This window comes from Pedobacter heparinus (genome assembly GCF_032678725.1).
Taxonomy (GTDB): Bacteria; Bacteroidota; Bacteroidia; order Sphingobacteriales; family Sphingobacteriaceae; genus Pedobacter; species Pedobacter heparinus_A.
On record NZ_JAVTSC010000019.1, the window covers coordinates 1 to 57,671 of the forward strand.

The window sequence follows — 57,671 nt, forward strand, 5'->3', positions numbered from 1 at the left end:
TGTGGGAAGGATGGTAAATCCAGCTGTAGCCAATGCACTACTTCTAATAAATTCTCTACGTTTCATTTGGTATTTTTCACTTTTTAATATAAATTAATATTTAGGCGGTTCAATCTCCAGTTCATTCTTATTTCCTTTCTCATCAACTTTCCACCATCTTTCGTTTTCAAACAAAGCTGCCTGGTGGTCATTTCGGTGCTGATTAACATCTAAGCCCAGCACCTTTCCGCCATAGTAAAAGCCAACGTTTCCAGGAACAATCGTATGTCCAACAACAATCCGCTTTACCTCATACAACTTCAACGTTTCATTAACCTCCAACTCAGTCGCCTTTGGCTCTTTAAAATAACCCCGATACCAAAACAATGAGGTTGCCCCTTTAAAAAAAACAGGAATAGTAGTATCACCAACACCCTTCAAAACTTTTGCTTTATCATAATATGGTCTGCACTTCTTATTGATCTCAGAGAGTGACATTTTAAGCTGATTAATCTGCGGTGCAATACCTGCATGGGCACATAAATTATCTCCGATCCTTTCAATCGTATTCTTTGTCCTCAGCCATTTGCCCAGTTCCGTATCCTGATCATATAAACTCATATAATCTACGCCCATCACTTTCGCACTTTCTATATATTTATGCTGTACATATCTCAAATCACCTGAAAGGTTCATAATATCATGATTCCCTAAGATCACATGCACATAACCGCCAGCCTTTTTTGCCAATGTTTCCAATTTATACAGCAGCCATAAACATTCCGGCACTTGAGAACCCCGATCAAACAAATCTCCACAGAGCACTAAATGACCTTTCCCAAAAGTCCAGTTGTACTTTTCATCAATTACCTTATTGGCCAAAAGCAAGGCCCGGAATCCTTCGAACTCACCCTCCACATCCGACACGAAGAATAACTTGTCCGGCTGTTTAAATTCCGAAGGCTCATTCTTTAAATAAACACTTAAATTCAGCCTAAAATCCCAATTTTTATGACCAGGGAATTTCACCGATATTTCAACACCTTTCTTGTCCTTTAGATTAAATGCCTCTTCAGTAGCTGCTCCCTGCTCCACTGATTTTACCAGGATCTGGTTTTCCCTATATAGTACATAAGGCCCGTCATGAAGCTGTCGGGCAGAAAGTTTCACAGCTAATAGGCAAAACAAATAAAAGAGTGCTATTTTCATCATATCAGGGGCTGAACCAATGATAATTTAAACTTCATTAATTGTAACTATGATTTACCATTATTTAACCAACCTATTTTATAAATTCTGGTTCAAATTCTTTAATAAACGGTTTGCCACTAATATCATAATCAGGCAAAACTTTTACATTTAGCCAATACATCATCAATGCACCGATATCAGCGCTGCTCGGCTGAAAAGAATATGCGCCTGTTGATGGGTTGACCGTCGATTGTGAAGGTGAGTTGGTACCTAGTGAGCTCCAAGCATAAGGGCCACCTATAACCATATCATAGCCGGTTGGAGCTGTATTTTGAAATACACCCTCTGCACCTTCATCCATTTTCCAAAATCCAATTAACGAACTAAAATTAGGATGTTGAGTGATATTCTTTAGATTTAAATTGTTTTGGATAACAGTTGGATCTAAAGCGGTTTGGAAATAAGCCAAATTTGCCATATAGAACTCCAATGCCGTACCAGATGAGCCAGGCCTAAAACCTATTCTTAATGGCTCGGCTGTCGTTAAATTAGTAGTACCCCAATTAATCGGCGAAGCAGAAGGAACACCATCAAAATAGTTCTGAGCTGTTCTCGTAGTTGCATTTACCCGTTTTACAGTTGTAGTTAGTGTATGCCAGGTTCCATCAGAAATATTTCCCTGGTCTGTAGCATTAAATCCAGCAGTATGATACATACGCCATTGATTAAGCCAAGTACCCCATGCCCAACCAGTTCTAACAGTTGGAGAATTGGGATAGCCATTACCTTTTGAAAAAAAGGTGACATAGCCTGTTGAAGGTTTAGCTACTCTTATTTGGGCCTGTACCGTAAAGTCTTTATCGTTAGAAGCGCTGTATAGTCCATTATCATTTGGCACCGAAGCAATGATGTTGTTACCGGCAAACAAAACCGTATTAAAACCCTCTTTCTTCATCTCAAGCGATTTAAACAGCGGATGACATGCAAATAAGAAACCTGGTGATGGATTAGTGCCACTACCACCATGATTCGTAGTTATAACTATCAACCAGTCTTCTTTATCATAAGTTTTTCTGGCTTTTACCGCATTTATGATCTCTTTCACATAGCCATCAGCTTTTAAAATTGCATCCTTATATACTGTATTGGTTGCCACATAACCACCATTAGCACCCGCTGCTTCTACTTCTCTAAAATTAACTACAACCGTGCTTAACTGCGAATATTTGCCAAGCAAATTAACTGTTGAATCTTTTACGGCTACATCTGTACTAACAATAGGTGTATAATTTGCTATTCGAACATAATTGCGCAGACTATCCCAAGGGGTGATAAAAGCAGTTTTTGTATCTTTTACACTCATGATCAAGTCGAGCACATTTCTACGAATGGGAACACCATCATGCTCTCCGGCGCCTTCTGCAGGTGTAGGTTGAAAATTTCCTTGAGACACCAGATGCTTATTATAAGTTGCACCTGTAACCATACTTACCCAACTAGCTGCATCGGTAGATACTGCCGATTTAAATGTTGCAAAGCTGTATTTAGCATTTGGAACAAGCTCCATAATATTAGGTGGGGCTATAGTTTTCAACTCTGAACCTGTTGTACCATCTATACTAATCACCAATATTTTTCTGGCTTCTGGATTTTTTACAATCAGATCTTCGAAAACTGGTGGTGGGTTATCGAATTTTTTGCACGAAGGCAATACAGCAATCGCACCCAACAAAGCAAGTACGCCACCTAAAATATTTCTATTAAATATCATTTTCATCTATTAATAATTATTGAATAGTTGCTAAGTCTGCAAGTGTAGCTACCTGCGTGTTTGCCCAGTTGTTGTTTAATACAATCCTAAAATACCTGGCATTAACCGGCACATTAAAATTGGCATTAAAAATTGTAGTGTTATTAGGAATTTGAAAGGTACCAACACTAGTAAAAGTGGTGTTGTTAGTACTTGAAAGTATTTCAATATCCTTTACTCGTGATGTAGTAACAGTTGATTGTACAAACGATAAACCTTTTACAGGTCTTATAAATTGAGCATCGAGTGTTAAAGTAAAAGGAAATTGGTTGCTTGATGACGTTTGCCAATAAGTAGCATTGTCGTTATCTGTTAAAGCTGGCGTTTGTAACGTTGCTGTGCTAGATTGACTTGATGCTCCGGCAGCTCTATAACTGGTGAAGTTGATATTAACTGTACCGCCAGCTTTGGTCATAATATCATATGTCCAAAGATTTTTCGTTAGTATAGGATATTTATTAGCTATTTTTAGTTGCGATACCGCACTAACAGAAATACCCCATTGATAAAAGAATGGCATTAGGTTAATTCCAGTATAATCACAAGACCATTCGTAAAAATTATCTTTTTTATCCTGATCATTATTGGCTAAACGTGGTGCATGTCTGGCAGCTTTATAAATATAAGTTATCAAACCATAGTCATCGGTGTCATCTGTTCTTTTCCTATTATATAACTCCATTAATTGTACAAATGGAACTGTTCTTGCAAAAGAACCATTTTCTCTGCCACTATTTAAATTTACATCGAAATTCTTACCTGCTGCTGGAGTTGGTGTTACTGTTGTTACTGGTATGGTTAATAGTGTACTAGCCGCATGAGTTAAACCCTCTGTATTCCATTCGTTAGGCGGGTGCAATATTTTAAAATCTTGCCCATACGCCTTTGCAACTTTGTAAGAAAATAAATTATTGGTACTTTCACCAAGTGCCGACCAGTTCCAGGTTGTATTTTGCTGAAGGTTATGGCCAAATTCGTGATAGGTACCCCAATTTGGTTTTGGCTGATTAGTTCGCAATTGATTTAAACTCACCCAAGTTTGAAACCACTCGCTGCCATTATAATTCATCAAACCCATAAAAGGAAAACCAGAGTGGCCTGCTGCAGTTGGGTATCCGCTAATTTGTATATCAACCGTTCCCCTCCACGGCCCCTGTGGGCTTCTGTCTTTAATATCAGGTGCATTATCAGATAAGCCCATCCAACCATTAAAATGATCTTCAAAAATTTTGTTCCATTCTGTCATCAACTCGGTTGGCTTGTTTAATGGATCTGAAACAGAAGTAAATTTGGCTACCAGCAAATCTCTTGGCACCAAATAAATTACCCGCTTACTTCTTAGCTCCAACCAAGGCACTTGCGAGGCTCTTACCTGTGCCATCCATTGTGCATCGTTTGATTTACCTAACTCAAAATCGGGTGCCAAACAGGCACCGCTAATGATAAATTCAACCGGGTTAGCAATAGCAAAATCGGCAATAATGTAGATATAACCACCATATAAATTCCTAATAAAGTTTGCACCCGGATAAAGCTGTTTTTTATTTACCATAATAGGATCGCGTAACAATACGGGTAAACCAGTTAAATTATCTGTATGCCCACCAACCTGTATGGTTAAACCATTTACCCCAGCCGGCACCACCAGTTTTACCAATTCGCCGGGTGCAGCATAATATCCGGTACCAAACCAAGGCTGTGGTGCTACCGAAATACGAAGATTTTCTGCAGTTTGATTCGTAAAGTTCATATCCAACGTAAATTTGGCATTTGCCACCCTTGGTTCGGTTTCGCTAACCAAACCGGGGAATACCCGGGCCTTAGTATACGCAGAACGATCAACAACAAGCATACTGGTATCAACAGTTATATTCTTCTCATTGCCCGATGCGTTTTCAACGCCATCTTCGAATTCATATCCATACTTTTTACAACCGGCAAAAACCAATAATGTAATAAGTAGAGAATTACCTAATATGTGGTTAATTTTCATCTGTCTATATTTTTTTTTCATTGTGATGAAACTATCTTTAATTTGTACCCAAAGCTAAATAAGTAGGCGACCATGTGCGACCGGTTAAACCCCAACTGGCTGCCGGGATAACACCTAGCCAATTGTAAATTTGGAAAGGCAAATCAACATTATTTGGAACAGTACGGTAAGCAACACCATCTATCTCAGGATTTATATTCGGTGTTAAATCCGAAAAATTAGACCATGTAGTATTGCTCATAATAAAATTATTACCCTTTCCAGATTTATCAAACAAAACATTCTCCTTTCCTTCTTTCATTGGCCACCAACCCAACAAATTATTAAAATACTGGCTCTGAGGATTTACTTCCCGCTTCATATAGCCAATCATGTCAGCGTCTGATATAGCCACATTATATATAGCAAGGTCTCTCAAAATAAAGTTAGTGACATTTGAAGTGGTAGTTGCTTTACTAACACCAATATGCATGGCTGCTCCATTTGTATTTGTTAAATTTCTACCATCTATATTTGCTGTATTTCCCTTTACTCCATCCTGAAAAAGTGTAACGTATCTTATTCCTCCATCTGTATATATTTTAAATGCCAGCGTATGCCATAATCCGTCTCTTAGTAATGGCCCTGTAGTTGTAAATGCATTACCCATACATACATAATAATAATTCCCCCAAAACATATATGTCCAACCTGTTGAAGTAAGGGTAGATGTTCTTGGAGACAAATAAGTTGATTCTGGCATCTTACCTAAAAAGTAAGAATAGTCAGCATTATTAACCGCATCGTTACGTATCTTAAATATTACGGTATAATTACCTGAAGTACCAAAATCTCCGACGGTGGTGTTGTTAAGAACAGCAAGGCTGGTATTAGCGGTAGTAGACGTAAATCTCGCAGCAGATCCCGCATAAGGAATTTCGGTTGTATTAGGCTTATTATAAATTCTACTATCAAAATTTGGATTATAAAAAGCTACATAAGTATTTTTAGCTGCCTCTCCAAATAATGAGATGTCTGTAGTTGGAACTGAATTATCCACACCACCCTTATTAGATGCGATTACAACTAACCAATTTTCGTTATTAAACTGGCTGCGAGAACGCAATGAGGTTAAAATTTCGCCAAGATAGCTATCCAATATTCGTATTGCAGATACATAACCTGCATTACCGGTGTTGTAACCTGAGCTGGCGCCTGCTACCTCTGCACTGTGAAATTGCGCAACAACCAAACTGGCATCGGTTGTTTTTAACTTATCAACCACCGCATTTTTAGTTTCCTGATCAGCGTTGTAAACCGTATGTTCGGTAGCGTCAGTAGCCAAATTTGCATCAAAAGAGACACTGCTTGCAAAAGAAGCTGTTTTAAGATTTGGATTAGTTTGTTTTAAGCGCGTAAACAACGAAGGATAAATGGCCAATGCATTACCTGCAAAACTATCAGAAATAACTTTGTGGAAATTTACATTTACACCAGTCATTAAATCAGCCCAACTGCCAGCATTGGTTGGTGCTATTCTTGTACTATCATTTAACCCAACATAACTATAGGTGGCATTTTTATTGATTTGGACAATATTTGTCGGTCTGATTGAAGCCACTATCGAGCCGCGAACACCGTCCAAGACTACATACAATACTTTCTTGGTACCCGCGTTTATGGCCGAGGTATCATTTTGAGGGTTCTGGGACAGAATCTGATTAAAATCTTTGTTACATGAGCTGATAACAGCAACCAATACCCAGCAAGAAAGCATAACCAAAAATCCTCTGGCCATTTTAATACGATTAATTTTTTTCATATTTTTAATATTAATATTCCCTTAATTTTGGATTTCTACCTTTACTATGTTATGCACAATATTGTTGTTAAAACGTGAGATATTGCCTACCAAAAACACAGCAGGATAGCCATTAGGTGATACTACTTCGAGCATATCATAAACCGTTCCTGCAAAAATACCTGTATTATTATACCCGCTAGCCAATGTGCCATTGTTTTCTAGCACCATAAAACCTTGTCGTAATATGTTTCTGTAGTGGTCAAAACTTCCCGAAACAATTATTTTACCATTGTTTAACTGGGCAGCAAAGGTAACTACGCCTCCACTAATGCTTGGAAAAGTAAAACCTGAACTAATCGTTCCATCAGTATTTAATAATGCTACACCCATCAATGGTTGACCGTTAAATGAAGTGAAATTGCCCGCAACAACAATTTTATTGGTAATTGCATTATAAGTAATTGAACTTATAGGACCATTTGCGCCAGTGCCTGTAGCAAATGTTTCATCTACCGTGCCCTCCGCTTTTAGCTTAACAATTCTATTTTTGTTTGTGTTATCGAAACTGGTAAAATCACCTACCAATACCAAACTGCCATCAGCCAGCTGTAAAGCATCAACAATTGATCCGTTACTGGAAGGAAGCGCAACTTTTGAAGACTTATCATAACGATAAGTAGAATCCATACTGCCATCCATTTCCATGCGTACAACTTGGCTTATACTGGTATAATCATAAACTTTAGTATCGTAGGTTGATCGTTCGTAAAACGTTTTGGCATATCGGTTAAAATTTCCTACGGCATACACCCGGTTGTTGAAATTGAAAAGTCGTCTAACTAAAGGACCTCTTGTGTTACCTGTCGTATTTACGCCACCATTAAAAGCCGGAATAGTATCACGATTTTTGGTAGGGTCATTTGGAGTTAGGTTTACCACATCTGTAAAGGTGGTATCAAGTGTACCATCAACATTTAAACGGGTAATGCTATTGATGTTAATACGGTTACTTCGCCTGGAATTAAAGCTACTAAAGGCTCCTCCAATTAATATTTTACCGTTTTGATCACCAGAAGTAATGCGGTTAATAGAATAGATTACGCCATTTGCGCCTAAGCCAAATTTAAGTGAATTATCTAAAACTCCAAGTGCATTAACCAGTACTATCCTATTAATTAATGAACTTTCTGTCTTGGTTTTTTCGTAATCTAAAAAAGCTCCTCCTAACAAAAAGCTTCCGGAAGGCACTCTAAAAATATCATTAATGGGATAATCAGAGCCATTTACCACTGCAAAACTAGGCTCTATACTAACCTTACCTGCAATTTGCAATGCAGGGCCAAAGTAAGTTTGATTATCTAAATTGGCAGTGCCATTGCTTAAAGTAACCCAAACACCACCTGTACTGGCATCTTGTGGTACTTTAAAGCGGATCAAATCGGTAGTCAATTCAACTATTTCGGCTTCAAGTTCGTTTACATAAAGCTTAAATTTACCCTCATATTTTTTCAGCCCTTTTACATTAATCTCTACAGTCTCTCCCGCACTAGCTACGGCCGGATAAGGTGCTTTGGTAGAAAATTCGATCCCTAAACTGGCTTTACCACCAGCATAAGGATCTTGGAGCTTTACCTCATTTTTTTGGCAGGCAACAAACATGGCTGTCACAATTAATGCGCAACAAGTAAGAGTGCACCATCTATTTGATTTTGAATGAAATATCATCTTATAAATTCATTAAAATTTAAAAATAAAACTATGGTGCCGGATTAATTCCGGCCGCCAGGGCTTCGTTTGCGAACAATATGCTCGAAAACCCAAAATTATGCTTGTTGACGACTCCAACGACATTGTTATTAACATCAAATAGCGCTGCCGCCTGGCGCAACACATGTATCACACCATTGGTAGGCTGGATATCTGAAGTAGCTACCGGCACATTAATTAAACTCTGCGTGGGCTTTGTTCTATCTTGTATATAAGACAGATACAATTGGCGATACCCTGAGTATTTAACGCCACCGGCATCATTAAAAATAACGCCAACGTTCATAATCTCGCCATCATATGAACCATAGGCTTGCCCTGGATATGCGGTAAAGGCCAATGTATCTAACTGTGGGTAATCTTTTAGCTTATTTGTACCCTTAAAAATATATTGTGCTAATACTTTTCTCCAAACTGAAGGTTTAATTTGGGTATATTGTTTAACAGTATCCTGACCATTTAAAAACAATACCTGATTTAAGTACCTAACTGATTTTACAATTGATGAACTGGTTGGGGCAAAAAAAGTAACGTTTTCTTTATCCAAAACTTCTTCCATGCCAGCTAGTTTAATTACTTGTAGTGTGGTATCAAACATTACTTTGTTTGTTTTTAGGTATTCTAAAATAGTACCGTTAAAAGTCGGGTTGTGTACCCCACTATCGGTATAATAATCTTTTTTACAAGACGAAATGCAGATGGCAGTGGCAATGACCACTAAAATCGCAAAAGCTATTTTTTGCATGGTATTTATATTTAAATTATCTCCAGTAATTGTTTAGTGTCATGTATGGGTTGTTATCCAATGCAGCTGCATCTATAGACCAGGTCCATGCGCCATTGTTAAAATCGGCAGGCGATATCGTGGTGCTAGGCTTAATTTCACTCAATGATCCACCAGGAAAAATACGCCTGGTTCTAACCAGGTCATAATAATATTGGCCTTCTAAAAACAGCTCCCTGGTACGTTCCAAATAAATATCATAGGCTAAAGTTGTACCTGTAGAATTCAATGGCGTTTTGCCTGCACGATCGCGAACAATATTTGCAAAGTTAACGGCAGTTGCATCATCACTAAGGTTGTTTGCTGCTTCTGCTGCCAGGAGCAACATATCGGGTAAGCGAAAAATTACCATATTGTCATCATTTTCAATACTGAAATCTGTACCCGTAACAAATGTATTGCTGTATTTTTTTAATTGGAAGGCGGTTGTTCCTAAATCATAAGTCTCCAGCCATACATCCCTTCTCAAATCAGGCTCTCCCTGTGGAAAAAGTTTTTGCATATAGGCGGCCTGAAAAAAACCATTACTTGAAGTTCTTGAAATATTCCCTTTAAATGGATAATGTGAAAACATACCTGAAGAATAGGCCCTATAAGGTATTCCTTCTCCATAGTTAGTATTCGAAATTATTTCGAACAGCACTTCTGACGTACCACCTTTAAATAGTTTTTTGTTATTCTCAATAGTAAATGGTTTAATTAAGCTATACTCGGTATAGGTTGCCAGTTCATTTGCTAAAGCAATAGTAGTTTCGTAATATGGTTTTTTGTCATCTTTAGCAAAAGATGAAGCCCACATATTCATGTGCATTAACAAGCCTATAGCGCCACCCCTCATTGCACGATTACCATTTTTGCTTTGGTCTTCATAACGTACCGGCAAGTCGTTTTTAACGGCCATTAAATCAGCAATGGCATTTTTCATCACTTGTACCTGATCTAACCTTGGCAGTGGCTTTTCGTTATAAGCATTGGTATAATAAGGTATATCGCCATAAAGCCTAACCATATAGAAGTAGCAAAGGTTACGTAAAAAAACAGCTTCTGCTACGTATGTTTTCTTTTTTGTTTCACTAATCAAACCGGCATCCATATTACCCACCTCTTGCACCATAATGTTCGAATTTTGGATAATGTCGTACCAATCTTTCCAATTATTAATACGGCGAAAGTATGTTGAAGCTACAGAGTTACTTGTAGTATTAGCTAGATTTGCAACCCTTATATCATTAGCAATAAAAGCATTCATATTAGGAATATTACCAACGGTAGCGTTAGAACATCTTAAATCTGCTGCGTTATTCAAATAATTACCTTCTGAAGTTAACTTAAGCCTCAACTTAGCATACAATGCATTGGTAAAAGCTTCCACATCATTTTCAGATTTCCAAAAGTTATTTCCAGATAAGTTATCAATTGGTGTAACATTTAAGAACTTTTTACAACTTGACAATCCAATAAACACAATGCCTGTTAAAAGGATATATATAATTTTTTTCATATCTATATTTATTTCAAAAATTAAAATTCAACATTTAATCCTAACGCATATTGCTTGCTGATTGGGTATCCACCCGAGCTGTCTCTCCCTAATGCGGTAACCGCCTCAGGATTAGGCCCTGAGTAATTAGTAAGGAATCCTAAGTTTAGTGCCGATAAGTATACACTAACCCTGTTCATTCCAAATTTTTTAGAAAAGGATTGATTTAGATTGTAATATAGTTTTACAGAATTAAGTTTAAAGTAGGTTCCATCTTCTTGAAAAAGCGTTTGTGCATACCGGTAGGGATCTATAATTGATGAGCGGGTATAATCAAACGGGTTGGCATAAACAGCTCCTGCTGAGCCTACACCTTGCCAGTAATTGTACTGCGAAAGCGGTACCATATTACTTAATGCATAAGGATTATTAAAGTTCCTGAACTGGGCGGCCAATGCATTATTTAAAATATCCCTGATTAAGGTAAATGAAGTATTTACCTCGAAACTCCAATTTTTATATTGAAGCAAAGCGCCCAAGCCACCTGTTATTTGCGGTTGCGAGTTACCCGCTACCACCCTATCGTTAGCATCTAATACATAATCGCCATTTAAATCAGTATAAATAGGGTCTCCTGCTCTAAAATAATTAACCACACTATTACCGCCGGTCCGGTAGCGCAAACCTGTTGCAGGATCAACAGGTACATCTCCATTCGTGGCGTATACCCCTTTATTATGGTATAAATAATTAGAAAGCGAGTTAATACCTAGCCGGCGATAGATATCTTGTCCGGTCTCACTATCCGCATCAATTAACAATCTAACCCCATCAGGCAAAGCGGCTAAAACCTCTTTATTAATGGCTATCGAACCAAATATATTTAACTTGAACGGACTTCTTGGATTTAAAGGGCGAGAAGTCATTTGAACTTCCCATCCGTAGTTAACGTTTGCCGTTTCTATCGAAGTAACACTACCAAAAGAGTTGATGTTGGCAATGTTCTTTTCGCGAAAAATTTGAGTAACCTGTTTGTAATAGCTATCAAAACTTACTGTAAATTTACCTTTAAACAAGCCTAAATCAATACCCCCGTTCAAAGTGGTGTTTTTAGTAGGCTCTAAGCTCAAATTTGGTAACCTATCATTAACCAATACTACACCAGGCTTATTGTTATATTGGTAGGCTTTGCCACCGGTATATTTACCATAAACATCGTATATATTTCCATTAGGTGCAATATTGCTACCATAACTGGCTCTAATGCTGGCGTAATCTAACCAGTTATCTTTTGCCTTAATGGCAAAATTTTCACGATCTATATTCCATTTTACAGCCACTGAAGGATTTTTTCTATACCCTGCTAATGGACCATTTACCGAACTCCCATCAACACGGTAATTAAAATCTACCACGTAACGTGTTTTGTAGTTATAGGATAACTGACCCGCAAACGCTACTGACCGAAAATCTGTAAAGTTATCTAAAGTACCCCCTAAACTTTGGTTATATTCTGGTACGGCAGTATATGGGCCCAATATGTTATCGTTACTTACCCGGGGGTTATCAATTACATCAGCCTTAAAATTAGAGCTGTTTATTTCGGCAAAAACAAATGCATTGAGGTTGTGCGCATCTTCGCCTTGTTTATCCTTAATAGAATAAACATAGTTTAAACTGGTACGGTTATATAATTTGGTAGAGCGATCGTTGTAGGCATAATAATTACCAAATCCATTTGACTTTACGGTTGGCGTAGCGCTAGATTCTCCGTTAATAGCCGCAGGGATAAAAGTATCTTTAGTACCAGTGACGTTGGTATAATTTAAAGTTGTACTTGCTTTTAGGTTATTTATAATTTCATAATCCAACTGTAAAGTTGCAAAAGTATTTAAAGTTTTGTTACTGTTTTTGGTTTCTAATGTACCTAACACCTCATTCACAGCCGAATATAATGATGGAGAAGGCAATAATGAGGATGCGGAGCCGCCACTAGCAACTCCTGTATTAATTAAACCACTACCACTACCTAAACGCTGCTGTTGTATAGAGTTATTCAGCTGACCCATCATTTTAAACTTCCTGCTCGGGTTATAAGTCATATTGGTATTAATGTTATATCTGGAAAAGCCTGTGTTTTGCTGTACACCCTTCTCATCGTACAGACCTAAAGCCACCTTATAGTTAAAAGCCACATCACCACCAGAAATACTTAAATTATGGTTCTGGTTGTAGGTGGGTTTGTAGAAATACGATTGCCAGTTTGTAGAGTTGTTATAATAAGCATTTAAACTATCGGATAGGAAATCGATACCATTAACCATATTTATGGCATGTAAATAAGAGGTATCGTTTTGCAAAATTTGGCTGATACGGATCATACGCTCATCTTTACCTCCAATTACGCTACGCAATTGAGGTACTGTACTTAAAAATGTTGAACCATTATAGCGGACTACCGGAACTTTAGAGTTACCTCTTTTTGTGGTAATTAAAATAACACCGTATGCACCGCGGGATCCATATAGTGCTGTAGCGGCCGCATCCTTCAGTACCTCTATATCCTCTATATCTTCGGCGGGGATTTGAGACGCCGGAGATACGCCCGGGCCTGCCTGTTGGAAACCATAAGAAAAAGTTGCATTATCATCAACCGGTACACCATCTATTACATATAATGGAGAAGTAGGTGTCAAGAAAGCACTATTACCCGATCCGCTGGTATTAATATTGGATAAGCCCCTTACTGATACGTTGCCCCTAAAACCGGGCGCACCAGTATTGTTCTGTATATTTAAACCCGCAACTTTACCTTGTAATAACGAAATTACATCGCCAGTTGGCGCACCTTGAATTTCCTTCGCCGATATTTTTACTGATGAACCAGTAGTAAGTGCTTTGGTTTTAGTGATGTAACCAGCCGAAGATTTAACCTCAACAGTTCTTAATTCATTAGGAGAGGGTTCTAAGGTAACATTGATTGTACGCCTGTTATTTACACTAACAGTAGTATGTTTAAAACCAATGTACCGAAATTCTAATTGAGCATTTGGTGCTACGGTAACCCTATAATTACCATCAATATCTGTTTGTCCAATTACCAACTTGGAACTCACCAATAGGATACTTACTGCAGGTAAGGTTTCTTTTGTACCCGAACCACCATCAATTACCTTACCGGTAACGGCTATATTTTGTGCATAAGTAGTTTCAACGCTACTAATCAGCCACACAAATACGATTGCGTAAAAATATTTCATCATCAATATATTATGTTTAGTAATTCGTCTTGCTTTCATCAATCATTTTCAAATTTAGGTTGCTCGGTAGTAAACCAAAAGATGATTTCCCAATCTCCTTCCTGATAAATATTAAAAGGTATAGATACTAGTGCTTGTTCTAAACTGTTTCCCGCTCCCAATCTGTTAAATCTAAATATAGGGGTAGCCTTTGTTCCAGCTAAATTGGTGTATTTTGTAGGATAAGCACTTAAAGGGATAGGATAGGCTACTTGATAGGTTACCTGTTCATTGGTTTTAACCATATCGAAACCATGTACCACATTTTCCCACTGTGTGTTAGCAAATTTTGCAGGGTCAATAGTATTAAACAAAGTATCAACAAATTTAAAGCTAAGGCTATGCCCCGTGTTGCCTGCCGCTCCAGCAGGCTTTTTATTAAACAAAACCCTTACGTCGTTACTATTTAATAGCCTACTGGTGCGCTTGCCACGAATATTGGATACACTTGCCCCAACCGTAGTGCTTAGTGTTTGACCACTTACAATATCTGTACTGTATGGTTCTACTGGAATTTCGCGATAGGGCATTAACTTAAAATCTTGGAAATAACGTCTGCCACCAGAGTTAGATACCTCTACATCGAAAACATAGCCCGAATCTGGTTGTACCTTCACAAAATCGCTTTTTGCGGGATGCCACATTACAAATTGGCCAGAATGTGGGCGAATTTCGAATAATTGATGGTTTTCGATTGTGCGTTTAGCTTCAATAGCCGACAAAGATGTTTCGGTTCCATCATAAGCGGTTTTCCAAACTTTTACAGGGAAAAAATCACGTAGCTCTGGTGCATCCTCACCATTAAAACGGCGCATGTTTACCAGCTTAAAATCTAAAGGTACCGAAGAACTTGCAATATTAAAGTTTCCACTAAAAACAGTTGTTCTACCTAAAATAGGCTGGTAAATAGTTTGCGTAAATCGCGAATCTGAGCCTAAAGACAACCTATCATCGGGTAGATTCTTTTTACAGGCAAATAATGCAATGGCCATTAATGGCAATAGAAGTAATTTTTTCACGCTATTTGTATCAAATCTGTACATATTTTACTTGTTTAATCGCGAGGTAAACTCATTAAATCCAAACACATGCAATGGGTTAAGTACATATATTATCGCATTACTTGTTTTAATATTTACTACCGATATTTGTGCACGTTCCCAATAAGCTCTCACAAAACCATTTTTGGTATCAGAAAAAGTTACGCTTTGCGGCCCGCCGGCAACGTAGCCAGAAGCATCTAACTTATTATACTGGATGTGCATTTGCTCGCCAATTTTTATGCTGGGTACATAAATGCCATCCAAAAATGCTTTAAAAGCATCGGTGGTACGTTTCTCGGCAATAATGTATTTGCACATCATAATGTTCAGTTCTTCAATCGTAGCAGTATTTAAGTTAATCAAGGTTCTGCCTTCGCTTTTACGCACAAAATTTAAATCGCTAAGGGCTGCTATAAAATTTTGATTGGTTGGTGCAAACAAGGTTACCTGCTCATTAGTTAAAACATTTTTCAATTCCGGCAAGCGTTCTAATACCTTCAGCAACGAATCATAAGTATTAGGTTGTGCCTGTAGGTAGGCAATTGCATTTCCATCAAATTCCTGCAGTTTGTTTTCTACATCATAATAAGGAGAATCGTCTTTACAAGATGAGATAGACACCGATGTAATTAGTAAAAACAGTAAAGCTTTAGTATAATTTTTCATTCTATTTTTCATTTTCCTTAAAATTATGCTTATTGCCAAAAGGCATTTTGTGTTATAGCAGGGTTGTTATTAATTACCTCTTGCGAAACCGGCCAATAAATCCCTCCTTGTGCTTGTGCCTGGGCAAAGGTTAACGGCACACCATTTTTGTATATAAATGGCCCTGATAGATTTTTTAGCCGATTGTATCGAATAAGATCGTACCATCTCCAGCCTTCGCCCATTAGCTCACGTCTACGTTCTGCAAAAATCTCCGTAATCAAATCTTTAGTAGAATTTTCGGCATAAGGTGTTGTATTTCTTAGTTGTGCCGCACGGTTTAAAGCTCTAATTGCCTCTAAGCGCTGACCCAATACGGCCAAGGCCTCGGCTCTTAACAAGGTAATTTCTTCTAAGCGCGTAAACAATATGGCTGATGAGTACATTAAAAATTTGCCCGATGGCTGATCGGCATTTCCAATAGCTCTTATTTTACTGAAAATAGGTCTTTGCGATGTATAATTGGTAAAATAATAAGGCTGATAAACAATGGCAAATGGATCATTTCTCTTCGCATCGGCAGTAGCAACCGAATCAACACTGAAACGAAAATCTCTACGATCGGTAAATATTGCCCTGATGCTATCTTTAGGCACAAAAATTTCTGGTTGTGTTTTAGGAATAATCGGCTCGGCCAAAGTTAGTTCTTCTATATGGCCGGTAGTGGTAGCGCCAGAAAAACCATACTCAAAAGAAAAAGCGATCAATTGTGTGGCACGCTTGTAAAAAAATGGGTTTACTGCATTTGAACCTGAAAAAGTTCCGGTTAATTCATTAATAGTAAGGTAGCGAATATTACTAGCTGTTTCTACCAACTTTGGATAATTGTCAATCACAAATTTGGTATAAACTTCGCAGTCTATATAATCTTGTTGCCAAGCAGCAATATGTGCCAATATACAATAAGCAGATATCTTTGTAAAGGTAACACCATTCCATTGGCCTATGGCATCGCTAAAATATAAGCCTGGCAAAATTGGGTCGTTACTACCATACCTAAAGGGTAGCACTTGAGCCGATGCCATTAAATCATCTTTGCAGTAAGATAATACCCTTTCTTTAGATGTACGGGGCAATTGGGTAAAATTACCATCGCTGGAAGAAAGAATCAATGGCACATCGCCCCAAATGCGTACCATATAAAAGTAGGCAAATGCACGCAATGCTTTAGCTTGGGCAACATCCACCTGATTGTTTAACTTGGTATAGCGGGCATCATTTTGTATAATTTGGGCAGATTGCTCAATAAAAACGTTGCAAGCATTGATTACCGCATAAAATCTTCTCCAGTTTGTAAGGTTGTTGATAACCGGGAACGAGGCGTTTAAACGGCCTCCTATAATTGCTTTTAAATCTTCCCTACTCGTTGATACAAAATCTCCATTTCTCAAATCACCCATTAACCATTGCGTATTATCACTAGCCAATGCTGAACGCATTAATGCATAAGCACCTATTAAGTTGGTCCGTGCATCCGAAATCGTCTTCCAAGCCTGTTCCTCGGTTTGTAAGTGGTTTGATTCTACATTTTCGATTTTTTTGCATGAAAAATTTAAAACCGCAGCAAGGATAATTGTAATAGCTAAGCACATGTTTACCAAGCGATTGCTGTATATATTTTTATAAATCATAATCATTCCCGTAATTATAAATCCAATTTAAAGCCAAGTACAAATGTTCTTGGGATAGTGATGTTAGCTCCATCGTATAAACCTGTGTAGTTTACCAATTCGGGATCTAATCCTGTAAATTTTGTTAAGGTAAACAGATTCATTCCGGTAGCATATAGATAAGCTTTTTTGATACCTGACTTACTTAACATTGAAGTAAAGTTATAACCCAAGGTTGCAGAGCGCAATTTTAGGTAAGAGGCATTCTCTAAAAACAAATCTTGATCTTGTCTATATGGAACCGCAGCACTCCAAGGGTTGTAGATTGGATAGGTTTTAACTCCATCAATGGCTTGCCACGAATAAATTTCTCTTACTGCGGTAATATTATTTGCCGATTCGCGGTTTACAAAGTCGTATCGGCCAGCATCGAAGCTATTAATTGCTTTCTGCCCAACTGCAAAGAAAATGTTTAAATTTAGATCGAAGTTTTTATAGCTTAAAGTATTGTTCCAACCACCTGTTAACTTAGGCAAACGATCACCTGTTAATACTTTATCTTTATCGTCAATACGATAATCGTTATTATAGTCTATCCATTTTGGATCGCCTGCTTTCAATGGTATACCACCAAAATTTATTTTTTGGTTATTTGATGGATTAGTAGGTACTTCGGCATCGGTATTATAAATACCTACATTTGTGTATAACCAATAGCTACCAACTGATTTACCAACTTCTAACTTATTGTTTTGGTATACCAACTCTTTCATCCCACCGGGAAGTGCAGCTACCTTATTTTTGTTATAACTGGCGTTTAAACCGGTTGCCCAGCTAAAACCATTTTTGGTTTTAACCACATCTGCATTTACCAATAACTCTAACCCTTTGTTATTGATTTCGAGGCCTGACTTATATTCGCTGGTATAGCCTAATTCCTGCGGAACTGGTGTATTAATTACCTGACGTTTATCATCACGATTGTATGCAGTTAAAGCCAAACTTAAACGGTTATTAAACATAGTTGATGATAATGTAACATTGGTACGATCGGCATAAGGCAATGGTATACCATAACCTACATAACCACTGGTATATGGCCTGCTTGCTGTAATAATGCCCACGTATCCAGGTATAGTTGGCTCTGATGGAAACCCTGCCTCGCTACGGTATTGTGGGCCTGCGGCAAACCGGTCATCTGAAAATAGGCGAACAATACGTCCCCAACCGGCGTTTAAATCTAAACTATTAATAGTTTTATGATTGTTTAACAATGACTTGCCTATATGCCATGTACCACTAAATGAAGGTGAAGTTACCCACCGGCTATCGGGTTGGCCGTTAGAGGCACCATCTCTGCGCACAATAGCATTAAAATCAAACAGATCTTTATACTTGTAATTTGCATTGGCATATAAAGAAAACAGATTGCTCTTAGTTTGATCTAAAAACCTGAACACATAAAAATCCGGATATGCATTTAGATAGTCATCTTCACGTATGTTACCCAAAACTTGGATAATCTTAATAAAATCATTAGGCCCGTTGTAACCTTTTGTGTAGTTATATTTGTAGGTATCGCTCTGAAATTGTTGACCAATTTGCGCTGTTAACTGATGGTCTTTGTTATTCAGGTCAAAATCATAGCTGGCTGCATTGTTAACTATCAATCGCTGGTTATAACCAAAGTAGGTAGATACAAAACTAGCACCCGACATTAATGTAGATGGAACAAAATAATCACGTATACCTTCATTATAATCGAAAAGCAATGAACTGCTTAATTTTAAACGTTTAAGATTAGCTGACAGGGTTAGATTACCGTTTAATAATGTAGATCTGTTTAAATCTGTACCATTAGCTGATTCACTTAAAAACGCGGAATAATTTGTGCTGTTTGGTGATATAGGTATCCGCAAATCGGGTATGTAGCGTGCTTCTGCAAAACGATCTCTTAAACTGGTATTCCTGTTTCTATCTAATCGAGTTGCATTAATAATGGTTGATACGGTTAACCATTTAAATGGCGCCATATTTACAGCAACAGAAAGATTGTATTTATTTAATGCAGTGTGGTCAGCATTACCAGCTTCCTTTGTTCCGGCACCAAAAAAACGGAAGTTGGCACGCTCGGTACCTCCAGAAATACCTAAATTAGCATTATATGATGCTGCTGTATTATAATATAAATCGTTCCAATTTGAAGGTCCAAAATAATCAGAATTCGTTTCGTCTCTTAAAAAAGCAGGATAGCTGTCATAATTTTCTGCCGTGGCGTACTTTTGATAAAAAGGTGCCCTAAACTGGTTTTCGTAAGTACCGTTGGTAGTATATACTTTAGGCGAGGTAGCAATACCAAAATACGAATTTACGCTGATGCTTCTTAAACCGCTTTTTGCTTTCCTGGTATTAATATATATTGCACCGTTTACAGCATTGGGCCCAAGTTTAGCTAATTCAACAGGATCTTTTATAATCGCAATCGATTCAATATCATCAATATTAACCTGAGAAAGCAAATTATTGGCCGGCCCTATACGTGAATAATCGTACTGTTGTATATCATAAGTAAAATTATTATCTAATGCCAACGGAACGCCGTTAAGGTAAACCGTAGGTTGCAAAGCAGCAAAATCTTTTTTATTGAATACTAAGCCAGAAGGGCCTCTTACAAGTATACACTGTTCAGTACCAGGTTCTCCGCTTGTTTCTTGTACATATACACCAGCCAGATTTCCCTTAATCATTTGCTGCAGAGACAGGTTAGGAATATTTTTAGTCCTATTAATATCAATTGTATCCCTTAACTGACTGTATTTTGTTAGGGACTTCAACATGTTCCCTATGGTATCTACCTGTAAATTCTTTTTCGTGGTATCCTGCTGTTGCATAGCAAAAGACAGGCTTGCACCAGAAATTCCAAAAACAGATAAAAGCAAGACAATAATAATGCTTGTAGAAATTTTAACCATTTTATGAGTTTAATTAAGTTTTAAGTGTTTTTTAAGTATCCTTTCGCAAAGGGCCTTACCATCCGGAAAGACTTTTGGTTTTAAATATTATTGAATTGATAAGTGTGGTTTCTAATGGTTGATTGGTTCGGTCAAATTATTATTAAGGTTATCCTTAGCTGAACAATTTTAAGGATAATAAGAAGCAATAAATACTCATATTTTGCGTTTAATTACCCGTATTTTGATTAGTTCGTTTTCAATTCTGTTATAATAGCCTGTCTTGCTTGCTGTTGATTAATTGTTTAAATTATTGATAGGATAAAGTTATACGCAAAGCAAACTAATAATCATATATATCCAGTACAAAGCCTTCACCAAAATAATGTACGATTACAGCGCTATAAATCAATGTCTTACATAAAATAAAAAAGTGATCTGGATGGCAGATTATAGGGTGTAGTTAAACACAAAGCATTTTAAAAGTAGACATGATAAGTTTGCCCAGCCATTGTGCTCAATTTCTTTATCTTAGCCCCATATTTAACTTCACAGTTCCCACCATTTCTGGAAAATATTTTTGCATAATTTAATTGCCCATCTTTCCAGCCCATGTCCATTACATAACCACCTCTGGCAACCAATCCTTTTACTTCTCCCTTTGGCCATTCCGCAGGCAAGGCAGGCAGCAGTTCTATATACCCCTGGTGACTTTGCAACAGCATTTCAGCGATACCTGCACCGCCACCAAAATTGGCATCAATCTGAAAGGGGGGGCAAGTACTTAATAGGTTTTCGTAGAGCCCGCCTTCCCCACTTTTTTTAACCTCTGGATCATTTGCATTCCGAAATAGTTTGGTGATCGCATTATATGCCATTGCACCGTTTTGCAACCTTGCCCATAGATTGATGCGCCAGGTAATTGCCCAGCCTGTACTTTCATTGGTTTTTATTTCCAGTGTTTTTTGTACAGCCTTGCTCAGCGCTGGCGAACCATATGTTGTAATTGTTTGGCCTGGATACAGACTAAAAAGATGCGACACATGCCTGTGCTTTGGTTCTGCGTCATCCCAATCGTAGTACCATTCCTGCAAATTTCCTTTTTTGCCAATTCTATAAGGCGGAAGTTTTGCCAGCGCTGCCTTTACTTTCAGCTGAGTTGCGGCATCCAGCTGTAAAATTTCCGAGGCTTTTAAATAATCCACAAAGAGTTCACGGATCATTGCCATATCTGCAGTGCTACCGTACAATGTTGCTCCTTTGTAACCAGTTAGACTTATGTATATATTTTCCGGAGAAGTAGAGGGGGCAGTCACAAGGTAGCCCTGTTTATCAGCAACCAAAAAGCTAAGGCAAAAATCTACCGCACCTTTCATCAAAGCGTAAGCCTGATTTTTTAAAAATGCCTTATCATTGGTAAATGCAAAATGCTCCCATAAATGGGTGCTTAACCATACACCACTCATTTGCCAGTTGGCCCAACATGGATGGCCTTGTCCATAGTCGCCTACCGGATTACTTATGGCCCAGAGATCAGAATTGTGATGACTTACCCATCCTTCAGCCTGGTAGTAGTTCTTAGCTGTAATTGCTCCTGTTTTTGCAATACGGCCAATAAAATCCATCAATGGCTGATGCATCTCTGTCAGATTTCCAGTTTCTGCCCCCCAATAATTCATTTGTGTGTTGATATTTAACGTATAATTGCTGCTCCACGGCGGTCTTACCATTTCATTCCATAATGCCTGAAGGTTAGTAGCCTGACCACCCGGCCTTGATGAACTAATCAGCAGGTAACGGCTGTATTGATAGAACAACGCAATCAGACTATTATCCGTTTTACCTGTTGCAAAGCGATTCAGCCTTTCAGTCGTCGACAGCTTTTCAAACTCCGTATCTCCCAATTGTATGGAAACCCGGTCAAAATATTTCCTGAAATCCTTTGTATGCCTTGTTTTAAGTATTTGATAATCTTTGCCAAATGCCCTATTGAGGTAAGCGGTTGCCAGTGCTACTTCATCCTTACCCTGCAAACCTGGGGCCTTATCAAAGCCATTAAAGCTTGTGGCCATTGAAAGTACCAACACTACTTCAGTGGCATTATTAATGTATAGGGAAGTATCACTTAAACGCTGTTTGCCATCCGTTTTAAGCACCTTTAAAATCGATACAAAACGCATTGCCTTTGAAGTATCGTTTACAATGGCATTGCGTATATTTCCTCTGTAATTGGGTTCTGTATGTACCGGCGCCCAGCCCTTCATCATCAAAGCATTGGCTTTAACCTGCCCCCTGGATAGCAATTTGCTATTAAAATTACAGGAAAAATTTAGTTTATCTTTACCCTTCGCCGTTAATTTAAATAGGATTACCTGATCAGGATGGGAAATAAAGGTCTCACGCGTATAGCTCGTGCCATTCACCTCATAACTTACTTTTGCTATGGCATTCTGTATATCAAGTTCCCGGCTAAAATTCTTAGGTGTTCCGGTAAAGTTAAAATCGAAATTAAGGTTACCCAGGGGCATGTATGCTTCCGAATACGGCCCTTGCATAAAGCGCATTAGTGAATCTGCCTTTTTATAATTCTCGTTAAAAAGCGCTGCTCTTACAGGTTTAAGATAGGTATGTGCAGTCGGGTTTACTTTAGTAGCATCAACCGGGCCTCCTGACCACAATGTACCCTCGTTTAGAGAAATTCTCTCGGTTTTTACACCACCGTAGATCATTGCAGCCAAACGGCCATTGCCAACAGGCAATGCTTCCTCAAATTGAGATGCAGGTTTGGCGTACCTAAGCTTTAAGGCATTATTTTCCTGCCCAAAGCATATGGCTTTAAATGCGCAGAGTAAGGTTAAGAGAAACACGAACTTCATTTTGTCAAAGGATTAAAATATAACGTTACAGAATGATCATCATTTAAATATTCCTTTTGGCAAGGTACCTGTCCAGGAATCCGGTAGCTTACTGATCCCAAAAATCCTGGCCAGTACCAAAGCTGTATTCTTATTGCTATTGAATTCCGTGATCAGTCCAGCTTTTTTAATCTGTGGTCCGGTAATGGCCCAGGGCACTTGCATCTCATTCATAGATACACCGCCATGCCCTTTATTGATACCACCATGATCGGTAATGAGCATAAAATGTGTATCATCGTAAATTTTTGCCGTCTTTAACTTGTCAAGCAATACGCCTATCTCCACATCCACATCTTCAATCGCCTTGATATATTCCGGCGACATCCAGCCAAAGCCGTGACCTGCATGATCGGTATGCACACTATACAAAAATACCAGCGCAGGACTTTTCTTATGCTGCAGCAAAAAATTGTAAGCTTTAAGATAATTCTCTTTATATTGATCCTTCTCTTCAAAAGAAACCTCATCAAGATAGGTTTTGTTAATGGGATTAATGAGCTCTTTCCAATTATAGTAATAAGCAATTTTGGTTGACTGTTTCTCCTCTTTCAAAACTTTAAAGATCGAAAGATAATAGCCATCTTTATCCGTTAACAAAGGAGTTAGTGAATGTTTCTGTAACGTCCACTCATTACTGGTAACACCGTGTTCTTCAGGCCCTGATCCGGTCATGTGGCTGGTCCAGTTGGGCAAGGTAATGGATGGCATTACCGGTCTTGTGGTTAAAGACAATACGCCGTCGGCTATCATCTTATCCAGATTAGGGTGTTTTGCTGTCTTGAACCCTTCAGTACTAAAACCATCCAACCCAATAATCAATACCCGGGCTGGTTTTTTCTGAGCAGTTGCAGAAAATGAAACCAGTACTAAAATCAGGATGTTAAAAAAATTTGTTCTCATGTTTAAAAGTTAAATTTAAAAAAAAATACGATTATAATCCTGATTTGGCCAGGGCAGCACTCCGGATCTTTAGAGGCTGTTCCAGTCTATGGAAGGTACGTTCAATAAATTCTGGATAAAGAAGTCTCTCTTTCTGCGTCGCCCGTAGGGCCCTCCATCCGTGTGCCCTGCACCGGGAATGGTCAGCAGTTCAAAATCCTTTTTTGCTTTTATCAGGGCATCCGCAACCCTATAGGTAGATTCCGGTGGAACGTTTGCATCATTCTCTCCCAGAATTAACATCAGCTTGCCTTTAAGATTAGCTGCATGGGTTACATTGGATTGTTCTTCATAATGTTTAGCTACCGGGTAGCCCATCCACTGCTCATTCCAAGGTTGTTTATCTACCCTGTTGTCATGGCACCCACATGAGGATACCGCGGCCTTATAAAAATCCGGATGAAACAAGAGCGCCCCAAGAGAATTTTGGCCACCTGCAGATGTGCCATAAATGCCGACCCTGCTGGTGTCTGCAAAGGGATATTTCTTTGCCATCGCTTTAATCCACAACATCCTATCTGGAAACCCTGCATCCACCAGATTTTTCCAGCAAACATCATGGAAAGCTTTGGAGCGGTTTGCAGTCCCCATTCCATCAATCTGTACAACGATAAAGCCGAGATCGGCCATACTCTGCATTTCGCCGTAGGCAACAAAGTTTTTGGGAACAAAGGAATCGTGTGGTCCTGCATAAATGTTTTCAACTACAGGATAGCTTTTACCTTTATCGAGGTTAAAAGGGAAGCAGACCACACCATAAATATCAGTAACGCCATCCCGGCCTTTGGCGGTAAAGGGCATCATTGTTTTAATTTTGTTTTTTTCCAGGTAAGACACATCTGACCGCTCAAGATCAGTCAATTTTTTACCATCAGAAGAGCGACGTAATTCATGCACCGGAGGCAAGTTTACCTGAGAATAGCTATCAACAAAGTAACGCATGTCCGGAGCATACTTAACTTTGTGGTTACCAACTTCCGGCGTAAGTGCAACCAGGTTATTTCCTGAAAAATTAATCTTATAAAAATGAACATTATAAGGATCCTCCCCCCTTACCATCCCGGAAGCCTGAAACCATATTTCCCTTTTTTCAACATCTACACTATCAATTCCCCGAACCACCCAGTTTCCCGAGGTAATGGGTTTAATGTTTTTTGATCTTACATCAACAAGATAAAGGTGACGATATCCGTCTTTTTCTGAGGACCAGATAATCTCATGGCTTTTGGGCAAAAATTTGGTATAAACCCGCCATAAGTAGATAAAAGTATTGGCCTGCTCATCTACAATGTTTTTTGTCATGCCTTCAGCAGCATTCACCTCAATAATGCGAAACCGCAGGTTTCCCCTGTCGGGCCTGTTGAACAAAAACTTTCTGGAATCAAAACTGAAATGAATTTCAGGAGGTCCGTTAAAATCTATCTTCGACATATCAACTTTTATTTGTTGTTTTTTGAGCTCCGCATTAAAAACATACATTTCAAAGCTGCTGTTTTCATCTCCAGGCTGAAAATACGGTGTACTGACCAGCTCCCCCCTTGTAGTATTTGGCACAGATGAACGCACTGTATAGACATTCTTCGCTTCAACTTTTCTAATTTTGTAGGCTAAGAAATACTTACTATCCGGAGACCAGACAATTTCTCCATAACCGAGTTCCGGCGTGCCGTCTATGGTTAACTGGACGGTGTCTTTAGTTTTTACTTTCCTTAAAAATATATTGTGCTGCATTACAAATACCGTCCATTCATTATTGGGAGAATTTTTAGTTGTTGCACCGCTCTTATTCCATTTTTTAAAAAGTATATTGTGCTTTATTTTTCCAGCGTTCCCAGCACCATTAAGCCGATTCAGTATATTCGTTTTCAGATTCAAGGTATACCATTGCTGTTTAACCATAAATCTTGCAATGTTAAGTCCCTCAGAAAACAAGGAGTCAGAAAATTTCACATCTGAAAGATTGAACCTTTCTCCGGTAAAATCGTTAACAGCTTTCAGCAGATACTGATCATCAAGGATCTTTTTTTTCTTTGTACTCAACGCATTAACCTCGTATACCGATCTCATCCCTGCTGAAAAACTAGTGTACCAAAACCCACTGTTATCTGCATGCCAGTTCGGTTTCAGGTCCAGATTATAAATATTTTTACCCACTGTTGAATCCAATAGCGCTATCCGCCGGTAAGCTTCAAGCAGCTCCCCTTTATTCGGTTTATAGGGATTGTTACTAACCTGTGCATGGAGTATCAGAAAAGGAAATAATGTAAAAGCAATAACGCAAAAAATAAATTTCATCTAAGCTTATTTTAATGGTAATCACGGAGGGCACTATCCCTTATGGATCATAAAAACCGAGTCAAAACTAGTTGATCTCAAAGGATATTGATTTGCACCGATTCACAATTACTCACCGGATATTAACCTATTCAGCTAAATCAGCCTGGTTATCCAAGCATAATTTTTTTATAATATTTATGTCAATAATCTCATTTTAAGCAGCAAAAAATTAGGTTTTAAAAATCACTACAGTGTGGCGGAACGCGAAAGCGCTAAAAGACTTATCCCGCCAGCTTGGCATAAGAGTCAATATAATCTCTGGGTGATTGGCCTATAATACTTTTGAATACCCTGTTGAAATTGGTAATGCTATTAAAACCAGCCTTATAGGCCACCAGCGAAATGCAATCAGCCCTTTCTCCGGAGATGAGGCTTTTGCAGGCATCGTTTATTCTTACCTCATTAAGGAACGATATGAAGGTATGCCTGGTATGTTTCTTAAAATACCTGCAGAATGCCTGAGGTGTCATGAAAGCAGCATTTGCCACATCTTCCAAAGAGATCTGGTTATTGTAATTTTCAGTAATAAAATTGATGATCTTGCTCAATCTGGCCCCTTCATTTTCTGTCACATCTGAAGAATACATATCTGAACATAATGGCTCTATATACTCGTTTAAGCCATGAATACCATTAATAAGCTTTAAAAAATTGAACAGCACATCCATACTCGATGAATGGTGTAAATTCATTATCTTTTCTGCGATAGCTTTCGCATAACGTTCAGGGATTTTAAAACCATGCTTATTTTTCATCAGAAAGGAGCTTACCGTCTTCATTTCGGGAAGGTTGAACAATGCCCCCAAAATTCCATTCGAATTGAAATAAACGGAGGTGGCCTTAATCGTTTTACTCTTGTCATCTGTGAAATACTCCGGATTGCTCTTAAAGAGATGGGGTAACTTCGCTCCAATAACAAAAATATCACCTGAACTAAAAGCATGCATTTCATTACCGGCAATGAGTGTCCCTTCTCCTTTTTTTATAATTGTGATCTGCCACTCATCATGCCTATGCAAGTACGGGTAAAAATGCGGTTGTTCAATCTGTTCCGATATCACACTCTTATCATCGGGTACAAAAATAGTAAATGGTAATACTTTCATTGGATGGTTAGTTTTAAGTCTGGTAATTACAGAACCAATGTATAGATTTTAACTCTAAAAACCCAAAAAAACCTAAACAAGGTTAAAATACTGCTACTATTTGCTAATATACAACAGAACTCATTTAAATACCTGTATGCCAAAGCTTAAGCCAACACAAAGAACTAAATCCATCACTACGCCCTTATTACCGAGAAAGGATCTAATTTTAAATCAGTAGATCCGCCTGAAATGATCTGGCTAACCAGCAAACCTGTTGCCGGGCCTAAACTAAGTCCCATCATACCATGCCCGGTGGCAATAATCAAATTTTGTCTGTTTAAGCTCCTTCCGATGTAAGGTAATCCGTCGGGCGATGAGGGCCTGAAACCATACCATATATCCTTTTTTGCCGGACTAGATGGTTTCAGATCCGGAAAATATGCGGGTACAGATTCCACGATCCCTTTAACCCTTCGCATATTTATCCTGGTATTGATCTTGTCCAACTCCATCGTCCCTCCATATCTGATGCTTCCATTCATGGGTGTGATGGCCACTCTGGCCTCACAAAGCAATGCGGGAATGGTTAGCCTGTTGCGGGGTTCCGGCTCCATAAAAGAGTAACCTTTGCCTGGCATCAGTGCAATCTTCGTATCAGCCAGCTTGGCCACCGCCGGCGACCAGGCTCCGGTAGCAATTACATATTGATCTGCTTCCCAGGCAGTAGCCCCCGTAAAAACCCTTACAATTTTATCCGCTGCAGTTTCAATCTTATCGACTTCCTTGCCCCGAATGATTTTAACACCATTATGCGTTAAATACTGAAGCAGGGAGTTCATTAGTTTGCCGGGGTAAAGATGCGCATCACAACGGTAGTGTACGGCCCCCAAAACATCAAGATTTAGAGCGGGCTGTAACGCCCTGCAGGCATCTGCATTTAAAACCGCCATATCCAATCCCAGTTCTGTCGCCCTTTGGGCCAGCTGCACTTCTTCCTCTCTTGCCTTTTCTGTTTTATAAAAAGCCAGAATGCCATTATTTGTGAATTCGAAATCAAAACCTGGTTCTTTCGCCAGATCCTCATACAGTTTTTTACTGAGCAAAGATAAATCTCTCAAAGGCCCGGCAGATTCGCTGACATGTTTTTCGTTGGCATGTTTCATAAACTGTATACCCCAGTTGATAAGATTACCGTTTAAAGAAGGGCGTACATAAAAAGGACTTTTACTATTGAACATCCAGCGAATGCCCTGTTTAATCATCCCCGGGGCTGCTAAAGGCACAAAATGACTCGGCACAATCATACCCGCGTTACCAAAAGAGCAATTATCACTAATATCCCCTTTATCCAGAACTGTGACCTGGTAACCCTTCTTCTGCAGGTAATAAGCGGAACTTAAGCCCACAATTCCAGCTCCTATTATTAAGATCTTTGTCATTCTTTATCTTTATTTGGTTTATTAGATTACCTGAAACCCGTGTGCATAAGGATCATCCCCAGAATCGATGTTGATGGTATTGTAACCGAACACTTTTGCCCAGCCTTCTACACTTGGTATAATGGCCCTTATTCCATTAAGCTCTACTTCTTCTTCTACCCTCCCGGTGAACTTACTGCCAATAAAACTTTCGTGGATAAAATCTTCACCCTGCTTTAACTTTCCCTTGGCGTACCATTGTGCCATACGGGCGGAAGTGCCTGTACCGCATGGTGAGCGGTCTATCGCTTTATCGCCATAAAAAACTGCATTCCTGGCTGTAGAAGCTGGGTCTATGGTTTTGCCTGTCCATAGCACATGGCTACATCCATTAATGGTGGCATCAAGCGGATGAACGAAAGTGTATTGTTCATTGATCCGCTTCCTGATCGTCTGGCTCCAGGTAACCAACTGTGAGGCGGTGTAGTTTTCCAGACCCCGAAAATTATCCTGAGGATCAATAATGGCGTAGAAATTTCCACCATAAGACACATCAAAAGTAAGTAAGCCCAATTCCGGGCATTCAACCGTTAGCTGCTCTGCAGCCAGGTAAGAGGCTACATTTTTTAACTTCACTGATTTAACCTTTTTGCCCTCCAGCTTATATTCGATCAGGACCAGGCCGGCAGGGGCTTCCATACGGATTATACCTGGTATTTTAGGTTGAATCAAGCCTTCTTCTATAGCAATCGTAATGGTGCCAATGGTACCGTGGCCGCACATAGGCAGGCAGCCACTGGTTTCGATAAACAAAACAGCTACATCATTGGCCGGATCATGAGGCGGATAAAGAATACTGCCCGACATCATATCATGGCCACGTGGTTCAAACATCAGTCCTGTTCTGATCCAATCAAACTCCCTCAAAAAATGTTGCCGCTTTTCGCTCATATTTAAGCCATTAAGCTGTGGGCCACCACCCGCAACCAACCTTACCGGATTTCCGCAGGTATGTGCGTCTACGCAAAAGAAAGTTTTACTCATGTTCATTTGTTAATTTTTGATTAACCGTTCTAAAAATACCCAATGGGTTTCCGTCCTTTAGCTCATCAGGCAATAACTCCCGGTCCCAATCCTGATAAGCCAATGGCCTTACAAACCGATAAATGGCTGCTGAGCCCACAGAAGTAAAACGGCTATCATTTGTTGCCGGGAACGGACCGCCATGCTGCATTGCTGCACAGACCTCTACCCCCGTTGGCACACCATTCAAAATGAGCCTTCCCGTTTTATCCATCAGCTTATTCAGCAAAGATTGATAATCTTTAAGTTCATCCTTTTCGGCCATCAGCGTTATGGTCAGTTGTCCCTCCAACGCGGTAGTGGCTGCTTCCAATTCTGACATGTTTTTAGCCACTACCAGGAGGGAATATGGTCCAAATATTTCTTCACTAAGCTTTGGATTATTTATAAAATCATTTGCGCTAACCTGTGCAACCATTGCCTGCGATTGATTCAGGAGTTCATAATTTTTAACTGATGAGGCAGATAAAAGCGCTATACCATATTTATGAATAACTTCGGTAGAAAGCTTGCTGTAATTATTGGCTATTCCTTCAGTAAGCATCGTAGCAGATGGAAAAGTAAAAATCACTTCCTTTAAAACAGATTTAAATTTTTCGAGTGCCGGCGACTGAACAGCGAGCATTAAACCAGGATTGGTGCAAAACTGCCCTGCACCTAAAGTAATAGATGCCGCATATTTTTTAGCCAGTTCTTCTGCCTGGTTCTCCATTGCCTGCGGAAGAAAAACGACTGGATTGATGCTGCCCATTTCCGCAAAAACGGGAATAGGCTGCTCCCTTTGCTGCGCAAGGTTAATCAGGGCCATGCCACCTCTAAATGAGCCTGTAAACGTCACTGCCTTTGTTAGCGGATGCTGTACCAAGCATGTGCCTATACTATAACCATCATCATATAAAAGCGAGAACACACCTTTTGGCATTCCGGTTTTTTCCACTGCTTTTATGATAGCCCCGCCAACCAGTGCGCTCGTGCCGTAATGTGCAGGATGTGCCTTTACCACCACGGGGCAGCCGGATGCCAGTGCCGATGCGGTATCACCACCCGCTACAGAAAAGGCAAGCGGAAAATTGCTCGCCCCAAAAACAACCACCGGGCCAATCGGGATCAGCATTCGCCTGATATCCGGCTTTGGTAAAGGTTGCCTTTCAGGCAATGCCATATCAATAGTTGCACCAACCCAGGAACCTTCAGCAACCAGATTGGCAAACAACCTCAATTGTCCCGTAGTTCTGCCCAATTCACCCTGTAAACGGCCCAAAGGCAAACCACTTTCTGCAGATGCCCTGTTAACCAACTCCTCACCGATATTGGCAATCTCATCTGCAATGGCATTTAAAAAAGCAGCTTTCAGCGCTTTATTCAGGCCTTTATAGTTCTGAAAAGCTATAGTCGCCGATGTCAAAGCATCGTGAACCGTGCTTTTACTGGCTTTGAAAAAATCTCCGTCCAACTGCAATCCCGTTGCCGGGTTCACAGCTTTCAGTTTTTTTTCATTGGCAGCTGTGTATGCGCTGGCTACAATATTTTTACCGTTCATATTAGATTCTAGCTTATTTTCCCCAGCTACCAGCAGGCAATTCCGGACGAACAGCCAATGCATCATTAATAATTTTCCATACTTTTTCCCTTTCTGCACCTTCAATAGCCAGGCGGGGTGCGCGCACGTTTTCGGTTCCCAGCCCTGTAGCAACTTCGGCCATCTTAATGTATTGCACCAACTTTGGATGAACATCAAGTTCAAGAACAGGTAAAAACCAGCGGTAAATCGTTAAGGCTTCGGCAATACGGTTTTGTTTGATCAACCTGAAAATCGCAACTGTTTCCCTTGGAAAAGCATCAACCAAACCTGCTACCCATCCATCAGCCCCCATAACGATACTTTCCATAGCTAAAGGATCTACACCTGTCAGAATTTTGAAGCGGTCACCGAAACGATTGATCAGCCTTGTTACATTTGAAACGTCTCGTGTGGACTCCTTTATTGCCTGAATATTATCATATTTAGACAAAGCTTCAAACATATCCAGGGTTACTTCAATCTTGTAATCTACTGGATTGTTATAGATCATGATCGGTAAACGGGTGTTTTCAGCAACTGCCGAAAAAAAAGCAACCGTTTCATCCTGTGAGGCATAATAACGCATTGGGGGTAAAAGCATCAAACCATCGGCGCCAATTTTTTCTGCTTTTACAGCTACTTCAATTGCTTTTTTTGTTGTAGCCTCAGAAATGTTCAATACAACGGGCACCCTTCCGTTTACAAAACTCAGCGTATGTGACAATAGCGCAAATTTCTCCTCATCACTAAGCACACTGGCTTCGCCAAGTGATCCGCCCAGGACAATACCATTTACTCCTGCCTCCAGTTGCGCCTCGATATTTATATCGAAAGCTTTAAAATCCAATTCATCGTTTGCTGTAAATTTGGTAGTTACAGCAGGGAAAACCCCAGTCCAATTTATACTCATATCAGGTCTGTTATAATTTAAATATTTTAGGTAAACAAAATCCGTTCATCATCCGTCCGTACGACAATCGAATACAAAGGTAGGTTAAGGCTTGCGACAGCTATCGTTGGATTTTAACCGATATTAGCTAAAAATAGGCCGATTACATTAGGAGATCAATTATCACTTTAAAAATCTTTTCTTCTTTTCAATTCTCTGCTAATCAATAATAACTCCCGGCTGGTTTGCCCCGCCACCGACGTGTTTTCCTGCGCACGCCTCATCAGATAAGGAACAACCTCAGAAATAGGCCCATAAGGTAAATATTTACTTACAGAATACCCAGATTTGGCAAGGTTAAACGTAATGTTATCACTCATACCGTATAATTGTGAAAAGTGAATATGGGGATGGCCTCTTTCCAGTCCAAATTCCTCGAGCAGCTGTAATGCCTGTAAGTTGCTTTGCTCATTGTGTGAAGCTATGATCAGAGCAACTGTGGATATATTTTCAAAGCAATACCTTAATCCCCTGTTAAAGTCTGTATCTGTTGCATTTTTATTTAACTGGATCGGGCAGGGATAATTTAACCGGGCAGCTCTTTCTCGTTCTTTTTCCATATATGCACCTCTTACAATCTTTACTCCCAATACATATCCAGCTTTATGTGCATCATTTATACTATCCACTAAAAATGGATAACCATACTTGGTATAAAACTGTATGGTATTATAAACAATTGCTTTATCAGTATTGTATTTACGCATCATTTTTTCTGTGAGGCCGTTGATCGTATTCTGTATCCATGATTCTTCGGCATCTATTAGAATTCCAATATGATGACTTGCAGCTGACCGGCAAATGAGTTCAATCCTTTTGACAAGTTCATGCCACTCTTGCCTTTCGGCAGTTGTGAGCGTTCCAAGGTTCATTTGTATCCCAGATTCAGTTCTATATACTTTACTATTTATTTTTTCAAGTAGCTCAAAGCGACCTAGTCCGGTAACTTTAATGCTGATGAACGGAATATTTTGTTTTGTTGCAGCATGAGAGATAAGATTCAAGAACTCTTTACAGGCCATTCTAAAACTATCTTCATGATCTTTTCCTTCGGCACCATAGTCCAGGATTGCATTCACTTTATGCAGCAGTAGCAATTGTAAAGTTCCGTCAGTAGCTGGCAAATTTTCTCCACCAACAAATTGTTTAAACAAAGTATTCCTGATCAGATTTTTCACCGGCAATTTCCACTTTAATGCGAATAATGTCAGGCTTATTCCAGGCTTTACTAACCAGCTAAATCTCATTATCGAAAACAATTGCCCGGCCTTTTTCAATTCTTTATCAGTTTTATAACCAAATCCTATTGCTGTATTTTCAAAATCCATAAGTGTGATTTTTGAGTTGTTGATGTAATTTTATACATCAAATGTATACAGCTTTCATATGTATTTTAACATCGGGTTAATATTTGATAATAGATGGATAAAATCCTACCAAACAGTCAGTTGTTGAAATTCCACATCGACAATTTATGGTTATATATGGTTAATTTCTGCACTGTCAATTTTGATCAAATAGGCGTTCTTTGACCAAAAATTAAGTAAGACAATGACAAAAGGCTTTTTTAATGTTCCCGTTCCCGTGAACGAAACAGTGTTACAATATGGGTTAAGCAGTCCTGAAAGAAAATTATTAAAGGTTGCAATTGAAAAGGCATACAGCCAACAATTGGATATACCAATGTACATCGGCGACAAGGAAATCAGGACCAATAAAAAAATTGCCATTCATCCGCCACATAGGCATAGTCATGTATTGGGATATTATCATGAAGGTACAGCGACGGAAGTAAATGCAGCAATTGATGCAGCACTTCAGGCTAAATTATCCTGGGAGTTAATGCCCTGGGAACACCGTGCCGCAATCTTTCTGAAAGCCGCAGATTTGATCGCAGGACCATATCGTTACGAAATTAATGCAGCTACAATGCTGGGCCAGTCTAAAAATGCCTACCAGGCAGAAATTGATGCAGCTTGTGAGATGATAGACTTTTTAAGGTTTAATGTAAAATATATGAGCGATATTTATGCTCAGCAGCCGCCAGTTTCACCATCGGGTTCATGGAACAGAATAGAACAAAGGCCTCTTGAAGGATTTGTTTTTGCGCTTACTCCTTTTAATTTTACAGCAATTGCCGGAAATTTGCCAACTTCTGTTGCAATGATGGGTAATGTTGTAGTATGGAAACCTTCGAATACCCAGATCTATTCTGCCCAGGTGTTAATGAGCGTTTTTAAAGAAGCTGGTTTACCAGCTGGGGTAATCAATTTAATTTATGTTTCAGGACCTGTAGCTGGCGAAGTTATATTTAACCATGCCGACTTTGCAGGCATTCATTTTACAGGATCAACAAAAGTGTTCCATGATATATGGAAAACAATCGGGACAAATATCCACCGTTATAAAAGTTATCCCAGGATAGTAGGTGAAACAGGCGGTAAAGATTTTATTGTTATCCACCCTTCGGCAAATGTTGCCACAAGTGCTACCGCCGTACTGCGCGGAGCATTTGAATATCAGGGACAGAAATGTTCTGCCGCTTCGAGATTATATGTAGCTGCTTCTATATGGCCCGCAGTAAAACAAAAATTATTGGCAGACCTGACTACTGTCAAAACCGGACCCGTAGAAGATTTTGGTAATTTTATCAATGCAGTAATAGATGAAGCTTCATTTGATAAACTTACAACAGTAATTAAAAATGCTAAAACTCATAAAGAAGTAGAGATCATTGCAGGTGGCAAATTTGATAAATCAGTTGGGTATTATATTGAACCTACAATTATTGAAAGCAAAGATCCGCTGTACGTGACTATGCAGGAGGAACTGTTTGGCCCGATACTTACGGTATTTGTATATGAAGATGATCAGTTTGAGGCAACCTTAAACCTCATTGATACTACTTCGGGTTATGCATTAACAGGTGCTATTATAGCAAGGGATAGAGAAATAATAGCAAAGGCCTCGCATATTTTGAGAAATTCTGCTGGTAATTTTTATATCAACGACAAGTGTACCGGTGCAGTAGTTGGACAGCAGCCATTTGGAGGTTCACGAGGTTCAGGAACAAATGACAAAGCAGGATCTCTGATTAATTTGTTAAGGTGGGTATCACCACGTGCAATTAAGGAAACATTTAATCCGCCTGTGGATTATTTCTATCCTGCTTTCGAAATAGAAAAGGCTTCCAATGCATTTTAAGAACTTTTGTTTAAGCTCGTTCCTGATAATTTAATTTGGTAAGGATATTTAGGAATATTTTCAGCTTTTCTGTCTAAAGTAACATGTGAAGGTGGTGCAGCAGTAACTATTAGCCAAAGATATTTGGTGTTTTGCGGCACTTTAAATGTCGCCATATCATTAATTCCGGAATGTATCTTACTATATACCCTACTACCATTAGCTATGTAGGCAGCAAAACCAAATCTCCATCCGGCATCTGGTTCTTTAGAACCTTTGTTACCATTTGACACGAGACCTTGAAATTTAACAGCAACATTGGTACGAACCGCCGGTACATTTAGCTTTATAGCATTGTAGCCATAGCTTTCCGGACAATTTTCAGGAGCAATTCTGAGCCATCCGCTGTCAGCTTCAATTAATTTACTGTAATGCTGATTAGCATATTTTTTCGCCACATCATTAACCCTCTTTATATCCCAGGTAACAAATCGCCTTGAGGCATCAAACATCTCATCATTAAACTTAGCCTGGTCTATTCTATTAATGCGTTTGTAAGTTTGTACCGGATCTTCACCCTTTTTTACCGCCCTAAGCAGTTTACCATAGAATTTTTCCCCATGTATAGCTGCCCAATATTCGATTACAAATGGTGAATGATATGCATTAACTGGATGAAGAAAGGCATGATGCGTATTTGCCAGAAAACCTTTCAGGTGGTAATTTTCGAATGTAAGCCAATCTGGATACACTTGCCACAACATATATTGGGCACCCATTTCATTTATAGCACCTTTGAAACTTGTTTCACTATTATCGCATTCTGCCAGGAATTGGAATACATGCCCCAGCTCATGAGCAAGAACACCATAAGGTTCTTTGTTGATGCGCACGGCCGGTGACCATAAAATTCCAACCTTATTTTCTACACCCCACCCATAAGCAGTGCTGTTTTTACCACCAGTAATAAAAAACAAAATTTTATATTTATCACTTACAGAACTACCTTTTTTAATAATCTTCAGTTCTTCAACATAATATTTATAAAACCGCTCTAGTTCAATAAGTTCTCTTCTAATGTCAAATCTATGGGTCAAGTCATTATTTGCCAAAGGATCATTGCCGTATTCCTTGGCCCAATAAACCATAAAGTTTTCAGTTTGTGCACTTCTTTTATTACTGTACTCGCTCTCATTGTTATTAAAGTCGTTATTGTCCGGTACTGTAGAGATTTTTTTGGGGAGATAAACTTCTTTGCCACCATTAAAATTAGCCATTGTTTTAAGGCTTATGCACAATAGGATTAGCGTTAATAGTTTTATGGAAAATCGGTTCATGAAAGTAGATCTTAAATTTATCAAATTTAACCGCGAAAGAAAGCTATAATGAACCTTAACCTATACAAATACCCATCAAAAAAATGGATGAATAACTATTTAAAAAACAACAGGTTAGATTGTTACCCCATTAAAAAATGGAGCAAGAAAATATCAACATTTCTCACCTAAAGCAGAAATTTAAGTATAAATTAATAAAAAGAGGAGTATTAAGATTAGAAAACTTCTTTAGTCTTAAGGTCTTGAATTTCAGGGGAGATAGCTTTACCAATCCCGCTAAACAAAATTTTCACGCCCATAACATTGCCAATTGAGCGAGTATATTTAGTGGAAAATACTTTTTTACCATTCAGGATAAGAGAAACAACTTTGTTTTCAACTTTTAAGTTAATATCACCACCAAATTCTGGGTTAAAGGCTAATTTTCCTAAAAACTGATCCGACCCTGTTACTTTCACTTCAGAAAAAGTATACCTTGAAAGGGCCACACAACTTTCTCTGAATAAGGTGATCAAATGTCGATCTTTCTCCCCTAATATAATAATAGTAGTTTCTATACACTGCGTACCTGGCCTGGTTTGTTCGGCAAAAACCTTGGTATAGAAAGAAAAGTTATCTCCGCTAATAGTTGATGGGTGAATATTACTAAAGCCAATCAAGAAAGGTTTCTTTGTATCAAGCCCTGCTGAATCTAACTGCGCAGCAGAAACCGATATATTTTTCGGATCAAGTGCCTTTAAACGAGCAATAGGATATGCTCTTGATGTATCGTTACCAGAATTAGCCACCCAACCTTTGGTTTGCAAACAAACAGATACAGTATCTATGGGTTTATTATGATGTAGTAGCGTTACATAAACTACACCTGGATTTTTAAAAAACCGGGTTATCTTTTTGTTCCCTGTAATTGTAGCTGGAAGTGCTTCTTCCATACAATCAAGTTGAAACGCTTCATTCTTGTCAAAAAACTTGTTAGACGTCAGCTGGAAAACTGCCGTATGGGGAACTTCGCCAAAGGGATTTTCACAAACCAGTTGTACCCCATCTGGATTTTGGTTTCTATTCCAAAATAAAATAAAGGCTACAAAACTAAGTAGAACTAAAGTACCCAAGCTTACAATTAAGCGATATAATTTCTTAGACTTACGCTCATTAATCTTGGTTGATGATGCTTGATTATTATACTCAGTACTAATGGCTTTTTTATTTTCAGCCTTTGCCGATGAGTAAACAAGTTCAAACTCCTGCCAATCTCTATAACCTATAAATTGTGCTAAGGCATCTCGTGTTGCCTTCTGCGGAAAATAGCGCTTGGGTGTTTTTAATCTGCCAAATATTCTCTTTAGTGTATTTTCACTTAAATAAACTTTGGTTTGCTTACCTAACTGACTGCTTAAGCTATTATAATCCGATGCCCGCCATTCGTTAATAGGCTTATCTCCCATTTTTTCAATAATCTTTTGACAGCACCTATCAAGTGTGTCAAACAAAACAGGATCATCAGACTGTACAGAACTTGAGCTCATAACTTAATATCTATCTAATAATTAATTACTTATAGCTACAAAATATTGTTAGCTATTTGTATGTGCAATTATAATTTTTACCGGGTATTTAGAAATAAATTTACAACAAATGCCTAAATATGATCAAAAAAAAAATATTATTAGTTTATCTTATCATGTCATTCGGACTAACAAATTTCGCTCAACAAGCTATTTCAATTGCTACAAAAAGCAATGTACTCATTTTAGAAACAGATAAAGATAATTCATTGTTATCATCGTATTTTGGCAAAAAATTAAATAATGAGCATGAATATCCCACTATTCAAAGCCTCGATAAATATAAACCGGGTTCTGATGACCTTTTTAACAAAAGAGAGGCCTATATCGCTTCAGGATCACTCAACTTATTAGAGCCAGCTTTAACTGTAACACATAGCGATGGTAACAAATCGACTGTACTTACATTTTCTAACGTCGAGACGGAACAGATCGATCAAAACAGAAAACTAACGAGCATTGTACTCAAAGATGCCAAATACCAATTTCAGGTTGTTTTAAAATATCTGGCCTATTACAATGAAGATGTGATTGAACAATGGGTAGAAATCAAACATCAGGAAAAAGGAATTGTTGTACTCAATAAATATGCTTCAGCTAACCTAACCTTAAGCGGTAAAAAATTCTTCTTGAAAAACCATTATAGTGGTGCTACACGAGAAATGCGTTCGGAAGAACAGCAATTGCTGCACGGCATTAAAACCATTGATTCTAAACTGGGAACCAGAACAAACCTGTTACATTCCTCGTCATTTATGATATCAATAGACCAGCTTGCTACTGAAGATGCTGGAGAGGTCATTGCAGGTTCATTGGCTTGGTCTGGAAATTTCAAACTCGATTTTGAAACCTTTGACGAATATTATTTAAGAATCACAGCTGGAATCAACAATTTTTCCTCTAATTATACTTTAAAAGCAGGAGAAAACTTTATTACCCCACGTTTTGTATACACTTATTCAACATCTGGAAAAGGTTTAGCTAGCAGAAACTTACAAAGTTGGGTCAAAAATTATCAGTTATTGGATGGAAAAGGAGAAAGATTAACGATTTTAAATAATTGGGAAACCACCTATTTCGATTTCAATGACGAAAAGCTAAATGAATTAACTAAAGACACTAAAAAATTAGGCGTTGATGTTTTCTTATTGGATGATGGTTGGTTTGGGAACAAATACCCACGTAATGGTTCTACTTCTGGCTTAGGCGATTGGCAATATAACAAGCAAAAGCTAAAGAATGGAATTAGTGCCCTAGGTAAAGAAGCTACTGCAAATGGTGTGAAATTCGGCATCTGGTTAGAGCCAGAAATGGTCAATCCAAAAAGTGAACTTTATGAAAATCATCCTGATTGGATTATTAAACAGCCCGAAAGAAAAGAATATTACATGCGCAATCAGTTAGTTTTAGATTTAACCAACTCAAAGGTTCAAGATTTTTTGTTCAAAACCGTTGATGATATTTTTAAAGAAGTGCCAGAGCTAGCTTTTATCAAATGGGATTGCAATTCATTAATATATAATGCTAATTCTACTACTTTAAAAAATCAGGATCATTTTTATTTAGAATACGTGATAGGATTAAATAACGTGTTAGAGAGAATTAGAGCAAAATACCCTAAAGTACCAATGATGCTTTGTGCAGGCGGAGGCTCAAGAGTTGATTATGCAGCATTGAAATACTTTACTGAATTTTGGCCAAGCGACAATACCAATCCATATGACAGGATTTTTATCCAGTGGGAATATTCTTATTATTTCCCTTCTATTGCTATTGATAATCACATCACCGATATGGGCAATCAGCCTATCAAATTTAAAACGGATGTAGCCATGATGGGCAAATTGGGATACGATGTCCGCGTAAATGAATTGAGCAAAAATGATTTACTTTTTAGCCAAAATGCAGTTCAAACTTATACTAGTTTTAAAAATATTGTTTGGCATGGACAACAATACCGTTTGCAAGATCCTTACGAAAACAAAGTAGCTTCAATTTCTTATGTAAATGATGCAAGAGATGAAGCTATCGTTTTCAATTATTACGTTGCAACGCTTTTCACTAATGGTGTTTCACTGCCAATTAAACTAAAAGGATTAGATCCTGCAAAAAAATATAAAATAGAAGAAATCAATCTTTATCCAGGAACAAAATCTCCAATTGATAAAGAGAAAACATATTCAGGAGATTTCTTAATGAAGGTTGGTTTTAATCCACAGGTAAATGCGAATAGAACCAGTGTAATTTTGAGAATAAAGTAAACTTATGAATCTTAAGCGGGTTGAAATAATTACCGGCAGAAAACTAATTCTGCCGGCATACTTCTAGCTAAGCCAGGAGTATAGTTTTCTATAAACGAGATATAATCCAAAAACAGCAACGGCTACTCCAAAATAAATCCACAATTTAACCTGCTCAGTTTGCTTAGTAGCAATTTTAGTTTCTTCATTCGCTTTCGCAAGCGATTTCAACTGTCCGGTTTTATTCAGAGCTACCTGTTCTTTGATGTACTTAAACTGATAAAATCCGCTGTCTGTCCAATAAGTGTATATTTGGGTTTCTTTATTGGTGTTTTTCAAGATCAGCATATTAGCTTCCGTTTGTTTTGATGAGGATTGGCTTTCTTTATGAGTGGTTCGGGTTGTTTTTTTAAACATACTGCAGCCTGCAAAAAGGATTGCAAAGTAAAACAACAATAAGACAAATAATACATATAACGGTTTCATTGTGTACCTCCTTTCCTGGTCCAGTCTGCATAACACCGGATGGTTCTAAAATGCCTTGTCCTGGCGTAAACCCCATCCCCTTCCCTGCTTCCCGGTAAACTGGTATTGGCTTCGATGGTGCCTATCCAGTCGCCTTTTACCTGCAAAACGAAACCACAATGCGCTATTCTTTTTAAGGCCGGGAAGTAGATGCCGAAAATATTCCCTGGAGCGGCTGCTTTTACCAGAAACTTTGTTGGAAATAATGCCGGGGACCAAGCCGTTCTGGGTTGATCGTATCCGGCCTTTTTGAAAGCCCAGGAAATAAATGCAGCGCAATAAGGATGGCCTTTGGGTAAACCAACTGTTGCCAGATATTGTTCAACGCGCTTCCCATCGTTACGGCCCGTAGTTTCCCTAACACCTACCTCCGCGCGTGCTATACTAAGCGCTAACATATCGCGCTCAGGCATCCGATCGCTGTTAACAACAGTAAACCAAATGATGCAAAGTAAAATCCTAGCTGTTTCCATGATTCCATTTTTTTAAACTGTACAACCATATTCCCCAACGCGGGCAAACCTAAACTCATCCAAAACCGCTGTAAAAGCCACCAGCATAAACCGGTCACGATCAGAAAGCAGATTAGGCTCAACAGGATCAGCAGCCAGATATTAGGATCTATATATCCAACTGTTGGATCAGAACGCATCATCCAATGCTGCAACAAAGGCCATAACAACAATAGTAGCCCAATTAACAAGTACCCAGCATAATTTTCCGAAATACCATCTCTTACTATTTTCAAAGTATTCATAACATTCATTTTAATGATTAATAAATAAGAAGGCTGCTGAGGCTGCGTTTGCCTTTACACGTCATCTGCAATGTCCATCCAGGTCAAACCCAACAACCTAAACAGCCTTCCATCAATTCAGCTTACAACACGATGAACTCGCCCACGTAATACGTATCAGATACCAGTTTCCTTTTGATGGTAGAACTGAAGCTGATGTACGCATGGACTTCATCGCCGCTGTAGTCGCCAGGCAAGAGCAAGTTGTAACCCAAAGCTGTCCGGGCAGCTGCAGCTGGCAAAGTAACAAATGAGTCCTTTACCGGATTGTATACCAGCACATTGGCCATATCTGTAGCATCTTTGTACTTTCCATCTGGTACCGTGTTCAACCAAATGAAATCAACACGTGCGGCTATGGTAACAGCAACTTCAATGGCATTGGCCAGCAACAGCTTTCCACGGTTCATTTTCAATTTGGTGTAATCGATGGTAAAATTGGGTGCAACCCCAGTAATGGCTTCACGCAGGTGATAAGACACCGCCTCATTCATCGCACTTGTTGAACCATTGCCTGAGCCAAAACCCAGATCGATGATATTCCCGATCCTGGCCAGAAAGCCCGTGACCAATCCAAATTTAAACCGCTGATTGAGCTGTGCCTGGGTTGCTGCCTTGTTGCTTACCCGGGGTAAGCCCCTGATCACATCCAGGTTGCGCCAATAAGCTCCCACAACCGAACCTGTTTTGTTCCGGAATCCGCCGAGGACCCCCTGTCTGATAATACCCATAATTTTAAGGATTAAAAGGTGAATAAAATTTGTTAATTCGGCATTCGTACCTCAAAACCCTGCAGTGTTCGTCAGCTTAATGCCGGAACAAAGAGAAATAAAATGGAAAAGCTATGGCAGTCCCCCGGGTATGGGTACCCCCCTATCCCAAAGGGCAAAAAATCAGGTAGCAAACTGTAAACGCAATAAAATTTTAACTTAAAACCCCAAACTCCTCATCCAGCACCTTTAACATCCGTACCAATAATACCCGTACCGTCTTCGCCGTATTCTGGACAACCTGTTTGTACTTGGTTTCAAAACTCCCAGGCGAAATGCCATTCAAACCCGTTCCCGGCGTTTGAAAGATCCCGGCAATAAAAGCAAACAGCTCTGTTTTTACCCCAGGCTCAATTACTTTAGCAACAATTAGCAACTTGAGCAGGTAAGCCAAAGCATCTACACTTAAAGGGGTACGGATCTTGTACCCTGGCATAAACGCAGTACCTTCCTTCATTTTTGCATCCCCAACGTTTGCCTCTGTCCTTGCTTTAACCGCCTGCGAGGCCCTAAATGCTTCCAGTTCTGCCCTTCTGCGCTGCTCTGCTTCCCGTTGCCGCATGTCTAATTCCGATAGTACAAAAGCATGCAGCACATCTTTCGCCCGGCTACGTTTATGATCGTAACAGAAAACTGATTTGCGGTAAGGGCGGATGTTCAGGTCACGCTCCAGTGCCTCCAGGTATTTCAGCTGTTCAGGCTCGTCTACAAGCTCCGTCAGCTCATCTGCAAATGCCTTTTTGTAATAGCCAATAAAAGCCTCGGTATTGTAGTTCCGTTCTACTAAAAAGCGTAGCAGATCGGCATGGATACAGGACTTATGCGAATGCCTGCAAAGCTCCAGCAAACCTTCCTGCAAAGCCTGCACATAAACCATGCGTTCGTAAAAGCAGCGGGTGCCTTTCCCTACATCGTTCATGCAGGCAAGGATTACCTGCTGTAACTTTTGCGGTACGCCAAGTGCATCAAATACCACCTGGAGTGCTTTCATCCCCGATGTTACCTTCAGCTGTCCGCTGCGCAGGTGCCGAACTGGCATCAGGATATCAAACTCCAGATATTTCGTATAATCATCCAGTAGCTTTTCTACGATCTGGTCCAGGCATTTGATCACCGCTAACCGAAGCTGTTCCATCTCTGTGGCCAAAGCACCCACTTTCTCAATTTTGTCCAGCAGGTAAATGCATTCCTTATGGATCTGCCTTAATTGCCGGCAAATCATAGCCTTATTAAACAGATGACAAGTAAAAAAATGCAAGGTCTCAAACATTTCCTTCGTAATCTCTGGGATGGTTTGCAGCCATACCCCGATCTCATGTTGGCTCATCTGGTATTTTTCCGGATCCATATCGGTCAATACCAGTTCGCGCAAAGTCTTGGTAGTATGTGTTCTCATGGCACAATCCTCCCTAGATATAAACTATCTGCTATTTTTTTTCGGTTTAATGACGTTACACCAAGATAAACTTCTAACGTTTTACCGGAAAGTTCTGGTAAAAATTTATAGCTAAAATGTTCAGCTATGCGCTTAACCCCACCAACAAACCCATCTGCCAGATGCAGTTCAGGGCAATACAACACCAGCATAAGCTGATCATCAAAAGAAGCCCTTGGATCTGTGTTGTGCTGCCAGTTGAGCTGAATGGTATCAGCTGCAGTCAAAAACATTACGGGCTGGTTTAAACCAGGCAGATCTCCGGCACTGATCACCATTTTTGAATAATCGACACTTAAATTGGGATAAGTACCAAAAACGGCCTGATGGAAATTACGGGAATAAGCAGCATTTAAAGCCGTTTTGGCAATGGCATGATTGGCAAAGCCAACATTAACGTATGGATGAAAAGGTATCAAAAGCTGGTTTACAAATTTCATCTTTTCTTCGTTTGCCAGCTGAGCGGCAGAGCGCGGGGCAGGATTGGGATTTTCTTTGGGTGCCTTGCGCAGGTATGGGATACCCATCCATGTTGCGCCTACTATTCCTCCTAGTTTTCCGGATAAAGGGCCGAAAATCCCTCTCTTTAATTTTGCCATGATTTTGTTGTTTAAGGTTTATGATAATTTATATTTTGTTTTTACCTGTCTATCCGCCTGCGGTTTGCTGCTGCTAACAATAGGGTCAGAGCAGGATCAAGATCGCTTTTCAAAGGCCTGGGCTGTCCTAAACAAGGCCTTTGAAACTCCTTTGATACCCAAGTAAGAATCCTTTCAGTTATACAGCACATCCGAACCTTCTTGTTCCATATCCGAATGTATGGCAGCCAAAAATGGAGCATGTCGTAATGTGTCGCTTTATGTCGTAAAGCGTCGTAAAATGTCGTTCTTGTCGTTTTATTATAGGATGTTGTCTTAAACTGGAATAGCTTGCTATTGATCTTGAAATTTATCAATAAACTAAAAACCCCTTTAATTTTAAAATTAAAGGGGTTCCTGATGCTTTTAACGATAACTATTGCAACCTGATACTTAATCCTTTTATGGTTTGCCAGCCTTCTTTGTCCGTAAGTCTGATCATAAAATGATAGTCACCAGGATCGACATCTGCAGGTACCTGTATCTCTGCACTTGCCTGGTAGGATTTCTGCCCGACGGGAATAATGATATTCTTAATCAGTAAAAATGGTTTTACCGGTTGTTTAACAGGAGCCAAATTACAATCTTCCAGCTCGGTACTATGCGTATGATGATCAAAATTATGATGGATATCCAGGTTCAATGATCCCAATTGTACATTATCGCTGAGCAATGCCCTGAACACAAATTTTTCTCCACGTTTAACTACACTGCATTGTTTTGGAAATGCATCATCTCCATCAGTATGAATCTCGGGATAAATCGTATCAATGGGTTCAGTATTGTCTTTACTGCAATTGCTCAGCACCAGCATTAACACCAGGCATAAGCTAAATAAATTTAGTCTTCTCATTTATAGTCAATTGTGATGGGGATTACCTTATAGGAACTGATGTTATGTGTGGTGTTTTTATAAAGGATCACCCAATTGTATTTACCTGATTCCCATGTCTTCTCTCCGTTAATCGGGTTGGCCGTTGGTTCATTGCTGTCTTTTTCGGCCCCGATCACAATTGATTCTCCACCATACACCCCATTGATCTGTTTTAGCGTACTAACTTTCGAGGCAGCCCCAAGTCCTTTGTGTTCCACTTTGGTAACTACGATTACTTTATTGAAATCCAGGTTAGCAATGCTTTCAGGGAAATAATTAGCATTTTTCTTGATAAGTACCGAGTACAATATGCCATCGCCTTTAATGCCGCTCACTTGTGCATGGAGCGTCAATTCATCACCCTTTTTTACAATCAGCTCTGGTTCCACAAAGGTATCCGTATAATAGATCATGGTGCCGTTACGTGAGATGATGTCACGCCCTACTTTAGGGTCAACAGGAACATTTGCAGGATCAATAATGTTCAGGTCTTCCTTAATTTCAAGCTTCGTCCCGTTTTCATCCAGCACTATAAAATAGAAATCATACTTGCCTTCGGGTGCCTCTGACGGAATGGTAAAGTGCTTGTGTACATTGGTGTTTTTTGCACCGTTGTATTCTGCCCAGGTAAGTTCAAATTTCCAGGTAGCAGTATAGTTTTCGCCGCTTTTCTGCAATATCTTTACCTGTACATCCTTTATCTTGCTGGCAGCAACCACATCCGCATTAAAATGGAAATCCCTTCCCCTTAACGCCTGCTTGTTTCCCGAGCCAATTTCTACATTCGTTGCAGTGGGGACGTCCTTTTCAGGTTCAACTTCCTTATCTTTTTTACAGGCCTGGAAAACGGTACCAAAAAGTAGTAAAGCCACTATAATCTTCTTTGTGTTTGTGGTTAATAGTGTGTCTGTTTTTGAAATTTTAATTGTGTTCATATAATTATTGATTTTTAGTTTTTTGTTTATCTAAAGGAATGTTAAAAGGAACTTTTAGCGACAGAATTATATTCCTTCCAGCTTCAGGAAGTTCAATAAGCCGGTAAAAGCTGTTATGGTTCAGATAGCGGCTGTTCAGTAGGTTTTGGACCTGTAAACTGAACATCAGCTGTTGTTTGCGCAGGTTGAATTTTGTGCCCGCCTGAAGATTAATAAGCTCATAGCCCGGCGTTTTCTTTTCTGGTGGCACAATGTTATTTTGCTTTGTGGTGAGCCGGTAGTCTATAGAAAAATAGGAATCCTTAAAAAGAGACTCCGGTTCGGTTGACCAGGTTAGGTTAAACAGGACTGAAACCGGTGGAGAGAAAGGGAGTGTATACCCTTTCTTGTCTCCTGATATTTGCTTTGCAAACAAGTATTCGCCCAACAACTCTGTACTCAGGCTTTTCAATATTTTATATTTCAGCTGGAATTCGCCTCCATATCTAAGTACTTTGCTTTGGGCATACTGGAAAATCTGATTGCCCGCACCATAGTAAAAATCATGGTTTGCTGTGGGGTTCAGATAGATGTAATTGGGGAAATAATTGTAGAAAGGACTAATCAGTACAGACCATCTATCTTCGTTCCATCCTAAACTGAGGTCCAGCTGATAAGACTGCTCGGGCGAAAGTGCTGCATCTCCCTTTTCATAACTGAAATAATGGTAATTGACCCCATTGGCACCCAGTTCTTTCGCTATCGGCATCCTGAAGCTTTTGCCGATGTTGGCCTTCAATAGAAATTTCTGATGCTTATAATTAATGCCGGCTGACCAGACCATACTGTTAAAACTTCGGTTTAAGTCATTAGCCCTGATGAGCCTTTCCGATATTGTTGTGCCGCCTGTTGTAAACTCGGAATCAAACCAATCTGTATATTTAAACATCCTGATCTGTCCGTAATCGTAGCGCAATGCAGCATGTAATATAACCTGCTCATTTATTTTATACTTGTCGTACACAAATAGTCCTGCCGTAGCCTGTTTAAAGGAAGGGACTAAAAATGTCCAGCCGTTAATGCTATTGTCCTGGTATTCGGCATTGATGCCTGTAGTAAGATGATGCTTTCCAATAGCAAGCATATCTCTCAGGTTTATGCTGTAAACATGCTTATCAAATTCCCTTTCCAGCTCTGGAGAAACAGACAGATAGTCTGGATATACAGGCGGCATATAACCATGATTTACATATGGACTGAATTCCTGCCGGAAATTTTGCTGGTATCCTAGTTCGATCTCCAGTTTGTGTCCTCTTATCTGGTAATTACTGCGGTTGATGAGTTTAAAATGGTTTACCTGCTGACTGGGCAGCCGGATATCCCTTTCAGATGCATCGTGCATGTCTGTATCTACCCTACGCGGCTCCAGGCCATGTGCATTGGCAAAAAATCCGCTTTTGCTATAAATATTGCTTAGATAAATCACAGATCTGAAACCTTCCTTTACATAGCCGGTAGTCAGGTGAAATGCTGTTTCCCGGCCAGCAGTATTGCGCAAACCGCGGTTGTGTAACCTAACCGCATAGTCATACACAAATACCGTATCTGTGGGTACACTGTAGTCTCCGTAATTCTGATAGGTAATTCGGGAATCAAAAAACCAGAGTTCCTTTCGGCCGAAGAAATTAACAGAGCTTCCATAAAGGTTGTTGTTACTTTTGCCAACCAGATCAATCGAACCACCCAGTGTGTTTTTTGGTGGTGCATTGGCCGGTTTTACCTCAATCGCTCCGCCTATAGCGTCCGAGCCGTATATAAAGGAAGCAGCGCCTTTTACCAATTCCACCTCAGCGGCGGCAAACTGGTCAATCTCCAGGCCATGATCGGCTCCCCATTGCTGTCCTTCATGTTTTATTCCTTTATCAACAACAACTACCCGGTTAAAACCAAGTCCGCGGATTAAGGGCTTTGACTGTCCTGATCCAATGCCAATGGTTTTGATACCTGGCAAACGCTCCAGCGTTTTCATTAAACTTCCCCCGAGGTTACGTTGTATAAAATCGCTGCCAATTGTGACTACATTTAGCGATTCCTCCTCCTGACGCAGTTGTAAACGCTTGTCTTTAACCACCACTTCTTTCAGCTGATAAGAGGGTTTGATCTTTAATGTAGTATCGGCCAAAGGAAGTATGGTTTGCCCGGAAGCCAGCTGTGCAGCAGCAAAAAGGCAAAAAAATAAAATATAGGTCTTCATTAAAATGCAGGGTACAACAGGATACGCCGAGATGGCCACTAAATGGACAAGTCGCAACAGTATACCATGCTGATTAAAAAATAAGATGTATTTGATTTACGCCAGGTGGGCGCTACAGTTTACTCATACTGCATCCGGCGGGCCTTTGTTGGTATAACCCTGAAGTTCGAACTTGTAGTTACCGGTAAATACAAGAGTATTAATGGTAATTACCTTAGGATGTGCTGATAAGAGAATCGGGGGATAGTGTGAAAATATTTGTTTTCCCTGGGTATGGTGATAATAATCGCAAACCGAACACTTATCTATAAGCTGCAGTTGTTCCCGATCGCCATAAGGTTTATCATGATAGTTTTCACTATCCAGGTGTGTATGCAACACCTGTGCAGCAGAAATGAATAAGAATAACAAGATCAGGAAAAAGGAACCTGTTCGCTGTAATTTTATACTTAAAGATCTACTGTCTTTTATCACAATGCATCAAAGTTGCATTTAATTTATGAAATAACAAAATCCGCTGAAATATCTTTTACCTGCCCGGCTATTTTTGGAGGTAATTCTATTAGCAAATAATAATTATCTTAGTATCAATTAACCAAATATCAACCAACTGCCAGTTGGGTTCCGTAAGGGTTAGGAGACCACTACGCTACGCGCCACTTTTTCTGTTGCGGTTTTAATTAACCAAAACATGGGACGATTATGCATTTATCCCCAGGAAGCAGCACGCCTGTTGCACGTTACGGAACGGCAGGCCCAGCGGATCTTTAAGGCGATCCGTAAAGAATTAAACAAGAAAAAGCATCAAGCTATTACATTAAAAGAATTTTGTGAATACAAGGGATTTGAGGAAACAGAAGTCGATAATCAACTAAACTCCTTTACCAGAACGCATTAACGGAAAGTTTCGTTACTCATTAAATTAATTTTATTACATTTAACATTAAATTAACTAAACCTCTCAACCATGAATGATATAGAGCAGCTTTTACAAAAGCTCAACAAAATGGTTCCCCTTTCTAAAGAATATGAAAAGAAATTATGCCCATTAATTAAAAAAGTAAAGAAGAAAAGTGGGTTTAAATTTATAAAAACAGGGCAGGTAGTTAAGAAATCATGGCAGGTACTGAGCGGTTATGTAATTGCATTCACAAAGGGTACAAGTGGCGAACAATTGGCCATGAACATTTATACCCAGGGACAATTCTTCACAGAAATGCCCAGCCTGCTCAATCAAAGTCCGGCACGCTATGATTTTGTTGCCATCGGTGAAGTAGAGGCTTTTGAACTAACTAAGGCCAAACTATCTAAATTGAGAAAATATCCGGAAGGAGATAAGCTTTTGCTAGCAACCAGCGTAGACGATTATGAAAGAGAAACTTTAAAAGACAAGATGCTTTTGTTACCAGAAACAGAGCGGATCATTAGTTTTTTTGAAAATTACAACATATCAGACTTACCTGATAAATATGCTGCTTCTTTTTTAAGGATGACACTTGAGGATTACCTGGAACTGAAAGTAATGTTATTGGCCTCCAGGCAAATTAAACCAGCTATGCCAAATCCGGAATTAGGGATTCAAACCTTCAGCAGACAAACAGTATATGAAGTAAAGCAATATCTGCAAAGCAATTTTACCAGGCAAGACATTGGCAACACCATAAAAATTGCATCTCTATTTAACACCACCAAGAAAACTTTAACCAGGATGTTCAACCAGGTATTGGGTACCACAGTTCATAAAATGATCTTAAAGCTGCGAATGGAAAAGGCACTTTCTCTTTTAGCAGAAAATACCAGTTCTATAAAAGAGGTTTCTGAAGCTGTAGGCTACAAGGACTTATACTATTTTAACAAAGAATTCAAAAAATATCATGGATTTGCTTCAAAAGAAGCACCGTTGAGAGGCCTTTAACATTATTTTCAGGCTGTTTTAGTAAAAACGTAACTATCTCTATTATTAATGTGCCCAAAAATGTCCCATTTATACATTTTTTGATATTGATATTTCAGGAACTTTGATATAACCAAAATATATTAAGTTCTCTATGCAATCTCCTATCGCTCTTCATCTGGATTCCGCAATTGTTGAAACTTTATCGTTTAACAGCCTTCCAAAATTTTGTTCCTGGCCCGTTCCCTATGCCCGGGCAGATTTGATGACTTTTCCTGAAGGTCAGATTTTAAGGCAGTCTTTTAGCAGCTACCTGGCCCATATTGATTTTTATGAATATGCTTTAAACAAAGACATTACCATTAACTTTTATCGCGATAAGCCTTCAATTTTTATGTTGCTGATGTTTAAAGGCTGTGCCAGCTTGCATAAATCAGCTCAGCATTTCCTGTATGAAAGCCCGAAAGGGGGTTTACATATGGGATATATCAACGAGGGAGATTTTACAGGGAAAGTGAAAGCAGGAATGAATCAATTGCTGTTGCTAACCCTTAGGAATGACTGGGTAGTGAACAAGGCAGAAAGGTTAACGCAGCTGAAGCCTATTGTAACTGAATTTCAGAATGCCAAGCAGTCAAATTTTTATCTGCCAGATTGCCCCATAAACTGGAATGTACTCAAAGAAGTTCAAAAAACACTTTATCAAGACGGTTCAAAACAGCAACACCTTGATATAGTTATAGACCAGACATTAACCCAGCTAACGGTACTATACGACGGAATGCTGGCCGGGGGCAAATACACTACCCAGGTAATCAACAAAATGAAAGCCAGGGAAATCGAAGCTTTTATCCATAGTCATTATGCCGAGAAGATAGAAGACAACGTTACGCTTGCCCAAAGATTCAATGTTTCCGAGCGCCAGTTTTTACGGCTGGTAAAAATTGCCTTTGATATGCCATTGCATGATTATTTAATTAAGCTGAGGATGAATAAGGCCATCGTAATGCTAATCAGTTCTAACAAACCAATTCATGAAATAGCTGCAGCCGTGGGATATACAGATGCTCACTATTTCAGCACGGCATTCAAAAAATTTCACAACATAAAGCCAAGTGAGGTACACGGTCTGTGCTTATAAACAGGGAATTACAGGTTTGAAATCCCGCCAGAATTTCTTCAGATCTTAACTGATTTTGGCAGGACGCTCTATTTACCCCTTTAAAAATAGTGTTGAGCTTTGGTTAATCAATATTTTATTTATGGCACATAACCAATATCTAAACATTAACCTCTTCTGGACGGCGCTAGCCGGAACAGGCTTTGGCACTTTAATGATTGCAGAAAGGAGGATGGCAGTATAGCCAAATTATGAAACCAACCCATATCGAATGTTTGTCGCGTCGCGAAGCGCGAATAGAATAACAATTAACCAAATATTTAACCTTTAATCCTCTAAAAAATGAAGAGATTTTTGAAAGCAGGGTTTGTAGCCCTGGCCGTAGTTGGAGCAGTAACTACAGCATTTACTACAGAAATGGAAAATGCACCTAAAGCAAACGAAGAAACGTATACCTGGAACAGAACAGGTGGCGAGACCCCTCCAGAAGAGCAGAATCCTTTTGTGGGCACGAAGACTCAAGCGCAGAATTACTTTGGCTGCAGTGGTACGGTGGATGAATGCGCAGTGGGTACACCCAGTAATCTTTCATTGCCTAATGAAGTGATTTACCAGCACTAAACCATTATTAATTTTTAAGCAAGCCCCCAGCTATTCAGGGGCTTGTTTAATTCATGATTATCCATTTTATTTTGAATTGAAGCAGAATTATGAAACTACATCATAAGCTATTTATCGGCCTTTGTATCATTATAACCATCTATTCTGGCTTCCAGCTACTTGCAATCCACAAGCAGGTACCGCGTCATTATAAGCGCGGCCATGCGCCTTTTAGCCCTTCACAACCAGTAGACAGTGCAGAGCTGAATTATGGCAGTATGACTTTAGATGACCTGCTATTGTTGCCAAAACTCGGTTTCCACAGTATAAGCTTTATTGCGGAAGCAGCCATGTATAACCTAAATACCAATGCAGGCAGCTATGTCTATAATGATCGTTTGTATGTACACTCCAACCTGCCTGCCGTAACTGAAGATCCTTATGTGTTTAAATGGTATACTGTAATTGATGTATATGTCTATAACAAGGGAGATAGATGGTACCTGTATAGTTATTACCTGCCTGAATTTAAGGGCCATAAAGTACGAGAATTTAAGGTTACGGCCGATCATATTATTGCCTTTCAGGGAAATTACAAGGTAACCTATAAAATTTTTAAAGATACGCTGCACCGGGTTAGAGAAAAGGAGAAAAAAGATGATTAAGCAAACTTTAGCAGAGAAACTAACTGCATTGAGCTCCTCAACTCCCGAAAACACTCTATTGCTGAGCAACCTGTTTGTCCGTGTATTTTTTAAAAAGGGAATGATATTAAGTATCAACGACTATGCTTTTCCAATACTTTATTTTATTGAAACAGGGCTGGCCAGGGGCTATTTTTACCATCAGCAAAAAGAATACACCTACCGGGCAATGGAGAATGGCTTTCTAATGGCTATGGCAAGCCTTCAACATAAAAAACAGGTAGTTGAATATATAACCTTCATGACCGATACCCATGGCTGGTCTTTAAATTTAGCTAAAGCTCAATTGCTGGCGCGTAAAGAACCGTCACTGTATCATATTTTATTGGAAATACAGCAGGAAAGTATTATGGATGGAAAAGCCAGAGAATTGATGCTCAGGTTGAAAACCGCAGAAGATATGTATGTCTATCTGCAAGAAAGCAGTCCATCTCTGGTGCATAAATTAAGCAATCAAATTCTGGCCTCCTTGCTCAATATAAAGCTTAAATATCTGTATCAGGTTAAAAAACGACAACGAAACAAGTAATTTATAGCCAGGTTCCACTTCTGCCATAGCAATTAACCCACTTTTGCTACTATAGAATACCTACAAACGGTACGATGACTTCTGACAGGCTACGCTACCTTTATTCTGTTGACCAAAAAGAACAAAATGGAAAGAGATAAAATCAAAAGAATGATAATCGATATCATCTGTTATTTATTCGTACTCCTTTTCGTCTATGCTGCAGTAAACAAAGTACTGGAGTACCAGAAGTTTAAGTCTCAAATTGGACAATCACAATTACTAACAGCATATGCAGGGTTTTTAGCTTGGTTTATCCCTTCTATTGAACTCCTGATCGTTATTCTCCTGCTCATAGAGAGAACCATACTAATCGGGCTTTATGCTGCTTTTACCATAATGCTGCTCTTTACATGCTATATCGCAGTAATGTTAACAATGGCTGCAAATGTACCCTGTTCTTGTGGCGGAATTTTACAAAAGCTCGGATGGGAAGAGCATTTGATATTCAACAGTGTATTCGTAATCCTTGGATACCTTGGCATTACGTTGCAAATGAAAATACGGAAAAAACCTGATCAGTTCGGATTTATATAATATTCCATTGTACAATTTGAATCGGGGTATGCTGAAAACCCGTCACCACAGAGTAAGCTTAAAACAAAACTATTAAAAGAATGAAAAAAATTATTTTTTCGGCCCTGATTGCAGTAGCTGCTGTCGGCGCTTTCGCTTCTCAAGAAAGCAAAACTACCGTTAGGTTATTCCCTAATGATTATTATTTACCAGAAACCTGTGAAAAAGTTACCTGTCAGGAAGTTTCTGAAATTGATTGTCAACAGGTATACGGGCTAACACTGGCAACAGACTTTGATGGCAATGTGTGTGACAATCCACAACCAGTTATTGGCCAAAGGACCATCCCTCAGTAACCATCAAATTTTAACTACAATAGAGAGGGGCCTAGTTCTTCTCTATTGTAGTTAATAAAACCTGTATTTATGATGAAGAAGTCTTTTTACATCTCGTTTTTAGCGCTGGGTTGTTTGGCAATCATAACAGTACTATATATCTCCTCAAGAAACAAGCTTGAGCAGAAAAATGGCTTTAACAGGATTTACAGTGACAATCCACTTAAAATCAGAGATACGTTAGCAATTAAATACAGCAATTACTATATCTCCGGGATGAGTGAACATTATATTTTTCTGGGAAATTACTCTGCCCCTTTTCATACCGTCATGCTATCAAAAAACCTGCGGGATACTGTTCATATCAATATTCCCATATCCCTTAAAGATTCTATAAAGTCATCCGGTTTTAAAGTCCAGATAGATTCGCCCCGGATAGCTATTATTGAAGGCAAAACTCCTCACTATGTTTCAAATGCTATACCAACAGGGCAAAACACAAAGATCAATCTCAACCGTAAAAAATTCGACGCATTTAAAGTGCTTTCAGATAACAGCCTGCTCATAAGATTCTTTAAATTACAGGAAAGGGTGTTACAAAAGATAACTTTTACGCCCAATTATAAAGAGTCCAAAATCTTCAAACTTCAAAAGAATAAAGACAGCAATTTTGAGCTGGACGGCTTTTTATCCTACAACAAAACAACAGCGCAAATATTTTACACCTATTTCTACAGCAATAATTTTATTTGTTTAGATACCAACCTGAACCTGCTTTACGCTGCACATACCATTGATACCAATACAACGGCAAAAATAAAAGTAAGTGAAATTACCTATGAAAAATCAAAAGAGGTGCTGATGTCTGCCCCTCCTTTGATTGTTAATAAACGCAGTTGTGCCAATGGCAAGTGGTTTTACTTAAACTCCGGCTTAGCTTCCGATCAGGAAAACATTAAAGATTTACAGCGTTATTCGCCCATAGATGTTTATCGTACAATTGATGGAAAATATAGCCATAGCCTTAAAATACCAAACTATTTAAACGAAGGTCTTTCCAACTTCGCAGTATCTGGCAAATTGTTAGTTGCACTTTATAAGCACCATATCATTACCTACCAGATCAATTAACCTAGCTTACATCGGTTCATTAAGTGCAGCAAAAATCATCTTCGATAACTCATCGGGACTTACATCTGCAGAAACTTTAGCGTATACATTACCTTTTTTATCAATTAACAGTATAAAAGGAACGGCATTAAGTTTATAATGCCTCAGCAATGGGTGTTTTATGCCCTCCTTTCCAATGTTAAGATTAACATGGCTTTTGCTGGTATATAAACCGGTGCCAATCACATCCAGCCAATGGTTCCGGGTTTTGATCAAACCTATGCTTACCATCTTAAAACCGGCACTATCTTTAAGTTGCGGAAATACCTTCTGCTCAAACATTTTCGAGAAAAGCGCACAACCGGTGCAGCCAACGGTCCACATATCAACCAGTACAACTTTGCCCTTAAAATCGTCGAGACTTACAACTTTGCCGGCAGTATCCTGCAAAGAGAATGGGTATGCCCTTGCCCCCTTCTTAAAAACGGATTTGCCGGTAATCAATTGCTTTAAAAAAGGGTCTAGGACCATTTGGGCAGCATCTTCCAGATAACGGTTAAACTCTACCGGGCTATTTGAATCTCCAATCGTATACAGAAAATACGTAATTAGCCGTTCTCGCAATTTACCTTTATACTGGTTTTTGATTTGACTATAAATATAAGCGTTTGCCTCTTCTGTCTGTATTTGTTCAGCAGCCAGCTTTGTAGTGATTTTATAGATCAAGTACTGCAGATAATCTTCGTTAAGGGAACTTACATCTGGTCGGAGATTATCATCAGGAAAAGTATATGAGTTATAGTTTCTATTGGCTATTTTACCGCTTTCTGAATTTTTAGCCGTCTTAAAAGCCTTAAGAAACAGATCTTCCCACATGATCAGATAAGAAAACGTATAACCGGCTTTTAAGTAAGTTATCATTTCCGGTTTGATTAAAGCACTACTTGCTGCTAACAGGGCCATTGCTTTTTGATACTCAGTTAATATGAACTCGTATTTTTTCCTGTAAAAGTTGTCATCATGTACTGCACTTTTAATCGCATTTAAGCCCTTATAATAGCCATCAAGCAACAGCCTTAAACTGTCCTGAACCTGGTATTTTGCGATGTTATTCCCTTTGTATTTAGCTCTTGGACTTACCAGAGATGAATCAAGATAAAAACTAAGGCTATCATTAGGTTCTACATGCCCTACAAAAAGTGCAAATTTATGGCCTGGCAAACTCAGGCTCAGACCCGCCGGTTTATTTATGGCGTCTATTACAAATTCAAAATGCCCGGTTTTATCAACAGGCAGATAGAATGTATCTTTTCCAAATACCCTGCAGTCTTTGTTTACACTAACAAAGATGCTATCTTCCGTTGGTTTTAGGCCTTTAACTATGCCCGATACATGAACCGGGCCTTTTTTCCACTGCCGTGCAAAACAAGCCTGATGAACAGATAAACTAAACAGCAGCCAATAGGTGAAATATTTTAAGATTTTCATGTCAGTATCCTTTATTCTGGGTGAGTGATGCATTATTATTGATGTCGGCCTGTGGTATTGGCCATAAAACGTCAGTACTTTGCCAGCCTGTTCCCTTTAGCGGAGCAAGGATAGCAT

At 39.1% G+C, this 57,671-nt stretch carries 45 protein-coding genes (1 of these 45 running past the window's edge); 11 read left to right on the top strand and 34 right to left on the bottom strand.

Features of this window, described 5'->3' with window-relative positions; genetic code table 11:
- Positions 1–93: 93 nt before the first annotated feature.
- The 21 genes from R2Q85_RS22530 to R2Q85_RS22630 all read right to left on the bottom strand — a co-directional run bounded on the left by R2Q85_RS22530 (position 94) and on the right by R2Q85_RS22630 (position 34,016).
- The gene (locus R2Q85_RS22530; protein ID WP_316814061.1) at positions 94–1,191 is read right to left on the bottom strand and encodes a metallophosphoesterase; all 1,098 of its coding nucleotides are present in this window, start codon (positions 1,189–1,191) and stop codon (positions 94–96) included.
- Between the two features lie 70 nt (positions 1,192–1,261).
- The gene (locus tag R2Q85_RS22535; RefSeq protein WP_316814062.1) at positions 1,262–2,947 is read right to left on the bottom strand and encodes a DUF4983 domain-containing protein; all 1,686 of its coding nucleotides are present in this window, start codon (positions 2,945–2,947) and stop codon (positions 1,262–1,264) included.
- A 10-nt stretch (positions 2,948–2,957) separates the two neighbouring features.
- Positions 2,958–4,973 (bottom strand): M60 family metallopeptidase, encoded by a 2,016-nt coding sequence (locus R2Q85_RS22540; protein ID WP_316814063.1) that lies wholly within the window; start codon positions 4,971–4,973, stop codon positions 2,958–2,960.
- A gap of 37 nt (positions 4,974–5,010) precedes the next feature.
- Positions 5,011–6,774 carry a DUF4983 domain-containing protein gene (locus tag R2Q85_RS22545; RefSeq protein ID WP_316814064.1) on the bottom strand — a complete coding sequence of 588 codons (1,764 nt, stop codon included), beginning with the start codon at positions 6,772–6,774 and terminating at the stop codon, positions 5,011–5,013.
- A 21-nt stretch (positions 6,775–6,795) separates the two neighbouring features.
- Positions 6,796–8,415, bottom strand: coding sequence for a DUF5008 domain-containing protein (locus R2Q85_RS22550; protein WP_316814065.1), 1,620 nt, complete (start codon positions 8,413–8,415; stop codon positions 6,796–6,798).
- Between the two features lie 97 nt (positions 8,416–8,512).
- Positions 8,513–9,268: a fasciclin domain-containing protein gene (locus R2Q85_RS22555; protein ID WP_316814066.1), complete on the bottom strand. Its 756-nt coding sequence runs from the start codon at positions 9,266–9,268 to the stop codon at positions 8,513–8,515.
- Between the two features lie 16 nt (positions 9,269–9,284).
- A complete protein-coding gene (locus R2Q85_RS22560) occupies positions 9,285–10,808 on the bottom strand; it encodes a RagB/SusD family nutrient uptake outer membrane protein (RefSeq protein WP_316814067.1) in 1,524 nt (507 codons plus the stop codon).
- 20 nt (positions 10,809–10,828) lie between these two features.
- Positions 10,829–14,050: a SusC/RagA family TonB-linked outer membrane protein gene (locus R2Q85_RS22565; RefSeq protein WP_316814068.1), complete on the bottom strand. Its 3,222-nt coding sequence runs from the start codon at positions 14,048–14,050 to the stop codon at positions 10,829–10,831.
- A gap of 35 nt (positions 14,051–14,085) precedes the next feature.
- A complete protein-coding gene (locus tag R2Q85_RS22570) occupies positions 14,086–15,129 on the bottom strand; it encodes a DUF5007 domain-containing protein (RefSeq protein ID WP_316814069.1) in 1,044 nt (347 codons plus the stop codon).
- Between the two features lie 3 nt (positions 15,130–15,132).
- A complete protein-coding gene (locus R2Q85_RS22575; protein WP_316814070.1) occupies positions 15,133–15,795 on the bottom strand; it encodes a fasciclin domain-containing protein in 663 nt (220 codons plus the stop codon).
- 29 nt (positions 15,796–15,824) lie between these two features.
- Complete coding sequence (locus R2Q85_RS22580; RefSeq protein ID WP_316814071.1) at positions 15,825–17,471, bottom strand: RagB/SusD family nutrient uptake outer membrane protein; 1,647 nt, start codon at positions 17,469–17,471, stop codon at positions 15,825–15,827.
- 8 nt (positions 17,472–17,479) lie between these two features.
- Positions 17,480–20,416, bottom strand: a complete 2,937-nt coding sequence (locus R2Q85_RS22585; RefSeq protein ID WP_316814072.1) for a SusC/RagA family TonB-linked outer membrane protein — start codon at positions 20,414–20,416, stop codon at positions 17,480–17,482.
- 458 nt (positions 20,417–20,874) lie between these two features.
- Positions 20,875–23,271: a glycoside hydrolase family 95 protein gene (locus R2Q85_RS22590; protein ID WP_316814073.1), complete on the bottom strand. Its 2,397-nt coding sequence runs from the start codon at positions 23,269–23,271 to the stop codon at positions 20,875–20,877.
- Positions 23,272–23,310: 39 nt separating this feature from the next.
- Complete coding sequence (locus tag R2Q85_RS22595) at positions 23,311–24,213, bottom strand: ectonucleotide pyrophosphatase/phosphodiesterase (RefSeq protein WP_316814074.1); 903 nt, start codon at positions 24,211–24,213, stop codon at positions 23,311–23,313.
- A gap of 69 nt (positions 24,214–24,282) precedes the next feature.
- On the bottom strand, positions 24,283–26,547 hold the full coding sequence (locus R2Q85_RS22600; protein WP_316814075.1) for a S9 family peptidase: 2,265 nt from the start codon (positions 26,545–26,547) through the stop codon (positions 24,283–24,285).
- Between the two features lie 263 nt (positions 26,548–26,810).
- The gene (locus R2Q85_RS22605; RefSeq protein WP_316814076.1) at positions 26,811–27,695 is read right to left on the bottom strand and encodes an AraC family transcriptional regulator; all 885 of its coding nucleotides are present in this window, start codon (positions 27,693–27,695) and stop codon (positions 26,811–26,813) included.
- Between the two features lie 176 nt (positions 27,696–27,871).
- Positions 27,872–29,116 (bottom strand): NAD(P)/FAD-dependent oxidoreductase, encoded by a 1,245-nt coding sequence (locus R2Q85_RS22610; RefSeq protein WP_316814077.1) that lies wholly within the window; start codon positions 29,114–29,116, stop codon positions 27,872–27,874.
- A gap of 21 nt (positions 29,117–29,137) precedes the next feature.
- Entirely contained in the window at positions 29,138–30,139 is a 1,002-nt protein-coding gene (locus R2Q85_RS22615) for a 4-hydroxyproline epimerase (RefSeq protein ID WP_316814078.1), read from the bottom strand.
- Positions 30,132–31,718: an aldehyde dehydrogenase (NADP(+)) gene (locus R2Q85_RS22620; RefSeq protein WP_316814079.1), complete on the bottom strand. Its 1,587-nt coding sequence runs from the start codon at positions 31,716–31,718 to the stop codon at positions 30,132–30,134. Before R2Q85_RS22620 ends, R2Q85_RS22615 begins: the two co-directional genes overlap by 8 nt.
- Positions 31,719–31,731: 13 nt before the next feature.
- On the bottom strand, positions 31,732–32,649 hold the full coding sequence (locus R2Q85_RS22625; protein ID WP_316814080.1) for a dihydrodipicolinate synthase family protein: 918 nt from the start codon (positions 32,647–32,649) through the stop codon (positions 31,732–31,734).
- 167 nt (positions 32,650–32,816) lie between these two features.
- The gene (locus R2Q85_RS22630) at positions 32,817–34,016 is read right to left on the bottom strand and encodes a proline dehydrogenase family protein (protein ID WP_316814081.1); all 1,200 of its coding nucleotides are present in this window, start codon (positions 34,014–34,016) and stop codon (positions 32,817–32,819) included.
- Between the two features lie 223 nt (positions 34,017–34,239).
- On the opposite strand from R2Q85_RS22630, the gene pruA reads away from it, so the two are divergent.
- A complete protein-coding gene (pruA, locus tag R2Q85_RS22635; protein ID WP_316814082.1) occupies positions 34,240–35,892 on the top strand; it encodes an L-glutamate gamma-semialdehyde dehydrogenase in 1,653 nt (550 codons plus the stop codon).
- Here pruA and R2Q85_RS22640 read toward each other — a convergent pair.
- Together R2Q85_RS22640 and R2Q85_RS22645 are read right to left on the bottom strand one after the other, a co-directional pair.
- Positions 35,889–37,148, bottom strand: coding sequence for a DUF6055 domain-containing protein (locus R2Q85_RS22640; protein ID WP_316814083.1), 1,260 nt, complete (start codon positions 37,146–37,148; stop codon positions 35,889–35,891). The two genes, pruA and R2Q85_RS22640, sit on opposite strands and share 4 nt — an antisense overlap.
- Before the next feature lie 275 nt (positions 37,149–37,423).
- Positions 37,424–38,734 (bottom strand): hypothetical protein, encoded by a 1,311-nt coding sequence (locus R2Q85_RS22645; RefSeq protein ID WP_316814084.1) that lies wholly within the window; start codon positions 38,732–38,734, stop codon positions 37,424–37,426.
- Positions 38,735–38,853: 119 nt separating this feature from the next.
- Between R2Q85_RS22645 and R2Q85_RS22650 the strand changes: the two genes are divergently transcribed.
- Entirely contained in the window at positions 38,854–41,034 is a 2,181-nt protein-coding gene (locus R2Q85_RS22650; RefSeq protein ID WP_316814085.1) for an alpha-galactosidase, read from the top strand.
- A gap of 63 nt (positions 41,035–41,097) precedes the next feature.
- Here R2Q85_RS22650 and R2Q85_RS22655 read toward each other — a convergent pair whose 3' ends face one another.
- The 9 genes from R2Q85_RS22655 to R2Q85_RS22695 all read right to left on the bottom strand — a co-directional run bounded on the left by R2Q85_RS22655 (position 41,098) and on the right by R2Q85_RS22695 (position 49,693).
- Positions 41,098–41,430 carry a hypothetical protein gene (locus R2Q85_RS22655; protein ID WP_316814086.1) on the bottom strand — a complete coding sequence of 111 codons (333 nt, stop codon included), beginning with the start codon at positions 41,428–41,430 and terminating at the stop codon, positions 41,098–41,100.
- Positions 41,431–41,495: 65 nt separating this feature from the next.
- Positions 41,496–42,011: a peptidoglycan-binding protein gene (locus R2Q85_RS22660; protein ID WP_316814087.1), complete on the bottom strand. Its 516-nt coding sequence runs from the start codon at positions 42,009–42,011 to the stop codon at positions 41,496–41,498.
- A 406-nt stretch (positions 42,012–42,417) separates the two neighbouring features.
- Entirely contained in the window at positions 42,418–43,065 is a 648-nt protein-coding gene (locus tag R2Q85_RS22665; RefSeq protein WP_316814088.1) for a DUF6266 family protein, read from the bottom strand.
- 193 nt (positions 43,066–43,258) lie between these two features.
- Positions 43,259–44,500, bottom strand: coding sequence for a hypothetical protein (locus tag R2Q85_RS22670; RefSeq protein ID WP_316814089.1), 1,242 nt, complete (start codon positions 44,498–44,500; stop codon positions 43,259–43,261).
- Positions 44,497–45,138, bottom strand: a complete 642-nt coding sequence (locus tag R2Q85_RS22675) for a DUF6266 family protein (protein ID WP_316814090.1) — start codon at positions 45,136–45,138, stop codon at positions 44,497–44,499. The genes R2Q85_RS22670 and R2Q85_RS22675 overlap by 4 nt, the downstream gene beginning before the upstream one ends.
- Before the next feature lie 415 nt (positions 45,139–45,553).
- A complete protein-coding gene (locus R2Q85_RS22680; protein ID WP_316814091.1) occupies positions 45,554–46,030 on the bottom strand; it encodes a DUF4625 domain-containing protein in 477 nt (158 codons plus the stop codon).
- The gene (locus tag R2Q85_RS22685) at positions 46,027–46,986 is read right to left on the bottom strand and encodes a DUF4625 domain-containing protein (RefSeq protein WP_316814092.1); all 960 of its coding nucleotides are present in this window, start codon (positions 46,984–46,986) and stop codon (positions 46,027–46,029) included. Before R2Q85_RS22685 ends, R2Q85_RS22680 begins: the two co-directional genes overlap by 4 nt.
- 4 nt (positions 46,987–46,990) lie before the next feature.
- Positions 46,991–49,219, bottom strand: coding sequence for a TonB-dependent receptor (locus R2Q85_RS22690; RefSeq protein ID WP_316814093.1), 2,229 nt, complete (start codon positions 49,217–49,219; stop codon positions 46,991–46,993).
- A 123-nt stretch (positions 49,220–49,342) separates the two neighbouring features.
- On the bottom strand, positions 49,343–49,693 hold the full coding sequence (locus R2Q85_RS22695) for a hypothetical protein (RefSeq protein ID WP_316814094.1): 351 nt from the start codon (positions 49,691–49,693) through the stop codon (positions 49,343–49,345).
- A gap of 217 nt (positions 49,694–49,910) precedes the next feature.
- Between R2Q85_RS22695 and R2Q85_RS22700 the strand changes: the two genes are divergently transcribed.
- From R2Q85_RS22700 to R2Q85_RS22740, 9 genes are all read left to right on the top strand, one after another.
- Entirely contained in the window at positions 49,911–50,117 is a 207-nt protein-coding gene (locus R2Q85_RS22700) for a hypothetical protein (RefSeq protein ID WP_316814095.1), read from the top strand.
- 69 nt (positions 50,118–50,186) lie between these two features.
- Positions 50,187–51,134: a helix-turn-helix domain-containing protein gene (locus R2Q85_RS22705; RefSeq protein ID WP_316814096.1), complete on the top strand. Its 948-nt coding sequence runs from the start codon at positions 50,187–50,189 to the stop codon at positions 51,132–51,134.
- Between the two features lie 133 nt (positions 51,135–51,267).
- On the top strand, positions 51,268–52,254 hold the full coding sequence (locus R2Q85_RS22710) for an AraC family transcriptional regulator (RefSeq protein ID WP_316814097.1): 987 nt from the start codon (positions 51,268–51,270) through the stop codon (positions 52,252–52,254).
- Positions 52,255–52,575: 321 nt separating this feature from the next.
- On the top strand, positions 52,576–52,854 hold the full coding sequence (locus R2Q85_RS22715; RefSeq protein WP_316814098.1) for a hypothetical protein: 279 nt from the start codon (positions 52,576–52,578) through the stop codon (positions 52,852–52,854).
- An 89-nt stretch (positions 52,855–52,943) separates the two neighbouring features.
- Positions 52,944–53,498 (top strand): hypothetical protein, encoded by a 555-nt coding sequence (locus R2Q85_RS22720; RefSeq protein ID WP_316814099.1) that lies wholly within the window; start codon positions 52,944–52,946, stop codon positions 53,496–53,498.
- Positions 53,491–54,066 carry a hypothetical protein gene (locus tag R2Q85_RS22725; protein ID WP_316814100.1) on the top strand — a complete coding sequence of 192 codons (576 nt, stop codon included), beginning with the start codon at positions 53,491–53,493 and terminating at the stop codon, positions 54,064–54,066. Before R2Q85_RS22720 ends, R2Q85_RS22725 begins: the two co-directional genes overlap by 8 nt.
- A 126-nt stretch (positions 54,067–54,192) precedes the next feature.
- Complete coding sequence (locus R2Q85_RS22730) at positions 54,193–54,642, top strand: MauE/DoxX family redox-associated membrane protein (protein WP_316814101.1); 450 nt, start codon at positions 54,193–54,195, stop codon at positions 54,640–54,642.
- A gap of 80 nt (positions 54,643–54,722) precedes the next feature.
- A complete protein-coding gene (locus tag R2Q85_RS22735) occupies positions 54,723–54,977 on the top strand; it encodes a hypothetical protein (protein ID WP_316814102.1) in 255 nt (84 codons plus the stop codon).
- Positions 54,978–55,046: 69 nt separating this feature from the next.
- Positions 55,047–56,087: a hypothetical protein gene (locus R2Q85_RS22740; protein WP_316814103.1), complete on the top strand. Its 1,041-nt coding sequence runs from the start codon at positions 55,047–55,049 to the stop codon at positions 56,085–56,087.
- A gap of 6 nt (positions 56,088–56,093) precedes the next feature.
- On the opposite strand, the gene R2Q85_RS22745 is transcribed toward R2Q85_RS22740, so the two are convergent.
- Positions 56,094–57,554, bottom strand: coding sequence for a TlpA disulfide reductase family protein (locus tag R2Q85_RS22745; RefSeq protein ID WP_316814104.1), 1,461 nt, complete (start codon positions 57,552–57,554; stop codon positions 56,094–56,096).
- Position 57,555: 1 nt separating this feature from the next.
- A protein-coding gene (locus R2Q85_RS22750) for a RagB/SusD family nutrient uptake outer membrane protein (protein WP_316814105.1) crosses the window boundary here: on the bottom strand, positions 57,556–57,671 show its 3' end. It continues 1,297 nt past the right edge of the window; only the last 116 of its 1,413 coding nucleotides appear in the window; its start codon lies off the right edge, out of view; its stop codon occupies positions 57,556–57,558.

What these genes read in the sequence shown, in the direction of transcription:
- R2Q85_RS22530 (WP_316814061.1), bottom strand. Translation starts at nt 1,191, where the DNA reads ATGATGAAAATAGCACTCTTTTATTTGTTTTGCCTATTAGCTGTGAAA.
- R2Q85_RS22535 (WP_316814062.1), bottom strand. Translation starts at nt 2,947, where the DNA reads ATGAAAATGATATTTAATAGAAATATTTTAGGTGGCGTACTTGCTTTG.
- R2Q85_RS22540 (WP_316814063.1), bottom strand. Translation starts at nt 4,973, where the DNA reads ATGAAAATTAACCACATATTAGGTAATTCTCTACTTATTACATTATTG.
- R2Q85_RS22545 (WP_316814064.1), bottom strand. Translation starts at nt 6,774, where the DNA reads ATGAAAAAAATTAATCGTATTAAAATGGCCAGAGGATTTTTGGTTATG.
- R2Q85_RS22550 (WP_316814065.1), bottom strand. Translation starts at nt 8,415, where the DNA reads ATGTTTGTTGCCTGCCAAAAAAATGAGGTAAAGCTCCAAGATCCTTAT.
- R2Q85_RS22555 (WP_316814066.1), bottom strand. Translation starts at nt 9,268, where the DNA reads ATGCAAAAAATAGCTTTTGCGATTTTAGTGGTCATTGCCACTGCCATC.
- R2Q85_RS22560 (WP_316814067.1), bottom strand. Translation starts at nt 10,808, where the DNA reads ATGAAAAAAATTATATATATCCTTTTAACAGGCATTGTGTTTATTGGA.
- R2Q85_RS22565 (WP_316814068.1), bottom strand. Translation starts at nt 14,050, where the DNA reads ATGATGAAATATTTTTACGCAATCGTATTTGTGTGGCTGATTAGTAGC.
- R2Q85_RS22570 (WP_316814069.1), bottom strand. Translation starts at nt 15,129, where the DNA reads ATGTACAGATTTGATACAAATAGCGTGAAAAAATTACTTCTATTGCCA.
- R2Q85_RS22575 (WP_316814070.1), bottom strand. Translation starts at nt 15,795, where the DNA reads ATGAAAAATTATACTAAAGCTTTACTGTTTTTACTAATTACATCGGTG.
- R2Q85_RS22580 (WP_316814071.1), bottom strand. Translation starts at nt 17,471, where the DNA reads ATGATTATGATTTATAAAAATATATACAGCAATCGCTTGGTAAACATG.
- R2Q85_RS22585 (WP_316814072.1), bottom strand. Translation starts at nt 20,416, where the DNA reads ATGGTTAAAATTTCTACAAGCATTATTATTGTCTTGCTTTTATCTGTT.
- R2Q85_RS22590 (WP_316814073.1), bottom strand. Translation starts at nt 23,271, where the DNA reads ATGAAGTTCGTGTTTCTCTTAACCTTACTCTGCGCATTTAAAGCCATA.
- R2Q85_RS22595 (WP_316814074.1), bottom strand. Translation starts at nt 24,213, where the DNA reads ATGAGAACAAATTTTTTTAACATCCTGATTTTAGTACTGGTTTCATTT.
- R2Q85_RS22600 (WP_316814075.1), bottom strand. Translation starts at nt 26,547, where the DNA reads ATGAAATTTATTTTTTGCGTTATTGCTTTTACATTATTTCCTTTTCTG.
- R2Q85_RS22605 (WP_316814076.1), bottom strand. Translation starts at nt 27,695, where the DNA reads ATGAAAGTATTACCATTTACTATTTTTGTACCCGATGATAAGAGTGTG.
- R2Q85_RS22610 (WP_316814077.1), bottom strand. Translation starts at nt 29,116, where the DNA reads ATGACAAAGATCTTAATAATAGGAGCTGGAATTGTGGGCTTAAGTTCC.
- R2Q85_RS22615 (WP_316814078.1), bottom strand. Translation starts at nt 30,139, where the DNA reads ATGAGTAAAACTTTCTTTTGCGTAGACGCACATACCTGCGGAAATCCG.
- R2Q85_RS22620 (WP_316814079.1), bottom strand. Translation starts at nt 31,718, where the DNA reads ATGAACGGTAAAAATATTGTAGCCAGCGCATACACAGCTGCCAATGAA.
- R2Q85_RS22625 (WP_316814080.1), bottom strand. Translation starts at nt 32,649, where the DNA reads ATGAGTATAAATTGGACTGGGGTTTTCCCTGCTGTAACTACCAAATTT.
- R2Q85_RS22630 (WP_316814081.1), bottom strand. Translation starts at nt 34,016, where the DNA reads ATGGATTTTGAAAATACAGCAATAGGATTTGGTTATAAAACTGATAAA.
- pruA (WP_316814082.1), top strand. Translation starts at nt 34,240, where the DNA reads ATGACAAAAGGCTTTTTTAATGTTCCCGTTCCCGTGAACGAAACAGTG.
- R2Q85_RS22640 (WP_316814083.1), bottom strand. Translation starts at nt 37,148, where the DNA reads ATGGCTAATTTTAATGGTGGCAAAGAAGTTTATCTCCCCAAAAAAATC.
- R2Q85_RS22645 (WP_316814084.1), bottom strand. Translation starts at nt 38,734, where the DNA reads ATGAGCTCAAGTTCTGTACAGTCTGATGATCCTGTTTTGTTTGACACA.
- R2Q85_RS22650 (WP_316814085.1), top strand. Translation starts at nt 38,854, where the DNA reads ATGATCAAAAAAAAAATATTATTAGTTTATCTTATCATGTCATTCGGA.
- R2Q85_RS22655 (WP_316814086.1), bottom strand. Translation starts at nt 41,430, where the DNA reads ATGTTTAAAAAAACAACCCGAACCACTCATAAAGAAAGCCAATCCTCA.
- R2Q85_RS22660 (WP_316814087.1), bottom strand. Translation starts at nt 42,011, where the DNA reads ATGGAAACAGCTAGGATTTTACTTTGCATCATTTGGTTTACTGTTGTT.
- R2Q85_RS22665 (WP_316814088.1), bottom strand. Translation starts at nt 43,065, where the DNA reads ATGGGTATTATCAGACAGGGGGTCCTCGGCGGATTCCGGAACAAAACA.
- R2Q85_RS22670 (WP_316814089.1), bottom strand. Translation starts at nt 44,500, where the DNA reads ATGAGAACACATACTACCAAGACTTTGCGCGAACTGGTATTGACCGAT.
- R2Q85_RS22675 (WP_316814090.1), bottom strand. Translation starts at nt 45,138, where the DNA reads ATGGCAAAATTAAAGAGAGGGATTTTCGGCCCTTTATCCGGAAAACTA.
- R2Q85_RS22680 (WP_316814091.1), bottom strand. Translation starts at nt 46,030, where the DNA reads ATGAGAAGACTAAATTTATTTAGCTTATGCCTGGTGTTAATGCTGGTG.
- R2Q85_RS22685 (WP_316814092.1), bottom strand. Translation starts at nt 46,986, where the DNA reads ATGAACACAATTAAAATTTCAAAAACAGACACACTATTAACCACAAAC.
- R2Q85_RS22690 (WP_316814093.1), bottom strand. Translation starts at nt 49,219, where the DNA reads ATGAAGACCTATATTTTATTTTTTTGCCTTTTTGCTGCTGCACAGCTG.
- R2Q85_RS22700 (WP_316814095.1), top strand. Translation starts at nt 49,911, where the DNA reads ATGGGACGATTATGCATTTATCCCCAGGAAGCAGCACGCCTGTTGCAC.
- R2Q85_RS22705 (WP_316814096.1), top strand. Translation starts at nt 50,187, where the DNA reads ATGAATGATATAGAGCAGCTTTTACAAAAGCTCAACAAAATGGTTCCC.
- R2Q85_RS22710 (WP_316814097.1), top strand. Translation starts at nt 51,268, where the DNA reads ATGCAATCTCCTATCGCTCTTCATCTGGATTCCGCAATTGTTGAAACT.
- R2Q85_RS22715 (WP_316814098.1), top strand. Translation starts at nt 52,576, where the DNA reads ATGAAGAGATTTTTGAAAGCAGGGTTTGTAGCCCTGGCCGTAGTTGGA.
- R2Q85_RS22720 (WP_316814099.1), top strand. Translation starts at nt 52,944, where the DNA reads ATGAAACTACATCATAAGCTATTTATCGGCCTTTGTATCATTATAACC.
- R2Q85_RS22725 (WP_316814100.1), top strand. Translation starts at nt 53,491, where the DNA reads ATGATTAAGCAAACTTTAGCAGAGAAACTAACTGCATTGAGCTCCTCA.
- R2Q85_RS22730 (WP_316814101.1), top strand. Translation starts at nt 54,193, where the DNA reads ATGGAAAGAGATAAAATCAAAAGAATGATAATCGATATCATCTGTTAT.
- R2Q85_RS22735 (WP_316814102.1), top strand. Translation starts at nt 54,723, where the DNA reads ATGAAAAAAATTATTTTTTCGGCCCTGATTGCAGTAGCTGCTGTCGGC.
- R2Q85_RS22740 (WP_316814103.1), top strand. Translation starts at nt 55,047, where the DNA reads ATGATGAAGAAGTCTTTTTACATCTCGTTTTTAGCGCTGGGTTGTTTG.
- R2Q85_RS22745 (WP_316814104.1), bottom strand. Translation starts at nt 57,554, where the DNA reads ATGAAAATCTTAAAATATTTCACCTATTGGCTGCTGTTTAGTTTATCT.